The organism is Escherichia sp. E10V10, assembly GCF_004211985.1.
In the GTDB taxonomy this organism is placed as follows: Bacteria; Pseudomonadota; Gammaproteobacteria; order Enterobacterales; family Enterobacteriaceae; genus Escherichia.
In genome coordinates, this window is the sequence record NZ_RHJO01000006.1 from 1 (window position 1) to 54068 (window position 54068).

The 54068-nt window shown below is 51.3% G+C and carries 71 protein-coding genes, 1 other RNA gene and 1 other annotated feature (1 of these 73 running past the window's edge); of the genes, 50 read left to right on the forward strand and 22 right to left on the reverse strand.

Annotated features, from left to right (window positions below; translation table 11 throughout):
• The 4 genes from D9736_RS12235 to D9736_RS12250 all read right to left on the reverse strand — a co-directional run.
• Window positions 1–760, reverse strand: a 760-nt coding sequence (locus tag D9736_RS12235; protein ID WP_130258411.1) for an integrase domain-containing protein, incomplete at its 3' end; no start/stop codon positions are given.
• A gap of 334 nt (window positions 761–1094) precedes the next feature.
• Window positions 1095–2156: a hypothetical protein gene (locus tag D9736_RS12240; RefSeq protein ID WP_130258412.1), complete on the reverse strand. Its 1062-nt coding sequence runs from the start codon at window positions 2154–2156 to the stop codon at window positions 1095–1097.
• 5 nt (window positions 2157–2161) lie between these two features.
• Window positions 2162–3178, reverse strand: coding sequence for a site-specific integrase (locus tag D9736_RS12245; protein WP_000155495.1), 1017 nt, complete (start codon window positions 3176–3178; stop codon window positions 2162–2164).
• Window position 3179: 1 nt separating this feature from the next.
• Window positions 3180–3812: a phage repressor protein CI gene (locus D9736_RS12250; RefSeq protein ID WP_000582125.1), complete on the reverse strand. Its 633-nt coding sequence runs from the start codon at window positions 3810–3812 to the stop codon at window positions 3180–3182.
• Window positions 3813–3931: 119 nt separating this feature from the next.
• On the opposite strand from D9736_RS12250, the gene D9736_RS12255 reads away from it, so the two are divergent.
• From D9736_RS12255 to D9736_RS12305, 11 genes are all read left to right on the forward strand, one after another.
• A complete protein-coding gene (locus D9736_RS12255) occupies window positions 3932–4174 on the forward strand; it encodes a Rha family transcriptional regulator (protein ID WP_000102105.1) in 243 nt (80 codons plus the stop codon).
• Window positions 4175–4206: 32 nt separating this feature from the next.
• Window positions 4207–4716: a phage regulatory CII family protein gene (locus D9736_RS12260; RefSeq protein WP_000460856.1), complete on the forward strand. Its 510-nt coding sequence runs from the start codon at window positions 4207–4209 to the stop codon at window positions 4714–4716.
• A 7-nt stretch (window positions 4717–4723) separates the two neighbouring features.
• Window positions 4724–5020 (forward strand): phage filamentation protein Fil family protein, encoded by a 297-nt coding sequence (locus D9736_RS23835; protein ID WP_130258413.1) that lies wholly within the window; start codon window positions 4724–4726, stop codon window positions 5018–5020.
• A 117-nt stretch (window positions 5021–5137) separates the two neighbouring features.
• Window positions 5138–5479, forward strand: a complete 342-nt coding sequence (locus D9736_RS12270; RefSeq protein ID WP_000996720.1) for a DUF5347 domain-containing protein — start codon at window positions 5138–5140, stop codon at window positions 5477–5479.
• Between the two features lie 67 nt (window positions 5480–5546).
• The gene (locus tag D9736_RS12275; protein ID WP_001244233.1) at window positions 5547–5780 is read left to right on the forward strand and encodes a DUF2732 family protein; all 234 of its coding nucleotides are present in this window, start codon (window positions 5547–5549) and stop codon (window positions 5778–5780) included.
• A complete protein-coding gene (locus D9736_RS12280; RefSeq protein ID WP_000752619.1) occupies window positions 5780–6007 on the forward strand; it encodes a TraR/DksA family transcriptional regulator in 228 nt (75 codons plus the stop codon). The genes D9736_RS12275 and D9736_RS12280 overlap by 1 nt, the downstream gene beginning before the upstream one ends.
• Window positions 6004–6861, forward strand: a complete 858-nt coding sequence (locus D9736_RS12285; protein WP_000104145.1) for a DNA adenine methylase — start codon at window positions 6004–6006, stop codon at window positions 6859–6861. Before D9736_RS12280 ends, D9736_RS12285 begins: the two co-directional genes overlap by 4 nt.
• Window positions 6858–9272, forward strand: a complete 2415-nt coding sequence (locus tag D9736_RS12290) for a replication endonuclease (protein WP_130258414.1) — start codon at window positions 6858–6860, stop codon at window positions 9270–9272. Before D9736_RS12285 ends, D9736_RS12290 begins: the two co-directional genes overlap by 4 nt.
• A 158-nt stretch (window positions 9273–9430) precedes the next feature.
• Window positions 9431–9619, forward strand: coding sequence for a hypothetical protein (locus D9736_RS12295; protein WP_103253965.1), 189 nt, complete (start codon window positions 9431–9433; stop codon window positions 9617–9619).
• Window positions 9620–9629: 10 nt separating this feature from the next.
• On the forward strand, window positions 9630–9863 hold the full coding sequence (locus D9736_RS12300) for a DinI family protein (RefSeq protein WP_130238209.1): 234 nt from the start codon (window positions 9630–9632) through the stop codon (window positions 9861–9863).
• Window positions 9864–10064: 201 nt separating this feature from the next.
• Window positions 10065–10724, forward strand: a complete 660-nt coding sequence (locus tag D9736_RS12305) for a hypothetical protein (RefSeq protein ID WP_130258415.1) — start codon at window positions 10065–10067, stop codon at window positions 10722–10724.
• Window positions 10725–11242: 518 nt separating this feature from the next.
• Here D9736_RS12305 and D9736_RS12310 read toward each other — a convergent pair.
• A complete protein-coding gene (locus tag D9736_RS12310; RefSeq protein ID WP_130258416.1) occupies window positions 11243–12283 on the reverse strand; it encodes a phage portal protein in 1041 nt (346 codons plus the stop codon).
• A complete protein-coding gene (locus D9736_RS12315) occupies window positions 12283–14049 on the reverse strand; it encodes a terminase ATPase subunit family protein (protein ID WP_063107131.1) in 1767 nt (588 codons plus the stop codon). The genes D9736_RS12310 and D9736_RS12315 overlap by 1 nt, the downstream gene beginning before the upstream one ends.
• Window positions 14050–14191: 142 nt before the next feature.
• On the opposite strand from D9736_RS12315, the gene D9736_RS12320 reads away from it, so the two are divergent.
• From D9736_RS12320 to D9736_RS12445, 26 genes are all read left to right on the forward strand, one after another.
• Window positions 14192–15025 (forward strand): GPO family capsid scaffolding protein, encoded by an 834-nt coding sequence (locus D9736_RS12320; RefSeq protein ID WP_000216255.1) that lies wholly within the window; start codon window positions 14192–14194, stop codon window positions 15023–15025.
• 16 nt (window positions 15026–15041) lie between these two features.
• Window positions 15042–16100, forward strand: coding sequence for a phage major capsid protein, P2 family (locus D9736_RS12325; RefSeq protein ID WP_000742496.1), 1059 nt, complete (start codon window positions 15042–15044; stop codon window positions 16098–16100).
• A 3-nt stretch (window positions 16101–16103) separates the two neighbouring features.
• A complete protein-coding gene (locus D9736_RS12330) occupies window positions 16104–16754 on the forward strand; it encodes a terminase endonuclease subunit (RefSeq protein WP_130258417.1) in 651 nt (216 codons plus the stop codon).
• A gap of 95 nt (window positions 16755–16849) precedes the next feature.
• On the forward strand, window positions 16850–17314 hold the full coding sequence (locus D9736_RS12335) for a head completion/stabilization protein (RefSeq protein ID WP_000673523.1): 465 nt from the start codon (window positions 16850–16852) through the stop codon (window positions 17312–17314).
• A complete protein-coding gene (locus D9736_RS12340; RefSeq protein WP_097310717.1) occupies window positions 17314–17517 on the forward strand; it encodes a tail protein X in 204 nt (67 codons plus the stop codon). Before D9736_RS12335 ends, D9736_RS12340 begins: the two co-directional genes overlap by 1 nt.
• A gap of 3 nt (window positions 17518–17520) precedes the next feature.
• Window positions 17521–17736 (forward strand): HP1 family phage holin, encoded by a 216-nt coding sequence (locus D9736_RS12345; RefSeq protein ID WP_000171568.1) that lies wholly within the window; start codon window positions 17521–17523, stop codon window positions 17734–17736.
• Entirely contained in the window at window positions 17717–18229 is a 513-nt protein-coding gene (locus D9736_RS12350) for a lysozyme (RefSeq protein ID WP_001069909.1), read from the forward strand. The genes D9736_RS12345 and D9736_RS12350 overlap by 20 nt, the downstream gene beginning before the upstream one ends.
• Before the next feature lies 1 nt (window position 18230).
• Complete coding sequence (locus tag D9736_RS12355) at window positions 18231–18608, forward strand: DNZ54_00345 family protein (protein WP_130258418.1); 378 nt, start codon at window positions 18231–18233, stop codon at window positions 18606–18608.
• Window positions 18605–19033, forward strand: a complete 429-nt coding sequence (lysB, locus tag D9736_RS12360) for an Rz-like lysis system protein LysB (protein ID WP_130258419.1) — start codon at window positions 18605–18607, stop codon at window positions 19031–19033. Before D9736_RS12355 ends, lysB begins: the two co-directional genes overlap by 4 nt.
• Window positions 18918–19163, forward strand: coding sequence for an Rz1-like lysis system protein LysC (gene lysC, locus D9736_RS23595; RefSeq protein WP_234626179.1), 246 nt, complete (start codon window positions 18918–18920; stop codon window positions 19161–19163). The genes lysB and lysC overlap by 116 nt, the downstream gene beginning before the upstream one ends.
• Window positions 19129–19560, forward strand: a complete 432-nt coding sequence (locus D9736_RS12370; RefSeq protein WP_115439612.1) for a phage tail protein — start codon at window positions 19129–19131, stop codon at window positions 19558–19560. The genes lysC and D9736_RS12370 overlap by 35 nt, the downstream gene beginning before the upstream one ends.
• Window positions 19553–19999 carry a phage virion morphogenesis protein gene (locus D9736_RS12375; RefSeq protein WP_130258420.1) on the forward strand — a complete coding sequence of 149 codons (447 nt, stop codon included), beginning with the start codon at window positions 19553–19555 and terminating at the stop codon, window positions 19997–19999. Before D9736_RS12370 ends, D9736_RS12375 begins: the two co-directional genes overlap by 8 nt.
• 68 nt (window positions 20000–20067) lie before the next feature.
• Window positions 20068–20646: a phage baseplate assembly protein V gene (locus D9736_RS12380; protein WP_130258421.1), complete on the forward strand. Its 579-nt coding sequence runs from the start codon at window positions 20068–20070 to the stop codon at window positions 20644–20646.
• Window positions 20643–21002, forward strand: a complete 360-nt coding sequence (locus D9736_RS12385; protein ID WP_130258422.1) for a GPW/gp25 family protein — start codon at window positions 20643–20645, stop codon at window positions 21000–21002. The genes D9736_RS12380 and D9736_RS12385 overlap by 4 nt, the downstream gene beginning before the upstream one ends.
• Window positions 20989–21897: a baseplate assembly protein gene (locus tag D9736_RS12390; protein WP_000268285.1), complete on the forward strand. Its 909-nt coding sequence runs from the start codon at window positions 20989–20991 to the stop codon at window positions 21895–21897. Before D9736_RS12385 ends, D9736_RS12390 begins: the two co-directional genes overlap by 14 nt.
• Entirely contained in the window at window positions 21890–22495 is a 606-nt protein-coding gene (locus D9736_RS12395) for a phage tail protein I (protein ID WP_130258423.1), read from the forward strand. Before D9736_RS12390 ends, D9736_RS12395 begins: the two co-directional genes overlap by 8 nt.
• Window positions 22492–23877, forward strand: a complete 1386-nt coding sequence (locus tag D9736_RS12400; protein ID WP_240779340.1) for a phage tail protein — start codon at window positions 22492–22494, stop codon at window positions 23875–23877. Before D9736_RS12395 ends, D9736_RS12400 begins: the two co-directional genes overlap by 4 nt.
• A gap of 4 nt (window positions 23878–23881) precedes the next feature.
• Complete coding sequence (locus D9736_RS12405) at window positions 23882–24313, forward strand: tail fiber assembly protein (protein WP_130258424.1); 432 nt, start codon at window positions 23882–23884, stop codon at window positions 24311–24313.
• Window positions 24314–24447: 134 nt separating this feature from the next.
• Window positions 24448–25620 carry a phage tail sheath protein gene (locus D9736_RS12410; protein WP_130258425.1) on the forward strand — a complete coding sequence of 391 codons (1173 nt, stop codon included), beginning with the start codon at window positions 24448–24450 and terminating at the stop codon, window positions 25618–25620.
• Between the two features lie 9 nt (window positions 25621–25629).
• The gene (locus D9736_RS12415) at window positions 25630–26145 is read left to right on the forward strand and encodes a phage major tail tube protein (RefSeq protein WP_001207656.1); all 516 of its coding nucleotides are present in this window, start codon (window positions 25630–25632) and stop codon (window positions 26143–26145) included.
• 54 nt (window positions 26146–26199) lie between these two features.
• On the forward strand, window positions 26200–26502 hold the full coding sequence (locus tag D9736_RS12420; RefSeq protein WP_001281016.1) for a phage tail assembly protein: 303 nt from the start codon (window positions 26200–26202) through the stop codon (window positions 26500–26502).
• A 14-nt stretch (window positions 26503–26516) separates the two neighbouring features.
• Window positions 26517–26636, forward strand: a complete 120-nt coding sequence (locus D9736_RS12425; protein WP_000763312.1) for a GpE family phage tail protein — start codon at window positions 26517–26519, stop codon at window positions 26634–26636.
• Window positions 26629–29706, forward strand: coding sequence for a phage tail tape measure protein (locus tag D9736_RS12430; protein ID WP_130258426.1), 3078 nt, complete (start codon window positions 26629–26631; stop codon window positions 29704–29706). The genes D9736_RS12425 and D9736_RS12430 overlap by 8 nt, the downstream gene beginning before the upstream one ends.
• On the forward strand, window positions 29703–30188 hold the full coding sequence (locus D9736_RS12435) for a phage tail protein (protein WP_130258427.1): 486 nt from the start codon (window positions 29703–29705) through the stop codon (window positions 30186–30188). Before D9736_RS12430 ends, D9736_RS12435 begins: the two co-directional genes overlap by 4 nt.
• Window positions 30185–31285 carry a phage late control D family protein gene (locus tag D9736_RS12440; protein ID WP_130258428.1) on the forward strand — a complete coding sequence of 367 codons (1101 nt, stop codon included), beginning with the start codon at window positions 30185–30187 and terminating at the stop codon, window positions 31283–31285. Before D9736_RS12435 ends, D9736_RS12440 begins: the two co-directional genes overlap by 4 nt.
• Before the next feature lie 68 nt (window positions 31286–31353).
• Window positions 31354–31572 (forward strand): ogr/Delta-like zinc finger family protein, encoded by a 219-nt coding sequence (locus D9736_RS12445; protein ID WP_000980502.1) that lies wholly within the window; start codon window positions 31354–31356, stop codon window positions 31570–31572.
• Window positions 31573–31598: 26 nt separating this feature from the next.
• Here D9736_RS12445 and D9736_RS12450 read toward each other — a convergent pair whose 3' ends face one another.
• From D9736_RS12450 to smpB, 3 genes are all read right to left on the reverse strand, one after another.
• A complete protein-coding gene (locus D9736_RS12450) occupies window positions 31599–32081 on the reverse strand; it encodes a hypothetical protein (RefSeq protein ID WP_130258429.1) in 483 nt (160 codons plus the stop codon).
• 123 nt (window positions 32082–32204) lie between these two features.
• Window positions 32205–32567, reverse strand: a transfer-messenger RNA (tmRNA) gene (ssrA, locus tag D9736_RS12455).
• A 214-nt stretch (window positions 32568–32781) separates the two neighbouring features.
• Complete coding sequence (smpB, locus tag D9736_RS12460; protein ID WP_000162574.1) at window positions 32782–33264, reverse strand: SsrA-binding protein SmpB; 483 nt, start codon at window positions 33262–33264, stop codon at window positions 32782–32784.
• Between the two features lie 170 nt (window positions 33265–33434).
• On the opposite strand from smpB, the gene ratA reads away from it, so the two are divergent.
• The gene (gene ratA / locus D9736_RS12465) at window positions 33435–33872 is read left to right on the forward strand and encodes a type II toxin-antitoxin system toxin RatA (protein WP_205712925.1); all 438 of its coding nucleotides are present in this window, start codon (window positions 33435–33437) and stop codon (window positions 33870–33872) included.
• Window positions 33862–34152 carry an RnfH family protein gene (locus tag D9736_RS12470; protein WP_064529893.1) on the forward strand — a complete coding sequence of 97 codons (291 nt, stop codon included), beginning with the start codon at window positions 33862–33864 and terminating at the stop codon, window positions 34150–34152. The genes ratA and D9736_RS12470 overlap by 11 nt, the downstream gene beginning before the upstream one ends.
• A 58-nt stretch (window positions 34153–34210) precedes the next feature.
• Here D9736_RS12470 and bamE read toward each other — a convergent pair whose 3' ends face one another.
• From bamE to nadK, 3 genes are all read right to left on the reverse strand, one after another.
• Window positions 34211–34555: an outer membrane protein assembly factor BamE gene (gene bamE / locus D9736_RS12475; protein ID WP_064529892.1), complete on the reverse strand. Its 345-nt coding sequence runs from the start codon at window positions 34553–34555 to the stop codon at window positions 34211–34213.
• A gap of 148 nt (window positions 34556–34703) precedes the next feature.
• A complete protein-coding gene (gene recN / locus D9736_RS12480) occupies window positions 34704–36365 on the reverse strand; it encodes a DNA repair protein RecN (RefSeq protein ID WP_130258431.1) in 1662 nt (553 codons plus the stop codon).
• A gap of 85 nt (window positions 36366–36450) precedes the next feature.
• Window positions 36451–37329: an NAD(+) kinase gene (nadK, locus tag D9736_RS12485; RefSeq protein ID WP_001059169.1), complete on the reverse strand. Its 879-nt coding sequence runs from the start codon at window positions 37327–37329 to the stop codon at window positions 36451–36453.
• Window positions 37330–37451: 122 nt separating this feature from the next.
• Here nadK and grpE point away from each other — a divergent pair, with 122 nt between their 5' ends.
• Window positions 37452–38045, forward strand: a complete 594-nt coding sequence (grpE, locus tag D9736_RS12495) for a nucleotide exchange factor GrpE (protein ID WP_001296310.1) — start codon at window positions 37452–37454, stop codon at window positions 38043–38045.
• Between the two features lie 54 nt (window positions 38046–38099).
• Here grpE and D9736_RS12500 read toward each other — a convergent pair whose 3' ends face one another.
• Window positions 38100–39386 carry an HlyC/CorC family transporter gene (locus tag D9736_RS12500; RefSeq protein ID WP_130258432.1) on the reverse strand — a complete coding sequence of 429 codons (1287 nt, stop codon included), beginning with the start codon at window positions 39384–39386 and terminating at the stop codon, window positions 38100–38102.
• 20 nt (window positions 39387–39406) lie between these two features.
• Window positions 39407–40198, reverse strand: coding sequence for an inner membrane protein YpjD (locus D9736_RS12505; protein ID WP_024165303.1), 792 nt, complete (start codon window positions 40196–40198; stop codon window positions 39407–39409).
• Window positions 40199–40364: 166 nt separating this feature from the next.
• Here D9736_RS12505 and ffh point away from each other — a divergent pair, with 166 nt between their 5' ends.
• From ffh to rplS, 5 genes are all read left to right on the forward strand, one after another.
• Window positions 40365–41726, forward strand: a complete 1362-nt coding sequence (gene ffh, locus D9736_RS12510) for a signal recognition particle protein (protein ID WP_130221574.1) — start codon at window positions 40365–40367, stop codon at window positions 41724–41726.
• Between the two features lie 136 nt (window positions 41727–41862).
• Entirely contained in the window at window positions 41863–42111 is a 249-nt protein-coding gene (gene rpsP, locus D9736_RS12515) for a 30S ribosomal protein S16 (protein WP_000256450.1), read from the forward strand.
• An 18-nt stretch (window positions 42112–42129) separates the two neighbouring features.
• The gene (gene rimM, locus D9736_RS12520; protein WP_000043335.1) at window positions 42130–42678 is read left to right on the forward strand and encodes a ribosome maturation factor RimM; all 549 of its coding nucleotides are present in this window, start codon (window positions 42130–42132) and stop codon (window positions 42676–42678) included.
• A gap of 30 nt (window positions 42679–42708) precedes the next feature.
• Complete coding sequence (gene trmD, locus D9736_RS12525) at window positions 42709–43476, forward strand: tRNA (guanosine(37)-N1)-methyltransferase TrmD (protein ID WP_096218966.1); 768 nt, start codon at window positions 42709–42711, stop codon at window positions 43474–43476.
• A 41-nt stretch (window positions 43477–43517) separates the two neighbouring features.
• Window positions 43518–43865, forward strand: coding sequence for a 50S ribosomal protein L19 (gene rplS / locus D9736_RS12530; protein ID WP_000065253.1), 348 nt, complete (start codon window positions 43518–43520; stop codon window positions 43863–43865).
• A 76-nt stretch (window positions 43866–43941) separates the two neighbouring features.
• Here the strand turns inward: rplS and D9736_RS12535 are convergent, their stop codons facing one another.
• From D9736_RS12535 to D9736_RS12550, 4 genes are all read right to left on the reverse strand, one after another.
• Entirely contained in the window at window positions 43942–44424 is a 483-nt protein-coding gene (locus tag D9736_RS12535; protein WP_064529888.1) for an OmpA family protein, read from the reverse strand.
• Window positions 44425–44439: 15 nt separating this feature from the next.
• A complete protein-coding gene (gene dgcN, locus D9736_RS12540) occupies window positions 44440–45663 on the reverse strand; it encodes a diguanylate cyclase DgcN (RefSeq protein WP_130217283.1) in 1224 nt (407 codons plus the stop codon).
• The gene (locus D9736_RS12545; RefSeq protein WP_130258433.1) at window positions 45656–46174 is read right to left on the reverse strand and encodes a YfiR family protein; all 519 of its coding nucleotides are present in this window, start codon (window positions 46172–46174) and stop codon (window positions 45656–45658) included. The genes dgcN and D9736_RS12545 overlap by 8 nt, the downstream gene beginning before the upstream one ends.
• Before the next feature lie 150 nt (window positions 46175–46324).
• Complete coding sequence (locus D9736_RS12550) at window positions 46325–46687, reverse strand: DUF2799 domain-containing protein (RefSeq protein ID WP_130221576.1); 363 nt, start codon at window positions 46685–46687, stop codon at window positions 46325–46327.
• Window positions 46688–46898: 211 nt separating this feature from the next.
• On the opposite strand from D9736_RS12550, the gene aroF reads away from it, so the two are divergent.
• Both aroF and tyrA read left to right on the forward strand, forming a co-directional pair.
• Window positions 46899–47969 carry a 3-deoxy-7-phosphoheptulonate synthase AroF gene (gene aroF, locus D9736_RS12555; protein ID WP_130217289.1) on the forward strand — a complete coding sequence of 357 codons (1071 nt, stop codon included), beginning with the start codon at window positions 46899–46901 and terminating at the stop codon, window positions 47967–47969.
• Window positions 47970–47979: 10 nt separating this feature from the next.
• On the forward strand, window positions 47980–49101 hold the full coding sequence (tyrA, locus tag D9736_RS12560; protein ID WP_130258434.1) for a bifunctional chorismate mutase/prephenate dehydrogenase: 1122 nt from the start codon (window positions 47980–47982) through the stop codon (window positions 49099–49101).
• A gap of 41 nt (window positions 49102–49142) precedes the next feature.
• On the opposite strand, the gene pheA is transcribed toward tyrA, so the two are convergent.
• The 4 genes from pheA to bamD all read right to left on the reverse strand — a co-directional run bounded on the left by pheA (window position 49143) and on the right by bamD (window position 51903).
• Entirely contained in the window at window positions 49143–50303 is a 1161-nt protein-coding gene (pheA, locus tag D9736_RS12565) for a bifunctional chorismate mutase/prephenate dehydratase (RefSeq protein WP_130258435.1), read from the reverse strand.
• Between the two features lie 22 nt (window positions 50304–50325).
• Window positions 50326–50451 (reverse strand) — a sequence feature (Phe leader region).
• Window positions 50403–50450, reverse strand: coding sequence for a pheA operon leader peptide PheL (pheL, locus tag D9736_RS12570; RefSeq protein WP_100229775.1), 48 nt, complete (start codon window positions 50448–50450; stop codon window positions 50403–50405). Its footprint overlaps the feature before it by 48 nt.
• Window positions 50452–50553: 102 nt before the next feature.
• Window positions 50554–50895 carry a ribosome-associated translation inhibitor RaiA gene (gene raiA, locus D9736_RS12575; protein WP_000178461.1) on the reverse strand — a complete coding sequence of 114 codons (342 nt, stop codon included), beginning with the start codon at window positions 50893–50895 and terminating at the stop codon, window positions 50554–50556.
• A 270-nt stretch (window positions 50896–51165) separates the two neighbouring features.
• Window positions 51166–51903 carry an outer membrane protein assembly factor BamD gene (gene bamD, locus D9736_RS12580; RefSeq protein WP_000197686.1) on the reverse strand — a complete coding sequence of 246 codons (738 nt, stop codon included), beginning with the start codon at window positions 51901–51903 and terminating at the stop codon, window positions 51166–51168.
• Window positions 51904–52037: 134 nt separating this feature from the next.
• Here bamD and rluD point away from each other — a divergent pair, with 134 nt between their 5' ends.
• The 3 genes from rluD to clpB form a co-directional block, all read left to right on the forward strand.
• Window positions 52038–53018 (forward strand): 23S rRNA pseudouridine(1911/1915/1917) synthase RluD, encoded by a 981-nt coding sequence (rluD, locus tag D9736_RS12585; RefSeq protein ID WP_115438707.1) that lies wholly within the window; start codon window positions 52038–52040, stop codon window positions 53016–53018.
• The gene (gene yfiH / locus D9736_RS12590; protein ID WP_130258436.1) at window positions 53015–53746 is read left to right on the forward strand and encodes a purine nucleoside phosphorylase YfiH; all 732 of its coding nucleotides are present in this window, start codon (window positions 53015–53017) and stop codon (window positions 53744–53746) included. Before rluD ends, yfiH begins: the two co-directional genes overlap by 4 nt.
• A 129-nt stretch (window positions 53747–53875) precedes the next feature.
• Window positions 53876–54068, forward strand: the beginning of a protein-coding gene (gene clpB, locus D9736_RS12595) for an ATP-dependent chaperone ClpB (protein WP_130217297.1). Its footprint extends 2381 nt past the window's final position; the window shows 193 of its 2574 coding nt (coding positions 1–193); it begins with the start codon at window positions 53876–53878; its stop codon lies beyond the right edge, outside the window.

Here is a 54068-nt window from a genome sequence, read left to right on the forward strand (position 1 = left end):
AGTTTTTGTTGACCACTACAGTAATAGTAAGAAGTTGCCACATGAACAGGCAGCGTGTGGAAAGGCTAATGCTGGCTGTTCGCATTGTCTGCATCAGTTGAGGTAGCTGATCCGGTCGAATGCTGGGCATGTTCTTTTTCTGAGGCTTCTCGAAGGCTTTACCGATATTAACGCTGGGAACAGCATCAATAAGCCCTGTGTTTTGGGCGTAGATCATGACCTCATTAATGCGTTGGCACAGGCGACGAACGGTTTCCAGTGCTCCTCTGGCCTGAACTGGTTGGACGGCCTGAACCAGTGTGTGAGCTTTAATATCTGTAACGCTAACGTCGCCAATTGCAGGGAAGACATCTCTTTCAAGAGAGCGCCAGATATCATCGGCATAGTCCTCTGTCACGCTGGCTTTCTTCACATTCCACCATCGTTCAGCCACGAGCTGGAAAGTATTGGTTTTAGCTTCAAGCGAACTGCGAAGTTGTTCTTGCTGATGTTCCTGTGGATCGATTTGTTTCGCCAGGAGAGAGCGTGACTCTGCCCGATAGTTTCTGGCATCGGCAAGGGTAACTGACGGGTAGGGGCCTATGCTCTTCTTTGCTCGTTTCTTGGTGACAGGACGAATGTAGCGAAACTGCCAGATTTTACTCCCGCTGGATTTGATGAGTAGCTCAAGGCCATCGCCATCATAGAGAGCGTAGTCCGCTTCTTTGGGTTTAGCAGATTCGATTTCCTTAACGGAGAGAGGTTTGGTTTGTCTTGCCATTGCCGGGTTTCCATAGTTTTAGGCACCTCGAAAACAATAAAGCTTTACGAGGTGCCTAACAAGGTGCCTAAAAGGTTCGGATTTAATTAGTTGGCATCAGACTTTGCGGGACAAATTCGAGGTACAAAAAAGCCCGCAGGGCTTACGCCGTGCGGGCTCTTAGGACTTCATCGGATGACTCTGGTAATCACCGATGGAGAATTTTGGTGAAGCTGGCGGGAGTTGAACCCGCGTCCGAAATTCCTACATACCATTTTTACTATAGCAAAAACAGTAGTTTGCATTTAAAAACAGTGCGTTATTGTTATGTAGTGTTTGTCCATTTTACTAATTTTTAATGCGCTGCCGCCAAAGTGCCGCCAACTTCGTTAGGAACTAGAGTTAGTGCTTCAGAAACGTAATCAGCCCATTCCTGCGAAGAAAATGCTTGTAAAGAATAGGCGTGTTTTCTGAATTTAAACCTCAACTTACCAACATATAAGTAATTATAAATGTTGTCGTAATGTGGTATATCTTCATTATATATCAAACGAATTAGTTTTCTTGATAGAAGATATGATATTTCTAAAATATCGGCGAATACTTGTTCTTCAAGTGTAAATGTTTTTAATTGATACCCATCATATTTTATCAAACAGTATACATGAGATATGGGGGATGTACATATCAGGTCTAATAACGAGGCTGTATTATATGACAAAGTGTTAAGTCGAATCATGTAACTTAATGGATTATATTCATCTATAGAGTGTTGAACCGACAGAGTATTATTAATTGTGTTTAAGTACTCCTTTAATTGCACTAAAAAATCAGGGCTTGCGGTGAAGTTAGATGTGGTCTCTATAGTTGATTTGTTGTATATTTTTGTATATAAAAGATATGGGTTGGAAATTTTAATTTCATCTGCTGTAAACAAAGTGATATTTGGTTCGCCATTGAATTTAATGAGGTTTCCATCTGAGCCTCTCGCGCTTTGAAGATTGTAGGCGAATATTTCCTTTGTTTTCTCAATAAAGTTTTTCTCATGTGCTAAATATCTATCGACTGCATTTTTCGTTTCAGCGGTGTTGATCTGAGCTTCGGTTTGTATAGTGCGATGTATATTGTTGACGATCGAAGCCAAAGGAACTGCACTAGCTAGCAATAGTAGAGGGAATTTGCTTATTTCGTAAAATCTTGAATAGCCATGTGCGGAGAGTACTGGTTCTTTTCCCCACCATGTGAAAAAACCAAAATAGATAAAGGAAAATAAAGGTGTTAAAACTGAAATCCAAAATAATTTCTGACGAAATAAATTTCTTTTATCAAGCATGTACCATTTTTTTACTATTGTAATAAATACTAATAAAACGATTGCTGCAATATAAATCACTGTATAACAAGTATCACTTAACATGATTTTCACTCAATATAATTTAAAGGATTCTTAGTTACTGCATCTTCTAAGTGTTCTGGTGAAAAATGAGAATAGATCATCGTCATTTTTATATCGGCATGGCCCAGAATATCGCGCAGCACCAGTATGTTTCCGCCATTCATCATAAAATGGCTGGCGAATGTATGACGTAGCACGTGAGTGCATTGGCCCTCTGGCAGCTCGATGCCAGCTCGCTTTACTGCTCGTTCAAAGGCTTTTCTGCACGGGGTGAATAGCTTCCCTCTGTTCTTGGGGAGTTCGTCATACAGATCTTGAGATATCGGCACGGTGCGGTTTTTCTTACCCTTCGTCTTGGTATAAGTGATGCGGTATTTAGATAACTGATGGCCCTGCAGGTTTTCGGCTTCACTCCAGCGTGCGCCGGTGGCCAGGCATATTTTTGCAATCAAAAGCAGACTGGGGTTTTGAGAATCAGCGCAGGCATCTAGCAGACGTTTAATTTCTTCCGAGGTCAGGAACGCCAGTTCCCCCTCAGCGATTTTAAATGTTGGCAGCCCGGCGAGAGGATTTGGTGCTGACCAGTGGCCTAGTTTTTTCAATGTGCCGAAAACCGATGATAGGTTACGTTGCTCAAGATTCACCGTGCGTGGTTTTACTGGCGACATTAGTGTGCCGTCTTCGTTACGAACGTCACCTTTTAACCGTGCTTCGCGGTATTTCGTAAAGTCACCGGCTGTCAGTTCTGAGGCGATGGGGTCGCCTAGACCATTACAGATAATTCTAAGTTTCGCCATGAGGCGCTTGGGGTCTGCGAGTGTCTGACCATACAGGGAATACCAAAGCTCAATTAATTCTGATAGGCGTCGCCGATCATCCTTTTCACCCAACCACGGTTTTTTATTCACTTCTTCCATTGTGAAGCTTTCAAAAGCAATGGCTTCGCCTTTCGTAGCAAATTGCTTACGCACGCGCTTACCATTGCGTCCATTGGGATAGCACTCACACAACCATTTTCCGTTCGGCTGTTTTCTGATGGTCATATCAAAGGCTCTTAATGATTTTCAGTGCGCGGCCTACTACCTCAATGTCATCTAGGCCACACTCAAACGATGAATCATCCTGATGTACTACTAATTTGTTTCCCGGGAGTCGAGTCAATTTAACAATGCTTTTTATCCCGTCGATATCGACTAACCACATACCATTTACTGGTGGTGTTTGGTTGCGATCTATTAAATAAGAATCACCAGAAGTAGTCACCAGCAGTAGGTTGCTTGAGTCTGAGGGGAGTATGCTGCTATCAATGATTGCTTTTCCAGCATCGATCAATAAACCACCGTTGAGAGTCGCCTTGTCAATTTCAGGAGATACTAGTTCAGAAAGAGGTATAACCTTGCTGGAGTTCACGGAATTGATATTTTTTTGGGGTTCAATGTTTGAACCTGGCTCCCCCTGTCCGGTGGTTAGCCACAGTAAAGAAACTCCTGTTTCCAAGGCGCACTGAATCACCCACTCTGCAGGAAAACTATCTCTTAAGTATCTGTTTGCCATGGTGCTTTTTGATGCGCCTAAGTGATCGCAAAGTTGCTGTCTGGACTTGAAATCATAGGCTGCCATTAGTCTATGGATAGCCTCTCTTCCCCCTGTATTCTCTCCAACCTTTACATGTATCATTTTTTAATCCTGTTGACGTATCAAATATTGGATCGTAGTATCTCGATGTATCAAATATTGAATCAAGTAAAACGAGATAAAACGACGTAAACCAAACCTTAATCGGGAGATACTGCACTATGAGCACTGATATTTCAATTCGTGTACCAAAAGAGATGGCTACGCCTGCAGAGTTCGCGGAATGGGAAGGTATCTCCCGCGGCTCCGTGTATCAAAAAATTCACCATGGTCAGCTTGCTAAATACATGGTCAAGAAAGAAAAAAACAAAGGCCGCGTAAGCCTGCGTTATTTAATGTACAAAACCGATCAGGTCCGTGAATCCCTCGGTCATTCCAACTTCCGCGTCATTGTTGGTAAGTAAGTTCAATTATGAGAACTTTCTAAGGGGGTAGCATGTTTGATTATAAGATTTCCAAACACCCGCATTTTGATGAAGCCTGTAGAGCTTTTGCACTTCGTCACAATATGGCGAAGCTGGCAGAACGTGCAGGAATGAATGTCCAGACTCTGCGAAACAAACTCAACCCAGATCAACCGCATCAGCTCAATGCGCCAGAAATCTGGCTGCTTACCGATCTGACTGAAGATTCAACGCTGATAGATGGTTTTCTGGCACAGATTCACTGCCTGCCATGTGTACCGATTAATGAGGTAGCAAAAGAGAAACTGCCGCATTACGTCATGAGTGCAACCGCAGAGATCGGGCGTGTTGCTGCAGGTGCGGTATCTGGCGATGTAAAAACCAGTGCCGGTCGTCGTGATGCCATCAGCAGCATTAATTCTGTAACACGACTGATGGCGCTGGCGGCTGTTTCATTGCAGGCCCGTTTACAGGCTAACCCTGCGATGGCGAGTGCAGTTGATACTGTGACTGGCCTCGGTGCTTCATTCGGTTTGCTGTGAGGTGCTTATGCTGACGAAAGAACCATCATTTGCGTCGCTGCTGGTAAAACAAAGTCCGGCAATGTACTACGGTCACGGCTGGATCACGGGTGAGGATGGAAAACGCTGGCATCCATGTCATTCACAAGATGAATTGCTGTCTGAATTGACCACGAGGAAACGGAGAAAGTCCAAATGTATGCGGCAGAAAGTGAAGTGGTTTATCAGTTTCGTTACAGAGGGGAGAGTTATTCAGTACCTGAAGATGATTTGCTCTGTTGCTATCCGTCATTGTCGGGCGATGGCAGTTACTTTTTCACGTTAAAGGATGGGACGTTTTTACGGGGAGAGCAGGTTAAAGAGACGATACGAAAAAATGTATCTCCTCTTGAGCGTTACCGTAAGAACAAAGAACGATAGCTGCGTTTGGGGGATATGAAGTATGGCAATTAATGGCGCTGCAGCAACTGTTCCATTAAGCCCCGGTGAACGCCTGAATGGACTTAATCACATTGCGGAGTTAAGGGCGAAAGTTTTTGGCATGAATATTGAGTCAGAGCTTGAGCGGTTTATTAAAGATATGCGTGATCCACGGGATATTAATAGCGAACAAAATAAACGGGCACTGGCTGCCATATTCTTTATGGCAAAAATTCCAGCTGAACGTCATAGCATCAGCATTAATGAGCTGACCACTGACGAAAAGCGGGAGTTGATTAAAGCAATGAATCATTTTCGTGCAGTGGTGAGCTTATTTCCCAGACGGCTAACCATGCCGAATTAACCAACTAATGAAATTCATGGCGTAAACCCGCCGGGCATCCCTTTATCTAAATTCAGGAGAATTGACAATGCGTAATATTGAAACCCGCGCCACTAAAACCGGACCGGATGATGCAGGGCTTAATCTTTTACTGACAGAGGCTCGTCTGGAAGAACGCCGGGCAAGGGCTGAAGCAATGGCTGCCCGCCTTGATAGTCTTGCGTGTCATATCACATCCCGCCAGCTAAACCACGTCGAAGCGGCAGAACTGCTGCGTGTGACCGCTGAAGCAATCCAGAACGAAGCGCAGGAGATCCACTAATGGCTGATGCAATGGATCTCGTACAGCAGCGCGTTGAAGAAGAACGCCAGCGCCATATCCGTGCTGCCCGTGCCAAAACGCCGGGCGTGTCCCGCGTGCTTTGCGTTGAGTGTGAAGCGCCAATTCCGCCAGCACGCCGCCGTGCCATTCCGGGTGTGCAGCTTTGCATTACCTGTCAGGAAATCGCAGAGCTGAAAGGCAAACATTACAACGGAGGTGCTGTATGAGCACCATCCTGAAATGGGCGGGAAATAAAACCGCCATAATGTCCGAACTGAAAAAGCATCTTCCTGCTGGCCCGCGACTGGTTGAACCTTTCGCGGGTTCCTGTGCAGTGATGATGGAGACGGATTACCCCAGCTATCTTGTTGCGGATATTAATCCTGATTTAATCAACCTCTATAAAAAGGTTGCTGCTGATTGTGAGGCGTTTATATCTCGTGCCAGAGCTTTATTTGAGGAAGCAAACAGGGAGGTGGCTTATTACAACATAAGGCAGGAGTTTAATTACTCCACTGAAATTACTGATTTCATGAAAGCGGTATATTTCCTGTATCTCAATCGTCACGGTTACCGTGGTTTATGTCGCTATAACAAGAGCGGGCATTTCAACATTCCCTACGGTAATTATAAAAATCCGTATTTCCCTGAAAAAGAAATTCGCGCATTTGCAGAAAAGGCCCAGCGAGCAACGTTTATCTGCGCCAGCTTTGATGAAACGCTGGCGATGTTGAAGGCGGGGGATGTGGTGTATTGCGATCCGCCGTATGACGGTACGTTTTCCGGCTATCACACTGACGGCTTCACTGAAGATGACCAGTATCACCTGGCATCTGTTCTTGAACATCGGTCATCAGAAGGACATCCGGTCATTGTTTCTAACAGTGACACATCCCTGATCCGTTCGCTGTATCGCAATTTTACTCACCACTACATCAAGGCAAAACGCAGCATCGGTGTGGCAGCTGGCGAGGGTAAATCAGCAACAGAAATCATTGCTGTTTCCGGGCCGCGCTGCTGGGTGGGATTTGATTATTCGCGTGGCGTGGACAGTTCTGCCGTGTACGGAGTACGTGCATGAGTCATGCCGATATGAACAACTGCTGCGGCTTTAACGAGGCTGCCGCAGCATTCTCATGGAACAGCCCGAAAAAGGCCATTAACCCTTATCTGGACCCGGCGGAAGTTGCGCCGGTTTCTGCGCTTTCAAACCTGATCACTCTGTACGCTGCCGATAACGAGCAGGAACAACTGCGCCGCGAGGCACTGAGTGATCAGGTCTGGGAGCGTTATTTCTTTAATGAATCCCGTGATCCTGTCCAGCGCGAAATGGAGCAGGATAAGCTAATTAGCCGGGCAAAGCTGGCGCATGAGCAGCAGCGTTTTAATCCGGACATGGTCATTCTGGCGGATGTCAACGCTCAGCCTTCCCATATCAGCAAGCCGCTGATGCAACGTATTAAATACTTCAGCAGCCTGGGCAGGCCAAAGGCTTATTCCCGCTATTTACGTGAGACGATTAAGCCATGTCTGGAACGACTGGAGCATGTACGCGACAGTCAGCTATCTGCATCTTTTCGCTTTATGGCAAGCCATGAAGGGCTGGACGGCCTGCTGATCCTGCCTGAAATGAGTCAGGATCAGGTGAAACGCCTGTCCACCCTGGTAGCTGCGCATATGAGTATGTGCCTTGATGCAGCTTGTGGTGATTTGTATGCCACCGATGACGTTAAGCCAGAAGAAATCCGCAAGACATGGGAAAAGGTGGCAGCGGAAACCCTGCGTCTGGATGTCATCCCACCTGCGTTTGAGCAACTCCGTCGGAAAAGAAACCGCCGTAAACCCGTGCCCTATGAACTCATTCCGGGTTCGCTGGCGCGTATGTTGTGCGCCGACTGGTGGTATCGGAAATTATGGAAGATGCGTTGCGAATGGCGGGAAGAGCAGTTGCGCGCTGTTTGCCTGGTCAGCAAAAAAGCATCTCCTTATGTCAGCTATGAAGCCGTGATGCATAAACGTGAGCAGCGCCGTAAGTCGCTGGAGTTTTTCCGTTCTCATGAACTGGTGAACGAAGACGGCGACACGCTGGACATGGAGGATGTGGTAAACGCCAGCAGCAGCAACCCTGCGCATCGCCGCAATGAGATGATGGCCTGTGTTAAAGGTCTGGAGCTTATCGCGGAAATGCGCGGTGACTGCGCCGTTTTCTACACTATCACCTGTCCGTCGCGTTTCCATTCCACGCTAAATAACGGCAGACCAAACCCGACCTGGACAAACGCGACGGTAAGACAAAGCAGCGATTATCTGGTCGGCATGTTTGCTGCATTTCGTAAGGCGATGCACAAAGCCGGGTTGCGCTGGTATGGCGTGCGGGTGGCTGAGCCGCATCATGATGGCACAGTTCACTGGCACCTGTTGTGTTTCATGCGCAAAAAAGACCGCCGTGCCATCACTGCATTACTGCGTAAGTTTGCCATCCGTGAAGACCGCGAGGAGCTGGGCAATAACACTGGGCCGCGCTTTAAGTCTGAGTTGATTAACCCGCGCAAAGGAACGCCGACAAGCTACATCGCGAAATATATCAGTAAGAACATTGACGGTCGTGGTCTGGCTGGCGAGATCAGCAAGGAAACGGGTAAATCTCTGCGTGATAACGCTGAATACGTGAATGCCTGGGCGTCTCTGCATCGTGTTCAGCAATTCCGCTTCTTTGGTATTCCGGGGCGTCAGGCTTACCGTGAACTTCGCTTGCTGGCTGGTCAGGCGGCAAGGCAACAGGGTGACAAAAAAGCAGGTGCGCCGGTACTGGATAACCCGCGTCTTGATGCCATTCTGGCTGCTGCTGATGCTGGTTGTTTTGCCACCTACATCATGAAGCAGGGCGGCGTACTGGTACCCCGTAAATATCACCTCATCAGAACCGCTTATGAAATCAACGAAGAGCCGACCGCCTATGGCGATCACGGCATTCGTATTTATGGCATCTGGTCACCCATTGCAGAGGGCAAGATCTGCACTCATGCAGTGAAGTGGAAAATGGTTCGTAAAGCCGTTGACGTTCAGGAGGCGGCAGCCGACCAGGGCGCTTGCGCCCCTTGGACTCGTGGCAATAACTGTCCCCTTGCTGAAAATTTGAACCAACCGGAGAAAGACAAATCAGCTGATGGGGATACCAGAACGGATATCACCCGCATGGATGACAAAGAGTTGCACGAATACCTGCACAGTATGAGCAAAAAAGAGCGCCGGGAACTGGTAGCAAGGTTACGCCTGGTTAAACCGAAACGGCGTAAAGACTACAAACAGCGAATTACAGACCATCAGCGACAACAGCTCGTCTATGAGCTGAATTCCAGAGGATTTGATGGCAGCGAGAAAGAGGTCGATTTGCTCCTTCGCGGTGGCAGTATTCCGTCAGGAGCAGGCCTGCGTATCTTCTATCGGAACCAGCGTTTGCAGGAAGATGATAAGTGGCGGAACCTGTATTAATTACGCTGATTAACAATTAATGCTCTAAATAATAAGCACAGGATAAATCCTATTGATTTTAAAAAAACTTTTTACTTTAACGATATTATTATGTACTGTATGTAAAACCAGTGGTTAAGTATACAGTATTATCTACCCACAGTGAGATAGGAGGGAAGATGCAGGATTATTTTTTAGAGTCGTTGAAACTCCAGCGAATTGATTTTTTTCTTAAGCTTGTAGTGGCCAGTGAATGTAGTGATCAGGAAAAAGAGCTTGCGCTGCTTTGGATTTCAGAACTGACGGATGAACTCATGGCAAAAATCAGAACCCACGAATATAACCGCTCAATGGATGTTGTTAACTGAGGGGTAATTTATGCGCATTGAAATAATGATCGATAAAGAGCAAAAAATTAGCCAGTCTACCCTGGACGCCCTTGAATCCGAGCTTTACCGCAATCTGCGCCCCCTGTATCCCAAAACGGTAATTCGCATCCGCAAAGGTAGCTCTAACGGTGTGGAACTGACCGGACTGAAACTGGACGAAGAAAAAAAACAAGTGATGAAAATTATGCAGCAGGTATGGGAAGACGACAGCTGGCTGCATTAAGAAACGTTGCTGGCGTCTGAACTTGCTTCTGGCGTCAGCAAGGTTGAACAATGAGCTGTACAAGGCGTTAGCCGCCCTCAATGCGGACAGATAACGAAAAGGCCGGAGAGGATTCAATTTCGTGAAGGGTTAGGCGTGGGAAGCCCCTAGCAAGCGGCAGGCTTTTTGCTATGATGGTTTCTTTTTCTCAGGAAAAAGGCAATGGACATCATTCAGTTACTTGAAGTACTGAAGCCCGCTAAAGACGTGGTAACGGTACAAATTGCGAGTCAAAAGGAGCCACTGACTCCATGGTTTGACCTCGCAAAAGCGGTTCTGCCAGCTGCGGCAACTGCTTTTGTTGCATGGCGGGCCATGAATCGTTCACACCGCCAATTTGAAATCACCTCAAAACGGCAAGCAGCTGAATTCGACAAAAATATTGCGCAGCAAACCAAAGCACTGAAAGTGCAAACTCAAATTGCTACGGAAATTGAGATAAAAAAAGAAGAATGTCGGAACGTGCGGGAATCATGTGCCCAGTATCTATCCTTAGCGCTTGAATCTAATAGGTACAAAGACGATTATAACCTTGCAATGGATTACATTCTTAAGGGTAATAACGATTTTATTGATAAGAGAAATGTAGCACATGAAAGCTACATTACATCATCGCATCGTACCCTTTCAGCAAGGTTGTTATTGATGACATACCTTAATCCTGAAACCTCACCTTCCTTCTTTGAATCAATCAAGAATGTCGATGCATTGCTGATTTCGTCAGGGCCAAACTTCGGTGGTGCCGTAGGTAAATGCCTTGCGGAATGCCGGATGTACATAGAGAAAAAACAAGCCGAAATATCTACAATCTCAACAGAATAAACGCTTACTCTGGATGGACATCATCGTCGGACAAACTGGCAAAGGGTTCACCCCTTCTCATTGCCATGATGTAGTAATACCACCGCCCGGCGATGTTGGGCGTTCAAACTCTAACCAAAAACAGTCATCATAAGCCCTTCCAAACCAATAGCCGTCGCTATATTGCTACGCCCGCTGAACAAATAATTATTCCCTGTTTGATTAAAGGCGCACAGGTGCATGTCTATGCCGCATGAATCCGCATGATCGTTTGAGGATCTTTTTAGCTCAGGCCCGCCAGGAATGGCGGGCTTTTGCTTATGTCATGCATGTGCATGAAAACCACTGCATAAAGCGGGCAGGCGTGGCGGGGATACGAGCGCGCGCAACGGGGTAAAATGGCCAAAATCCGGCACAGCCTCTGGCCCGCTGGCGGCCTCATTTAGTGGAGGGGGGAGATGTCAGGGCAAAAAGAAACGCCCCGCAGAATGCTGCTGAGGCGTTGTGAGAGTTGGTCGGTTATTGATGTTATGAGTATGTCAGCCTCGTTTGCCCTTAAGTCCTAAATCATAAGCTTCAAAACGGATCACCTCTTTATCCAGCCAGCCATTCAGCTCCTGCAGTCGCTTTTGCAGTGGCATCAGTTCATTGCGGACGAAGACACGGCTCGCTTTTTCCACATCACCAAAGCCGCCAGTGTTGTTGGGAATGATGCCCATCATTTGCGGCGGTACGCGGTGAGCCGCCATCATGTCATCGCGGCTGACGTTCTTGATGTTCAGAAATTCATCCTTCGCCGCGACTTCCGACAACGGGATAATCTGAATGCCATCTTTTTTGCCGTTAGGCGAGTACATAAACAGGTTGCGGAAGTTGCCCGGTCCTTTAGCACTTTTCATTGCCTTGCGGATGTTATTCACATCCTCCTGGTTCTGCGCGGCGTCGGTCATGTACATGATGAAGCCTGCATGACTGCCGTTAATGTAATACTTGCGGCGGAACAGCGTGGCAGACTCGTTGAGCAGGGCGGATGGAATAGCAGAAAGATAGCCGGGCAGGCCGTAGATCTCCTGATTAATGTCAGGTTCCATCAGATGAAAAATGCTGCCTTTCGTGAACTGATACGGTTGTGTGGTCATGCCATATTGCACAAACCAGTATGTTTCAAGGTCAAGCCCGCGCCGGGTGTATTTTGCCAGTGCAGGCTCCAGTGAAATAACTTCACCGAAACGGTTCGTGCGTTTCTCCAGGTAGGCGTTACCAAAAACCAGATAGTCCTGCACAAAACGGGTAAATGCCTGCTGGCTGAGAAGGCGATGTGGAATATAGGTACTGCTGATAATGTCACGCTTAACACTGATCGGGGAGCTGTGGTGCACGGCGGCGCGGAAGGTGCGCGCCAGTCCGTCAAAGCTGACGGGCGGCTCATACCAGCGATCCATCTGTACGCATTCCACATAGTCCAGCAGTTCGCGGCGGTCCAGTACAGGAATGGGATCACCAAAGCTGAAAGCCTCCGCAACGGATTTTTTAGTTTCTTCTGCAGTTACGGTTTCGCCTGGCGCGATATGTTCTTTCATCAAAAAATCTCCACAATATTGCTGGTATTGGCGGACTCGCCCTGCAGCGGTTCGTTAAACAGTGCGTGCATTGTTGCCCAGGCCAGATCGGCATGGCTGGCTTCTTCGCTGCGGCTGGCTTCATAGGTCGGGCGGTTGCCGCTGGCGGTGGTGGCGCGACGGATTGCCATAAATGACTGCGCAATGTCGGTGTGTCCGGCGTCAAACTCCAGACGACGGTGGCTGATAATGTCGTAGGCCTTGAGTACCAGGGCGTTTTTAACGTTGGGGTTGTAGACAAACTCCCGGACGGCAGGAAAGAACGCTTTCACGTTCTCGTAAACCCCGTGACCGACACCTGTCGAGTCGATGCCGATATAGGTCACGTTGTACTGTTCGGTCAGTTTTTTGATGGCGTCCGCCTGGGCGCGAAAGTCCATCCCGCGCCACTGGTGACGCTCAAGAATGCGGAACTTACCACCCGGCACGGCTGGCGGTGCCACCACCACGCATCCGGCGCTGTCGCCGTTTTGCGTACCTTTTGCCGGGTCATAACCGATCCACACTTCGCGCCAGCCAAATGGGCGCAGGGCCAGTGCATGAAAGTCGGTCCAGACTTCCCAGCTGTCCACCATGCATGCCTGCAGCTCGCTGAGCGGGAACACGGACGCGAGATCGTCCACAAACTCGCACATCAGCAGGTTCTGGTATTCGTCCGGGCTGTACTCCATGCGTAGCTGGTCGAGGTCGAACAGGTTACAGCCGCCGCGCACCGCATCTTCCACGGTGACTATCTGGCGGTACTGCCCGTCTGCGCACAGCAGGCCGGGGGCCAGATTGCTGTGGGACAGGTCGATGTCCACCTTGTCGGCTTTGTTGCGCCCACGGTTGAACAGCGCACCGGACCAGAACGGATAAGCACTATGGGTCAGGCTGGATGGCGTGGAAAAATAGGTCTGTCGCCATTTCTTGTGAATAGCCATACCGGAAGCCACTTTACGCAGCTCCTGGAATTTCGGGATCCAGAAATATTCATCCAGATACAGGTTACCGTGATAACTCTGGGCTGTGCGGGCATTGGTGCCGAGGAAGTAAAGCGTGGCCCCGTTAGGAAGCACCATCGGATCGCCTTTCAGCTCCACCTCCACTTCTTTGGCAAAGTCGATGATGTACTGTTTAAAGACGTGGGCCTGTGCCTTACTGGCGGAAAGGAAAATCTGGTTACGTCCGGTCAGCAGGGCGTCAATCAGGGCTTCACGGGCAAAGTAAAAGGTCGCGCCGATCTGGCGTGACTTCAGCAGGTTGCGGATGCGGTTGGTTTTTCCGGCTTCCCACCAGTGGCGCTGGTAGTTGAACATGGAGGAATGGAAGATTTCTTCCAGCTTCTCAATCTGTTCATCGGTGAAAACATTCTTTTCCGGCTGACGGCGTGGGCCTTTGTTGCGGTTGGCGATGTTAGGGTTTAAGTCGGCTTCGTTGCCGCCATTGTTAAACTTGCCGATCCGCGCGTGGCGCTCCGACTGGCGCGCCAGCAGGTCAATCTCTTTGAAATCTTTCCCTTCTTTGTGCTCCTTCATAATGAGCTGGCAGTAGCGTGCGGCGGTGGTGAGCTGCATCTGATCCAGCGGCCCATAGTCACCCCACTTGTCGCGTTTTTTCCAGCTGTGAACGGTTGCAACTTTCTCGCCCAGCATTTCAGCAATGCGGGCGACGCGGTATCCCTGAAAGTACAGCAGCATGGCCTGCCGACGGGGATCGAGATCTGCGGGTGTCAGTGTGGTGTTCATGGCACAAACCTACAGCCTTGAATGAAGGCTTTCCCCGCCTGCGGTTTGTGTGGTTGTCGGTACAAATACCGCGCATTGTTTCACTGCCCCCATCACCGCAACCATAAGGCTCCAGTAAGTTTTTTCTAACGGAGCACGGCTCATGACAGTGAAAGCAAAGCGTTTTCGCATCGGGGTGGAAGGTGCCACCACCGACGGACGCGAAATCCAGCGTGAATGGCTGGAACAGATGGCAGCCAGCTACAACCCGGCGGTGTATACCGCGCTGATTAACCTTGAGCACATCAAGTCTTATCTGCCGGACAGCACCTTTAACCGCTACGGCAAGGTGACGGCGCTGTTTGCTGAAGAAATCACGGAAGGTCCGCTGGCAGGCAAGATGGCGCTGTATGCCGACGTTGAGCCAACGGAGTCCCTGGTGGAACTGGTGAAAAAAGGCCAGAAATTATTCACCTCTATGGAAGTCAGCCCGAAGTTCGCTGATACGGGCAAAGCCTACCTGGTCGGCCTGGCTGCCACTGATGACCCTGCCAGTCTGGGTACGGAAATGCTGACATTCAGCGCCAGTGCAGCCCATAACCCGCTGGCAAACCGCAAGCAGAATCCTGCCAATCTCTTTACCGCTGCAGAGGAAACGGTGATCGAACTGGAAGAAATCCAGGAGGACAAGCCGTCCCTGTTTACCCGTGTCACGGCGCTGTTCACCAAAAAAGAGCAGTCCGACGATGCCCGGTTCTCTGATGTGCATAAGGCCGTGGAGCTGGTCGCCACTGAGCAGCAGAACCTGAGCGCACGCACCGAAAAATCCCTGTCTGAGCAGGAAGAACGCCTGTCTGAGCTGGAGACTGCTCTGCAGGAGCAGCAAACCGCCTTTAACGAACTGGTGAATAAGCTGAGTCATGAAGACAGCCGCCAGGACTACCGCCAGCGTGCAACAGGCGGTAACGCCCCCGCTGACACTCTGACCAATTGCTGATGGAGCATAAAACCCGATGAAGAAGAATACCCGCTTTGCTTTTAACGCTTACCTGCAGCAGCTGGCGCGTCTGAACGGTGTGGCAGTTGAAGAACTGTCCAGCAAGTTCACCGTGGAGCCGTCCGTGCAGCAGACGCTGGAAGACCAGATCCAGCAGTCCGCCGCTTTCCTGACGCTGATTAATGTCACCCCGGTGACTGAACAGTCCGGTCAACTGCTGGGGCTGGGTGTTGGTAGTACCATTGCCGGAACCACTGATACCTCCGCGAAAGAGCGTGAACCCGTCGATCCGACGCTGATGGTCGATGTGGAATACAAATGCGAGCAGACCAACTTTGACACGGTGCTGACCTACGCGAAGCTGGATCTGTGGGCGAAGTTTCAGGATTTCCAGGTGCGTATCCGTGACGCCATCGTAAAACGTCAGGCACTGGACCGCATCATGATCGGCTTTAACGGCGTGAAGCGTGCGAAAACCTCCAACCGTAGCGAAAACCCGCTGCTGCAGGATGTGAACAAAGGCTGGCTGCAGAAAATCCGTGAGGATGCACCGGATCACGTCATGGGCAGCACCACCACGGGCGGTGAAACCACACCGGGCGCAGTGAAAGTCGGCAAAGGTGGCGAATATGCCAACCTGGACGCCGTAGTGATGGATGCCGTTAATGAGCTTATCGACGTGGTCTACCAGGACGATGACGATCTGGTGGTGATTTGCGGTCGTGAACTGCTGTCTGACAAGTATTTCCCGCTGGTCAACAAAGAGCAGGAAAACAGTGAAAAACTGGCTGCAGATATGATCATCAGCCAGAAACGCATGGGTGGCCTGCAGGCCGTGCGTGCGCCGTTCTTCCCGCCGAATGCGCTGCTGATCACCCGTCTGGATAACCTGTCCATCTACTGGCAGGAAGACACCCGCCGCCGTTCAGTTATCGACAACCCGAAACGTGACCGGATTGAAAATTTTGAATCCGTTAACGAAGCCTACGTGGTTGAGGACTACCGCTGCGCCGCACTGGTGGAAAACATCCAGATTGGCGACTTCAGCGCCGCCGCAGCAGAAGCCGGAGCGTAAACCATGAGCCTGAGTCCCGCACGGCAGCATCGCCTGCGCGTTCAGGCTGAACAGGCCGCCCGCGAGGGCGGCAGCGTTCGCCACGCGTCGGGCTATGACCTGATGCTGCTGCAACTGGCGGAAGACCGCCGCCGTCTCAAGGGTGTTCAGTCCACGGTCAAAAAAGCGGAAATCAAGGTGGAGCTGCTGCCGAAGTACGCCGCCTGGGCAGAGGGTGTCCTGGCTGCCGGAGGCGCTCAACAGGATGACGTGCTGATGTACGTGATGCTGTGGCGCATTGATGCCGGAGATTATGCCGGGGCGCTGGAGATCGGGCGTCATGCCCTGCGTCATGGCTGGGTGATGCCGCTGGGTAACCGCAACGTGCAGACCGTGCTGGCAGAGGAAATGGCAGACGCGGCGCAGAGCGCAATGCTTGCCGCCACCGGCTTTGATGCCGATCCGCTGCTGCAGACGCTGGAGCTGACAGACGGTCTGGATATGCCGGACCAGTCACGGGCACGTCTGCATAAAGCGATTGGCGCGGTCCTGAGTGAAAGCAATCCGGCGTCCGCCCTTAATCATCTCAACCATGCGTTACAGCTCGATCCCCGCTGTGGCGTGAAAAAAGACAAACAGCAGCTGGAGCGCAGACTGCGCAATGACAGCTGCTGACAGAACGTGCCCCCGCGCACGGGCGGCACGGGGTGGCGAAAGGCACAGCCACATCAAAACCCCGTCCACCGCCCTTTATATCAGGAGAAAGCAGCATGAAGTTTGTTGCGCCAGAACAGGCACCGGAACAGGCGGAAATCATCAGAAATACGCCGTTCTGGCCTGATGTGGACCTGTCGGAGTTTCGCAGTGTCATGCGCACTGACGGCACGGTGACGCAGCCGCGTTTAAAACAGGTTGCGCTGTCGGCAATTTCGGAGGTCAACGCAGAGCTGTATGAGTTTCGCAGACGCCAGCAGATGCTGGGGTATGCCTCGCTGGCAGAGGTTCCGGCGGAACAGCTGGACGGCAAAAGTGAGCGCATTCAGCACTATTTCAACGCGGTTTACTGCTGGGCACGCGCCATGCTCAACGAGCGTTATCAGGACTATGACGCCACGGCGTCCGGTGTGAAGCGGGGCGAGGAACTGGCAGAAGCAAGCGGTGATTTGTGGCGTGACGCCCGCTGGGCCATCAGCCGGGTACAGGATGCGCCGCACTGTACAGTGGAGCTTATCTGATGAAAGTGCGTGCGCATCAGTATGACACGGTGGACGCGCTTTGCTGGCGTCATTACGGGCGCACGCAGGGTGTCACGGAGCAGGTACTGAAGGCAAATCCGGGGCTTGCCGAATACGGCCCCTTTTTACCTCACGGGCTGCAGGTGGAGCTGCCGGACACTCCGACTACCACCACCGTGCAGACCGTTCAGTTATGGGACTGAATTATGACGCTTGAGCGAATCAGCGCCTTTATCACGTATTGCATCGCCGTCGTGCTGGCCTGGCTGGGCGATTTGTCCATCAAGGATGCCTCAACGCTGGGCGGCCTGATGATCGGTGTGCTGATGCTGGCTATCAACTGGTACTACAAACACAAAGCCTACCAGCTTCTGCGCGACGGGCAGATCTCGCGGGAGGACTATGAATCCATCAATCGTTAAACGCTGCCTTGTCGGGGCCGTGCTGGCTATTGCTGCCACGCTGCCGGGTTTTCAGCAGCTTCACACCTCCGTGGAAGGGCTGAAACTGATTGCCGATTACGAAGGTTGTCGTCTGCAGCCGTATCAGTGCAGCGCGGGTGTCTGGACCGACGGCATTGGTAATACGTCGGGCGTCATTCCCGGCAAAACCATTACGGAGCGACAGGCAGCAGAAGGGCTGATCTCCAACGTGCTGCGTGTGGAGCGGGCGCTGGAAAGGTGTGTGAAGCAACAGCCACCGCAGAAGGTGTATGACGCTACGGTGTCGTTTGCCTTCAACGTGGGGACGGGCAATGCCTGTAGTTCCACGCTGGTGAAATTGCTCAATCAGCGGCGCTGGGCGGATGCGTGCCGACAGTTGCCGCGCTGGGTGTATGTAAAAGGTGTGTTTAATCAGGGGCTGGATAACCGCCGTGCGCGGGAGATGGCCTGGTGCTTACAGGGAGCAAACTGAAATGAAAAAGAAAGTAATCAGCGGGCTGTTTCTGATGTTATGGATGGCGCTGTTGATCGCAGCAATGGTGTATCCGCAGGGGATTTTTCCGGTACTGGCAGCGTCCGGTGTCTGGGTAGCCTGTCTGCTGACATGGGCGGTAATTCCGGTATCACTGGCTGCGTTAATTAAGAACGGCCCGCTCTGGCAGGAGTTGAGGGCATCTTTGCTGAAGACCATTACCCGAAAAGAAAACGTATTTATCAGCTGGGTGATGCGATTGCTGATTGTCGTAAGTCTCGCCTGGACGGGGTGGGCCATTACCCTGGTCTTTTATCTGCTGACCGTTATTGCCTTCCGGATCACCCGTAACCAGATGGCGCAACAGGTAGCAGCATGAACCGGTTGCTGCTGGTTGTGCTGGCGTTATTACTGGCGACGCTGGGCTGGCAGACGTGGCGGCTGGCTGATGCCAACCGGACCATCAGCAAGCAGGCGGACGAGCTGCAGAGCAAAAGCCAGGCACTGGCAAAGAGCAACAGCCAGCTTATCAGCCTGTCCATTCTGACTGAAACCAATAACCGGGAGCAGGCGCGGCTCTATGCCGACGCAGAACAGACCAGCGCGCTGCTGAGACAACGACAACACCGGATTGAGGAACTGAAACGTGAGAACGAGGATTTACGCCGCTGGGCTGATACTCCTTTGCCTGCTGACATTATCCGGCTGCGGGAACGTCCGGCACTCACCGGAGGTGCAGCTTACCGTCAGTGGTTGTCCGCGAGTGACGCCGTGTCGGCTGGATCAGGCAGCGCCGCGCACTAACGGTGATCTGAACGCGTTGCTGGATGAAACGGAGGCCGCCTGGGCGGTCTGTGCAGACAAAGTGGACATGATTATTGCGTGTCAGGAGCGAAACAGTGAACAAACCACAATCCCTGCGCCACGCCCTTAATAAAGCAGTGCCTTATGTCCGTAATAACCCGGACAAACTGCATCTGTTTGTGGATAACGGTTCGCTGGTTGCCACGGGGGCCAGCTCCATGTCATGGGAGTACCGCTACACCCTGAACGTGGTGATTGAGGATTTCAGCGGCGACCAGAATTTGCTGATGGCCCCGGTTTTGCTGTGGCTGCGGGATAACCAGCCCGATGCCATGAATAACCCGGCGTTACGGGAAAAGCTATTCACCTTTGAGGTGGATATTCTGCGCAACGATGTCTGTGATATCAGCCTCAACCTGCAACTGACGGAGCGTGTGCTGGTCAGCACTGACGGCAGTGTGTCGAGTGTTGAAGCGGTAGCGGAACCCGATGAACCTGAAGAAATGTGGACGGTGAAACGTGGCTGAACTGCAGAAGGTGGACGACTGGCTGAGTGCCTTGCTGGCGAATCTTGAGCCAGCCGCAAGAAGCCACATGATGCGCCAGCTGGCGCAGGAGCTGCGCCGGACACAGCAGCAGAATATCAGGATGCAACGCAACCCTGACGGCAGCAGTTATGAACCGCGACGGGTAACAGCACGCAGTAAAAAGGGGCGCATCAAACGTCAGATGTTTGCAAAGCTGCGCACCACAAAATACCTGAAAACCGCCGCCAGCGCGGATTCTGCCAGCGTACAGTTTGAAGGCAAGGTACAGCGCATTGCCCGTGTTCATCACTACGGCCTGCGCGATCGCGTCAGTCGTAAGGGACCGGAGGTCCGTTACGCAGAGCGTCGCCTTCTGGGTGTAAATGATGATGTTGAGGTAATGACCCGTGACATGATTCTGCAATGGCTGGCGGGGTGATCTTTGTATCAGCACTGATACAAGTTGCAGCACTGCCGCCTTTCTTCCCCTGATGGCAACCTTTCCCTATGAACGCACAATTAACCGAAATCATGCGCCTTATCACCAATCTGATCCGCACAGGTGTAGTCACCGAAGTGGACCGGGAAAACTGGCTGTGTCGGGTGAAAACGGGCGACCTTGAAACCAACTGGATTAACTGGCTGACACTGCGCGCGGGCAAATCGCGCACCTGGTGGAAACCGTCTGTGGGTGAGCAGGTTGTGCTGTTCAGCCTGGGTGGCAATCTGGAAACCGCGTTTGCCCTGCCTGCTGTCTACTCAAATCAGTTTCCGCCACCTTCAGACTCTGAGGACGGCAACGTGGTTGAGTACCCGGACGGTGGCTGGTTTGAATACGAACCCGCCACCGGGCGCTGGTATGTCAGGGGCATCAAATCAATGGTCATTGAGACCGCTGACAATATCACCCTGAAAACCAGTGAGTTTGTACTGGAGGCTGACCGCACGCGCATTAACAGCGAAGTGGTGATCAATGGTGGCGTTACCCAGGGCGGCGGAGCGATGAGTTCTAACGGGATTGTGGTTGATGCACATCAGCATACTGGCGTCCTGAAAGGCGGCGACACAACCGGAGGCCCGGTATGACGCTTTATAGCGGGATGAACAATACCAGCGGCAAAGCCATTACTGATATTGACCATCTGCGCCAGTCGGTGCGGGACATTCTGCTGACGCCGCAGGGTAGCCGCATTGCTCGCCGTGAATATGGTTCCCTGCTGTCGGCACTGATAGACCAGCCACAAAATCCGGCATTGCGCCTGCAGGTCATGTCGGCAGTGTATGTGGCGCTGAGTCGCTGGGAGCCACGGCTGACGCTGGATTCCATCACCATCAACAGCAACTTTGACGGTTCTATGGTGGTGGAGCTGACCGGGCGGCAGAATAACGGTGTGCCTGTGTCCCTTTCCGTATCAACAGGAGCAGAGAATGGCAGTGATTGACCTTTCGCAGTTGCCTGCACCGCAGATTGTGGATGTGCCCGACTTTGAGACGCTGCTTGCCGAACGCAAGGCAGAATTTGTGGCGCTTCATCCGAAGGATGAGCAGGAAGCCGTGATCCGCACGCTGGAACTGGAATCTGAACCCGTCACCAAATTGTTGCAGGAGAACGCTTACCGTGAGTTGCTTCTGCGCCAGCGCATTAACGAAGCCGCGCAGGCAGTGATGGTGGCTTATGCCATAGGGGGCGATCTGGACCAGCTCGCTGCCAATTACAACGTGAAACGCCTGACGGTGACGCCTGCTGATAATGACGCTGTGCCGCCCGTTGCTGCTGTGATGGAAAGTGATGAAGCGTTACGCCTGCGTGTGCCTGCAGCCTTTGAAGGGCTTTCAGTTGCGGGGCCAACTGCAGCTTATGAATTTCATGCCCGAAGCGCCGACGGTCGGGTGGCGGATGCCAGTGCAACCAGCCCGGCACCTGCAGAGGTGGTGCTGACTGTCCTTAGCCGCGAAGGCGATGGAACTGCAGAAAAAGACCTGCTGGATGTGGTGGAAAAAGCTCTGAACAGTGAGAACGTCCGCCCGGTGGCTGACCGTCTTACGGTTCGCAGCGCAGAAATAATCCCGTATCGCGTGGAAGCCACCATTTTTCTCTATCCGGGACCGGAAGCAGAGCCGGTAATGGCAGCGGCAAAAGCCAGCCTGCAGAAGTACATCGCCAGTCAGACGCGTCTTGGTCGGGATATTCGCCGTAGCGCCATCTTTGCCGCCCTGCATGTTGAGGGTGTGCAGCGTGTGGAGCTGGCTTCTCCTCTGGCGGATGTGGTCCTGAACAAAACACAGGCGGCATCATGTACGCAGTGGAGCGTAACCAACGGAGGAACGGATGAATAGTCTGCTGCCACCGGGTTCAACACCACTGGAGCGCCGACTGGCACAAACCTGCAGCGGGATTTCTGATTTGCAGGTGCCGCTACGTGACTTGTGGGATCCGGCTACCTGTCCGGTCAGTTTCCTGCCTTATCTCGCCTGGGCGTTCTCTGTGGATCGCTGGGACGAGAGCTGGACAGAAAGCGTCAAACGCCAGGTGGTGAAGGATGCTTTTTATATTCATCAGCACAAAGGAACCACCAGTGCCGTGCGGCGGGTGGTGGAGCCGTTCGGCTTTCTGATCCGCATTATTGAGTGGTGGCAGACCGGAGAAACACCAGGCACGTTTCGCCTGGATATCGGCGTGCAGGATCAGGGCATCACTGAAGATACCTATCTGGAACTTGAGCGACTGATAAGCGATGCCAAACCATGTAGCCGTCACATGATCGGCATGTCCATCAATCTGCAGACCAGCGGTCCGCATTGGGTGGGGGCCGTCAGCTATCTTGGCGAAGAAATCACGATCTATCCGTATATCAACGAAACAATTATTTCTGGCGGCACCGCGCATGAAGGCGGAGCGGTCCATGTTATTGACACAATGAGAGTGAATCCATGAGCACAAAATTTTATACCCTGCTGACGGATATTGGCGCGGCGAAACTTGCCAGCGCCACTGCACTTGGTGTGCCGCTTAAAATTACCCATATGGCGGTGGGCGATGGCGGCGGAACATTGCCGACGCCGGACGCAAAGCAGACTGCACTGGTAAATGAGAAACGCCGGGCTGCGCTGAATATGCTCTATATCGACCCGCAGAACAGCAGCCAGATTATTGCTGAACAGGTGATCCCTGAAAACGAGGGCGGTTGGTGGATACGTGAAGTGGGCCTGTTTGATGAGTCAGGGGCATTGATTGCCGTAGGCAACTGCCCGGAAAGCTACAAGCCGCAACTGGCTGAAGGCAGCGGACGCACCCAGACCGTGCGCATGGTGCTGATAACCAGCAGCACGGACAATATCACCCTGAAAATCGACCCTGCCGTCGTGCTGGCAACCCGCAAGTATGTGGATGACAAGGCACTGGAGCTGAAGGTGTACGTGGATGACAAGATGGCAAAACATCTTGCCGCGCCGGACCCGCATTCACAGTATGCACCCAAAGAAAGCCCGACGTTTACCGGAACACCCAAAGCGCCAACGCCAGCGGCGGGGAATAATACCACGCAGGTTGCGACCACTGCGTTTGTACAGGCGGCACTGCTCACCCTGATTGACGGTGCGCCTGCCACGCTGGACACGCTGAAAGAAATTGCCGCAGCCATTAACAATGACCCGAAATTCAGCACCACCATTAACAATGCGCTGGCACTGAAAGCGCCGCTGTCGAGTCCGGCACTTACCGGGACGCCAACAGCACCGACTGCGGCACAGTCGGTCAACAATACACAGATTGCCACCACGGCTTTTGTGAAATCGGCGATTGCGGCAATGGTGGGTTCTGCACCTGCGGCACTGGATACGCTGAATGAACTGGCGGCGGCGCTGGGGAATGACCCGAACTTTGCCACGACGATGTTGAATGCGCTGTCAGGTAAACAACCGCTGGACAATACGCTGACCCAATTAAGCGGAAAGGGTGCCCCTGAAATTTGTGATTATCTGGGTGTGAAAGAGGCTGCAAAACGAAAGGTAGGTACAGAGGATGTTGATTCTATCCCGGATATGCGAAGTTTTCAGTCGGAACGTTACTGGCAAAAACTGCCGGGAAAAATTATTCAATGGGTTTATATCCCTCCTCATGATGGCGATCAGGTTATTACCTTGCCTGTTCCTTTCCCCGGAGGAATTTTAGGTTTTGCTGTGGGCGCAGGATATGAACCATCCAGCGGCCGGATTACCACATTTGCAATAAATGTTGGAAAAGGGCCTGTTTCAACGATTGTGTCGCGCGCCAGCGATAGTATTTCTGGTGGTTCCTGTATTTTAATAGGTCACTGAATATATGAATAAATATCTGTATGACAGTAAAACAAATGCCTTTTACCCATTTATTTTGAAGGCAGACTATGAGCGTTCAGGCACCTGGCCTGAAAGTGGTGTGGAAGTTGGAGACGATGTTTTTCTGGAGTTTGTGAGGATTAACCCAGGCAAAGTCAGGGTTGCAGGAATGGACGGAATGCCTGCATGGGCAGATGCACCGGAACCGACACCAGAACAAATCATTGACTCGGCAACCCGTGAAAAACAACGACGTATCGATGATGCCAATGAGTACATGAACAATAAGCAATGGCCGGGTAAAGCTGCCATCGGACGTATGAACACCGAAGAGTTGAGAGAGTATAATTTGTGGCTGGATTATCATGACGCACTGAATTCCATTGACGTCAGTATGGCACCAGCCATCAACTGGCCAGAACCTCCTCCACAGTAAAGTCTTCCCCCGCGCCTGCGGGGATTTTGTCATCCCGCCGTTGTGCCATTTTCCATACAAACCCCATCGCGTGCACCCTGCGCGTATCAACCAGAACATAGGCAGACCCCCTCTACAACCGGAGAGACTGCCTTATGGCTCAGGATTACCACCACGGGGTGCGCGTTGTTGAAGTCAACGAAGGCACCCGATCCATTACCACGGTGAGCACCGCCATCGTGGGCATGGTCTGCACGGGCGATGATGCCGATGCAAAAATGTTTCCTCTTAATAAACCCGTGCTGATCACTGATGTACTGACCGCCAGCGGTAAAGCGGGTGAGTCCGGCACGCTGGCCCGTTCGCTGGATGCCATCGCTGACCAGGCAAAACCCGTGACCGTTGTTGTGCGTGTGCCACAGGGTGAAACGGAAGAAGAAACCACAACCAATATCATTGGCGCAGTGACCGCCGAGGGTAAAAAAACAGGTATGAAAGCCCTGTTATCTGCCCAGTCACAGCTCGGCGTTAAACCGCGCATTCTCGGCGTGCCGGGTCACGATAACAAAGCCGTTGCGACTGAGCTGCTGAGTGTGGCGCAAAGCCTGCGCGGGTTTGCTTACCTGTCAGCGTATGGCTGCAAGACGGTACAGGAGGCGATCACCTACCGCGAAAACTTCAGCCAGCGTGAAGGGATGCTGATCTGGCCGGATTTTATCAGCTGGGACACGGTGCTGAATGCCGAAGCAACGGCTTATGCCACCGCCCGTGCGCTTGGTCTGCGCGCCAAAATTGATGAGCAGACCGGGTGGCACAAAAGCCTGTCCAACGTGGGCGTGAACGGTGTCACCGGAATTTCTGCTGATGTGTTCTGGGATCTGCAGGACCCGGCAACCGATGCGGGACTGCTTAACCAGAACGACGTCACCACGCTTGTGCGCAAGGATGGTTTCCGCTTCTGGGGTTCCCGCTGCCTGAGCGATGATCCGCTCTTTGCCTTCGAAAACTACACCCGCACGGCGCAGGTGCTGATGGACACGATGGCAGAAGCGCATATGTGGGCGGTGGACAAACCGCTGAACCCGTCGCTGGCCCGCGACATTATCGAAGGTATCCGCGCCAAAATGCGCAGCCTGGTCAGTCAGGGCTATCTCATTGGTGGTGATTGCTGGCTGGACGAGTCGGTGAATGACAAAGACACTCTGAAAGCCGGAAAACTCACCATCGACTACGACTACACGCCAGTGCCGCCACTTGAAAACCTGATGCTGCGCCAGCGCATCACCGATCAGTACCTGGTGAATTTCTCCAGCCAGGTCAGCGCGTAAGGGGACAACATGGCTTTACCACGTAAATTAAAACACCTGAACCTGTTTAACGACGGGAACAACTGGCAGGGGATCGTTGAGTCGCTGACGCTGCCGAAATTTACCCGCAAATATGAGAAGTATCGCGGCGGCGGAATGCCGGGTGCGGTGGATGTGGATCTGGGGCTGGATGACGGCGCACTGGATACTGAATTTTCCATTGGTGGCACTGAGCTGCTGCTGTTTAAGCAGATGGGCAAAGCTACGGTGGATGGTATCCAGTTGCGCTTTACCGGCTCTATCCAGCGTGATGATACCGGGGAAGTGCAGGCCGTGGAGCTTGTGGTGCGTGGGCGCCACAAAGAAGTGGATTCCGGCGAGTGGAAGACGGGTGAAAGCAACACCACCAAAGTGACCAGCACCAACAGCTACGCGAAGCTGACCATCAATGGTGAGGTGCTTTATGAAGTGGACCTTATCAACATGGTGGAAATTGTGGACGGTGTGGACCTGATGGAAGCGCACCGCAACGCCCTCGGCCTCTGATCTATCTGAACGGCGCGGGATACCGCGCCAGAACCCAATTTACAGGACAGCAAAATGAGCGATAAGCAGACTGAAAAGACCATTCAACTGGATACCCCCATCATGCGTGGTAAAACTGAAATCACCGAAATTGTGCTGCGTAAACCGCAGTCCGGAGCGCTGCGCGGTACACGCCTGCAGGCCATTATGGATATGGATGTGAACGCGATGATGACCGTGATCCCCCGCATCTCCAGTCCGGCACTGACTGCACAGGAAATTGCAGAGATGGACCCGGCAGATCTCACTGCCATGTCGGTTGAGGTTGTCACTTTTTTGTTGAAGAAGTCGGTGCTTGCCGGTTTACCGACAGCCTGACGGTTGACGATCTGGTGGCTGATATCGCCACCATCTTTCACTGGCCGCCATCCGTTACTGACGTTATGCCGCTGACCGAAGTGCTGGAATGGCGGTATAAAGCGATTCAGAGAAGTGGGGCCAGCCATGAGTGACAATAACCTGCGTCTGCAGGTCATTCTTAATGCGGTTGACAAGCTCACCCGCCCATTTCGATCTGCGCAGGCCAGTTCAAGAGAACTGGCTGCTGCTGTCAAAAAATCCCGCGATGCAATAAAGCAGCTTGATCAGGCCGGGAGCAGTCTGGACAGCTTCCGAAAGCTGCAGGCAGAAAATCAGAAATTAGGCGACAGGCTGAACTATGCCCGCCAGCGTGCAAATTTGCTCAGTCAGGAACTGGGAGCGATGGGGCCGCCTTCGCAACGTCAGGTTGTCGCTCTGGGCCGTCAACGGCTGGCTGTTCAGCGCCTGGAAGAACGCCAGAAAAAGCTGCAGCAGCAGACGGCGCTTGTGCGTGCAGAACTTTATCGTGCTGGTATTTCAGCTAATGATGGCGCCAGTGCGACGGCCCGCATTACCCGTGAAACGATGCGTTATAACAGGCAGCTTTCTGAGCAGGAATCGAGGTTACGACGTGTCGGGGAGCAACAGCGAAAAATGCACGCCGCCCGGGGGGCTTACGCCAGTCGTCTTGAGGTAAGGGATCGTATTGCCGGGGCCGGAGCCACCACCACGGCTGCAGGGCTGGCAATGGGCGCGCCAGTGATGGCGGCAGTAAAAAGCTATACCAGTATGGAAGATGCCATGAAAGGTGTGGCAAAGCAGGTCAATGGTTTGCGTGACGATAATGGCAACCGCACTGCGCGTTTTTATGAAATGCAGGATGCCATCAAGGCTGCCAGCGAACAGTTGCCGATGGAAAACGGTGCGGTGGACTTCGCCGCACTGGTTGAAGGTGGGGCGCGCATGAACGTCGCAAACCCTGACGACAGCTGGGAAGACCAGAAACGTGACCTGCTGGCCTTCGCCAGCACGGCGGCAAAGGCGGCAACAGCCTTTGAACTGCCAGCGGATGAACTGTCAGAAAGTCTGGGGAAAATCGCCCAGCTCTACAAAATCCCTACCCGCAATATTGAACAGCTCGGTGATGCGCTGAACTATCTGGATGATAACGCCATGTCGAAAGGAGCGGACATCATTGATGTCATGCAACGCCTGGGCGGTGTGGCTGACCGTCTGGATTATCGTAAAGCGGCGGCGCTGGGTTCCACCTTCCTGACACTGGGCGCTGCGCCGGAGGTTGCAGCCAGTGCAGCAAACGCGATGGTGCGTGAATTGTCCATTGCCACCATGCAAAGTAAGAGTTTCTTTGAAGGAATGAATCTGCTGAAACTCAATCCTGAAGTGATTGAAAAGCAGATGACGAAGGATGCGATGGGAACTATCCAGCGTGTGCTGGAGAAGGTGAACGAACTGCCGCAGGATAAGCGTCTGTCTGCCATGACCATGTTGTTTGGTAAAGAGTTTGGCGATGACGCGGCGAAACTGGCAAACAACCTGCCGGAACTGCAGCGTCAGTTAAAACTGACAGCGGGCAATGATGCGCTCGGCTCCATGCAGAAAGAATCCGACATCAACAAGGACTCACTTTCTGCTCAGTGGTTGCTGGTCAAAACCGGAGCGCAGAACACCTTCAGTAGCCTGGGCGAAACGCTGCGCCAGCCGCTGATGGATATTCTGTACACGGTGAAAAGCGTCACGGGGGCGTTGCGTCGCTGGGTGGAAGCTAACCCGGAATTGACGGGCACACTGATGAAAGTAGCCGCTGTGGTGGCTGCCGTTACCGTGGGACTCGGCACCTTAGCGGTGGTGCTGGCTGCAGTGCTGGGGCCGCTGGCAGTGATCCGTCTGGGATTCTCTGTGCTGGGTATCAAAACGTTACCTTCCGTTACGGATGCAGTAACACGAACCAGCAGCGCGTTGTCCTGGCTGGCTGGCGCTCCACTGGCAGTGCTTCGACGCGGGCTTGCTTCATCGGGGAGCACTGCGGGTTTGCTTACTGCGCCGCTGTTGTCTTTGCGCCGCACGGCAGCATTGACAGGGAATGCCCTGAAAACTGTGGCAGCTGCGCCTGTTGCACTCTTGCGGTCCGGTTTATCCGGTTTACGTGCTGTTGCCGTGATGTTTATGAATCCACTGGCAGCACTACGCGGCGGGCTGACCGCCACAGGCGCGGTGTTGCGTGTGCTGGCATCCGGTTCGCTGGCGATGCTGCGCGTTGCCCTGTATGCCGTATCAGGTCTGTTAGGTGCTCTGCTCAGTCCGATAGGTCTTGTGGTTACTGCACTGGCGGGTGTGGCGCTGGTTGTCTGGAAATACTGGCAACCCATCACCGCATTTCTCGGTGGCGTGGTGGAAGGATTCAAAGCAGCGGCTGGTCCCATCAGTGCCGCATTCGAACCACTTAAGCCTGTGTTCCAGTGGATTGGCGACAAAGTGCAGGCGCTGTGGGGCTGGTTTACTGACCTGCTGACGCCTGTTAAGTCGACCTCTGCCGAACTGCAGAGCGCAGCGGCAATGGGGCGACGATTCGGGGAGGCACTGGCGGAAGGGCTGAATATGGTCATGCACCCGCTGGACTCCCTGAAATCCGGCGTTTCCTGGTTGCTGGAGAAACTCGGCATTGTCAGTAAAGAGGCTGCAAAAGCGAAACTGCCGGAAAGCGTGACGCGTCAGCAACCTGCGACGGTGAATGCAGACGGTAAAGTGATAATGCCATCGGGTGGTTTTCCGTCATGGGGATATGGCTTTGCGGGGATGTATGACAGCGGCGGGTATATCCCGCGCGGGCAGTTCGGCATTGTCGGTGAAAACGGGCCGGAAATTGTCAACGGTCCGGCAAACGTGACCAGCCGGAGAAATACCGCTGCACTGGCTGCGGTTGTCGCCGGAATGATGGGCGTTGCTGCCGCGCCAGCAGAGCTTCCACCGTTGCATCCTTTGGCGCTTCCCGCGAAAGGCGGTGAAGCGATGGTGAGTCGCGCAGCTGCTGTGCCGCCCGTTCACCGGATTGAGGCACCGACGCAGATCATCATCCAGACGCAGCCAGGACAAAGTGCGCAGGATATTGCGCGGGAGGTGGCACGCCAGCTTGATGAACGTGAACGCAGGCTGAAGGCAAAAGCCAGGAGTAACTACAGCGATCAGGGGGGATACGACGTATGATGATGGTGCTGGGATTGTACGTGTTTATGCTGCGCACCGTACCGTATCAGGAGCTGCAGTATCAACGCAGCTGGCGACATGCGGCAAACAGTCGGGTAAATCGTCGTCCGTCCACGCAGTTTCTGGGACCGGACAACGACATGCTGACGCTTTCCGGTGTTCTTATGCCGGAGATAACAGGCGGCAGGCTGTCGTTGCTGGCACTAGAGCAGATGGCAGAACAGGGGAAAGCATGGCCCCTGATTGAAGGCAGCGGCACGATTTACGGCATGTATGTGATTGAGGGACTGAATCAGACTAAAACGGAGTTTTTCCGCGACGGTATGCCGCGCCGGATTGAGTTCACCCTGTCGCTCAAACGGGTGGATGAATCCCTGTCCGATATGTTCAGTGATCTCAGTGCGCAACTGAATAATCTGCAGGAAACGGCAACATCTGCTTTAGGCGATATCAGTAAAACGGTGGGAGGGCTGTTGTCGTGAATTTCAGCTCTGAACTGCTTAACAAAGGCAACAAAACTCCGGCATTCAGCATCAGTATTGAAGGCAAGGATATCACCACTGTGCTGGACAACCGCCTGATGGGGCTTACGCTGACGGATAACCGGGGCTTTGAAGCGGACCAGCTTGATCTGGAACTGGATGATGCCGACGGAAAAATCGTGCTGCCGCGTCGTGGTGCGGTCATTACGCTGGCGCTGGGCTGGAAAGGGCAGCCACTTTTCCCGAAAGGGGCATTCACGGTGGATGAAATTGAACACACTGGCGCACCGGACCGCCTGACTATCCGGGCGCGAAGTGCTGATTTTCGGGAAACGCTGAATACCCGCCGTGAAAAGTCGTGGCACAAGACCACCGTTGGGGAAGTGGTGAAGGAAATAGCTGCGCGGCACAAACTGAAGATGGCACTGGGTAAAGACCTGTCGGATAAGCCCGTGGAGCATATAGACCAGACTAATGAGAGTGACGGCAGTTTTTTGATGCGGCTGGCGCGCCAGTACGGTGCTATTGCGTCGGTGAAAAATGGCAATCTGTTATTCATCCGGCAGGGACAGGGCAAAAGCGCCAGCGGTAAACCTCTGCCGGTGATCACTATCACACGTAAGGACGGCGACAGTCACCGCTTTACCCTGGCGGATCGCGGAGCCTACACGGGCGTCATTGCCAGCTGGTTGCATACCCGCGAACCTGCGAAGAAAGAAAGCACTACAGTGAAGCGTAAGCGCAGGACCAAGAAGCAGAAGAAAGAGCCGGAAGCGAAGCAGGGCGATTACCTGGTGGGGACGGATGAAAACGTGCTGGTACTTAATCGCACTTATGCCAACCGGAGCAACGCCGAACGAGCGGCAAAAATGCAGTGGGAACGCCTGCAACGCGGTGTTGCGTCATTCTCGCTGCAACTGGCAGAAGGACGGGCAGATCTTTATACGGAAATGCCTGTAAAAGTCAGTGGCTTTAAACAGCCGATAGATGATGCGGAATGGACGATTACGACTCTGACACATACCGTCAGCCCGGATAACGGTTTTACGACCAGTATTGAACTTGAAGTGAAAATTGATGATCTTGAAATGGAATAAATGGTTCTCAATATTGATATTTTGTGTATCATTGCAATGATTCTGATAGCAAAGGTAGGGATCTGGATATGATGAATTGTCCAAAGTGTGGTCATGCGGCGCACACAAGGAGCAGTTTTCAAGTAACAGAAAGCACCAAAGAGCGTTACTGCCAGTGCCAAAATATTAACTGCGGGAGCACTTTTGTTACCCATGAAACAGTGGTCCGGTTTATTGTGACACCTGCAGTGATTGCCACAGCCCCTCCACATCCATTGCCAGGTGGTCAGGGCCATATGAATTTTTAAGAAAGAGAACCTGCTACGGCAGGTTTTTATTCATCTGGGATCTCACCTGTTTCAAGAAAATGTATAAAGCCAGGCTCATCTATGATGATAGTGCCTTTCATCCTTGCTGCCGATACTTTTGATGGGCCTGCATTGTAACCGCAGCAGAGCATCTGAAGGTTTTGGGTTACAGAGGTTCTTACCGTTAATCCTTGTTCATTCGCCTTATCAACCAACCTTTCTTTATCTGCTTTCTTAAATCCGGTGAAACATACATCGAATGTATTTTTTTTCGGGCCAGACGGCTTAGTGAGATGTGAGTAGTTTTCGGGGAGGAATGTCTCGCATTCCTGAATGGCTTGTTCTTGTGAATCGTATTGTTTAAGAATGCGGTCTTTTCGGAAGGTTTTTATTCGGTCGGTGTTCTTACAAATGCCCTGTATATGATTTTCGCTATAACTGATGCTCTGTATTGAGTGAACACCGATACGACCATTTGCATTGATGTAAACAAAGTGAAGTTCTTCCATGTGAAACCTCTTGGCTTGATTTCAAGATGGCGACAGGCAAGACGGACGCAAAACTCTGTCGCCATTTTGTCGCCACTACCAAAGAAAAAGGGGCTACGCCTTCACGTAACCCCTTGATTTATTTGGTGGAGCTGGCGGGAGTTGAACCCGCGTCCGAAATTCCTACATCCTCGGTACTACATGCTTAGTCAGTCTTTACATTCGCTTGCCAGCTGCGGACAGACACGCCACTAACAAACTAGCCTGATTAAGTTTTAACGCTTCAACCCCAGGCAGGGCTTCCACGCGATCTCTTTTGGGTTTGACCTCTCTTGATCCCCGTCCTAAGAGCGGAGGCTAGGGAGAGAGGGCTCTAAGCAGGTTATTAAGCTGCTAAAGCGTAGTTTTCGTCGTTTGCGACTATTTTTTGCGGCTTTTTACGAGGCCAACCGCCCCTCGGCATGCACCTTGGGTTTCGCAAATCCCGTCGAATCCAGAATCAGCCCCAATGTGTAACGTTAAGTATACCAGATTTTTGAGCGCCATGACTAGCCCCAAAGGCGTTATCATCCTGGAATTAGCGCCTGCATAGTATGATTTTTCTTCGATTAAGCAATGGGATGGCTACATCAGTGTCAGATTTGACAGTCGACAAGATGTTCATTCGCGCCGCCGGATAGGGAGGCGCGGTGAAGATTTGATTAGTATCGCTTATATAGGTTTAACGGTGCGCATTTTTCATGATACGTGCTTTATCAACCTGCCATTCACGTTCTTTGATATCAGAACGTTTATCGTGTTGTTTCTTACCTTTCGCGACGCCGATTTTTACTTTGCACCAGGCATTTTTCCAGTACAGGGAGAGCGCTACTACGGTATAACCTTCACGGTTCACTCGGCCATAGAGAGAGTCAAGTTCGCGCTGGTTGAGAAGCAGTTTGCGGGTGCGAGTAGGGTCGCACACCACGTGCGTGGAAGCCACTGCCATCGGCGTGATGTTTGCTCCAAACAGGAACGCTTCTCCGTCGCGCAGAAGGACATAGCTGTCGCTAATATTGGCTTTTCCTGCGCGCAGGGATTTAACTTCCCAGCCTTGCAGGGCAAGTCCCGCTTCGAACTCTTCTTCAATAAAGTATTCGTGACGGGCGCGCTTGTTAAGCGCGATGGTCGCTGAACCAGGTTTATGTGCTTTTTTCTTCGTCATAAGCGTCGTGAATCATCGGTAATCTGAAATCGAAAATACCCCATATCAATCCTGCGGGGGACAAGGCTCTATCTTAGCATGAACCGGATGTTACCCAGCGTCGGGATAGCGTTTTTTTTACGGCAGGATAAATGATATTATTTGTTGGATTTTTGTTGATGGAAATTGTTATGCCTCAGATTAGCCGGACCGCACTGGTACCCTACAGCGCGGAGCAAATGTATCAGTTAGTGAATGACGTTCAGTCTTATCCTCAGTTTTTACCAGGGTGCACTGGAAGCCGGATTCTGGAGTCCACTCCTGGGCAGATGACCGCTGCGGTAGATGTGTCAAAGGCTGGGATCAGCAAAACGTTTACTACCCGCAACCAGTTGACCAGTAACCAAAGTATTCTGATGAGTCTGGTTGATGGACCGTTTAAGAAATTGATCGGCGGCTGGAGGTTTACGCCGTTGAGCCAGGACGCGTGCCGTATTGAGTTTCATCTCGACTTTGAGTTTACCAATAAGTTGATTGAACTCGCCTTTGGGCGCGTGTTTAAAGAGCTGGCAGCTAATATGGTGCAGGCTTTTACTGTTCGTGCAAAAGAGGTCTACAGTGCCAGGTAAAATTGCCGTTGAGGTGGCTTACGCATTACCCGAGAAACAATACCTGCAACGGGTAAGATTGCAGGAGGGCGCGACGGTTGAAGAAGCAATTCGCGCCAGTGGCTTGCTGGAATTGCGTACCGATATCGATTTAACTAAAAACAAAGTCGGCATTTACAGCCGTCCGGCAAAACTGAGCGATACCGTGCATGATGGAGATCGGGTGGAGATTTATCGTCCTCTCATTGCCGATCCGAAAGAGCTTCGCAGGCAACGAGCAGAAAAATCAGCGAATAAATAACAGACAGAAAAAAGGTGCTCATTGAGCACCTTTTTTTAATCGCTATAAACAGCAAATTTTATTCGTTGCCAGTCAGCGCGGGTTTGTTATCAATGTTGGTCAACACACCGCTACTGTTAAAGGTCAGCGTCAGCGTTTGCTGCGTGACACCTTCATGACCTGGTTGCTGACGGAACACATAAAACCAGGTATTCGTACCAAATGGATCGGACATCAGCGGTGTACCCAATGCGTACGCAACTTGTTGTTGCGTCATGCCAACACGTATTTTGGATACGTCGTTAGCGGTCAGATAGTTCCCCTGGTTGATGTCAGGACGGTAAACCACTCGCTCCAGAGTGGAACAGCCTGCGGTCAACATCAATAGTACTGCTGCTGCAGCAGTCAGCGTTTTACAGCGCATAGTGATTTGATTCCTTTTCGGGCCCGAGCAGTACGTGGCTCATCTGTAATATGCCGATGATAATAGACCTTTCATCACTTTAAAACCTTTTGCTTTCCGGTCTTACGGCGTTTTGCTGTTTACTCTGACCGTGAAGCAGGAAAAAAGTTTACGCCGCAAGCAGTTCTTTCGCATTCGCCAGTGTGTTACGTGTGACTTCACTGCCACCAAGCAGGCGCGCCAGCTCTTGTAACCGCGCTTTTTTATCCAGGGATTGCATATGCGTTTCTGTCATCGCGCCATCGGTTTCTTTGCTGACAAAATAGTGTTGATGACCGCATCCTGCGACTTGCGGCAAATGGGTAACACACATCACCTGGGTTGATTCGCCAAGCTGACGTAGCAGTTTGCCGACAACTGCCGCTGTTGGACCGCTAATCCCTACATCCACTTCATCAAAAATCAGTGCCGGGGTTTCCATTTTACGCGCGGTAATGACCTGAATTGCCAATGCGATGCGGGACAACTCACCACCGGATGCGACTTTGGCAATAGGCTGCATTGGCTGACCTGGGTTGGTGGTTACCCGAAACTCAATACGATCGGCACCGTCAATGCCCAGGTGATGCTCGTCAAATTTAACATCAATCGTAAACTGCCCATGCGGCATAGAGAGTGCATGCATACTATCGGTGATCAGCTGTGCCAACTCATTTGCATAATGCTGGCGTTGCTGGTGTAACGCGCGTGCCGTTTCCAGTGCTTGCTGATGATGTTTCGTTACCGCCAGCGCGAGCGTTTCTTGTGAGTCGGCCTGATCGTCCAGTTGCTGCTGTTCTTCCAGTAGCGACTGGTAATACTGTGGCAATGCCTCAGGGCTGACGTGATGTTTACGTGCCAGCGAAATTTGTTTTGAGATGCGCTGTTCAAGTTCAAACAGTCGGTTGGGATCGAGATCCAGACGATCGCAGTAGTGGCGCAGTTCGTCGCTGGCTTCAGCAATCTGGATGGTAGCTTCTTCCAGCATATCAAGTACGCCGGACAGTTTGCTGTCCATGCCAATCAATTCGCTCACCAGTTGTTTAGCCGTGTAAAGCTGACTTTGCAGGTTTGCGTCTTCACCGTCGGCCATTAATGCCAATGCATTCTGACTGGTAGTCAGTAATTGACCGCTGTTCGCCAGACGTTTGTACTCTTCGTCAATTTGCTCAAACTCTCCGGGCTGCGGATTAAATTCGTTAAGTTCTTTTAATTGGTATTGCAGCAGTTCCGCACGGGCGGCGCGTTCCTGACTTAGTTGTTGATGGTGCGCGAGGTCGCGGCAGCTTTGATGCCACAACTGATAACGTACGGTCATTTCCTGGAGCAGAGAGGTTTCATTGGCATAGCCATCAAGCAGGAATTTTTGGTGCTCGGATTTGGTGAGTAATTGATGAGCGTGCTGACCATGGATCTGAATCAGCAACTGACCCAGTTCGCGCAGTTGTGACAGAGGAACAGCTGTACCGTTGATGAAACCACGGGAGCGACCATCGCTACTGATTACGCGACGAAGCAGGCATTCACGGCCATCTTCCAGTTGGTTTTCTTCCAGCCAGCGCAGAGCCGCTGGCGTATCTTTCAGTGAAAAACGGGCGCACAGGTCAGCGCGAGCAGCGCCGGTACGCACCATGTCGGCTTCAGCGCGACCACCGAGACAAAGGCCGAGGGCATCTATCGCAATAGATTTACCCGCGCCGGTTTCACCGGTTATTACGGTCATGCCGCTGTGAAAATCAATCTCAAGCTCACGAACGATAGCAAAGTTGCTGATGGTCAGTTGTGCCAACATAGTCGTTTTCCTGTATGAAAAACCATTACTGTTATTGTGTACAGTATAAACTGGTTTTATATACAGTAAAGAGGCTGGCGTAAAATTAGAATAATTTTTTTGACCAGCCGAGCTTGGTGCTTAATGTATTGAAATAGCTGTAATCTTTCGGATGAATCAAATTCAGATGATAATCACAGCGACGAATCAGGACATCTTCACCTTCCTGAATCGGCAGCGCTATCTGACTGTCGCAACTGATTTCCAGGTCGTTACGGCGATGCGAAAAACGCAGACGGATCGTGCTGCTGCTGTTTATGACCAGTGGTCGTGCTGACAACGTATGCGGGAACATGGGCACCAGGGTAATTGCATCCAGAGAGGGTGTCAGAATAGGACCGCCCGCAGAGAGGGAATAGGCAGTGGAGCCTGTTGGCGTTGAAATAATTAGTCCATCAGATCGCTGAGAAAACGCAAAGATCTCGTCGATATACACTTCGAACTCAATCATATGCGCCACTTTGCCTGGATGAAGTACAACTTCATTTATCGCTGTGCTGATGCGTTTCTGGCAATCTTGCTGGCAGACTTGCGCTTCCAGCAAAAAACGTTTCTCGCTGATGTAGTGGCCTTCCAGCACATCGGCTAATTGTTGCTGGGCGTTATCGGGGTCAAGGTCAGTCAGGAAACCCAGGTTGCCACGGTTGATTCCAATAACTTTAATATCGTAACGGGCGAGTGTGCGCGCCGCGCCCAGCATATTACCGTCGCCACCAACGACTACCGCGAGATCAGCCAGTTGCCCAATCTCCGCGAGCGTGCCAGTTTTCACATTCTTCAGTTGCAGTTCGTGAGCGATTTGTTGCTCAACGATGACCTCGTAACCTTTTGTGCACAGCCAGCGGTAGAGCATTTCATGTGTTGTCAGTGCAGTAGGGTGCCGTGGGTGTCCCACAATGCCAATACACTTGAAATGATTATTCATTTTTCCGAGGTCCTTGTTGCGAAGATTGATGACAATGTGAGTGCTTCCCTTGAAACCCTGAAACTGATCCCCATAATAAGCGAAGTTAGCGAGATGAATGCGAAAAAAACGCGGAGAAATTCATGAGTAGTAAAGAACAGAAAACGCCTGAGGGGCAAGCCCCGGAAGAAATTATCATGGATCAGCACGAAGAGATTGAGGCAGTTGAGCCAGAAGCTTCTGCTGAGCAGGTGGATCCGCGCGATGAAAAAATTGCGAATCTCGAAGCTCAGCTGGCTGAAGCCCAGACCCGTGAACGTGACGGCATTTTGCGCGTAAAAGCCGAAATGGAAAACCTGCGTCGTCGTACTGAACTGGATATCGAAAAAGCCCACAAATTTGCGCTGGAGAAATTCATCAACGAATTGCTGCCGGTGATTGATAGCCTGGATCGTGCGCTGGAAGTGGCTGATAAAGCTAACCCGGATATGTCCGCGATGGTTGAAGGCATTGAGCTGACGCTGAAGTCGATGCTGGATGTTGTGCGTAAGTTTGGCGTTGAAGTGATCGCCGAAACTAACGTCCCACTGGACCCGAATGTGCATCAGGCCATCGCAATGGTGGAATCTGATGACGTTGCGCCAGGTAACGTACTGGGCATTATGCAGAAGGGTTATACGCTGAATGGTCGTACGATTCGTGCGGCGATGGTTACTGTAGCGAAAGCAAAAGCTTAATATCTGTTTTCGTAATAAATCACGGCCCAGCATGCGAATGCCGGGCCGTTTTTTTTACTCCGCCACACTCTCGCGCAGCGGTTTCACAGGAAAAACTTTTACCTGCTTAATCATATTGTCCTGTACGTCGAGAATATCGATATCGTACTCGCCAATACGTACGCGGGTGCCTGCGACAGGAATCTCTTCCAGTGCCTCAAGAATGACGCCATTAACCGTGCGGGCATCATCTTCCGGTAGATGCCAGTTAAAGGCTTTGTTGATTTCCCGCACGTTGGCAGTGCCATCAATAATCACCGAACCGTCGTTTTGCGGCGTGACTTCTTCGGCAAGTGTTGGCGACATCGACGTAGTGAAATCGCCGACAATCTCTTCCAGAATATGTTCAACCGTCACCAGCCCCTGAATGTCTCCATACTCGTTGACGACCAGGCCGACTTTCTTTTTGTTGCGCTGAAACTTCACCAGCTGCGTGCTGAGCGGCGTGCCTTCCGGGACAAAATAGATTTCGTCCGCGGCGCGTAGCATGGTTTCTTTGGTGAACTCTTTTTTCTCCGACATCAACCGCCAGGCTTCACGTACTCGCAGCATACTGATGGCGTCGTCCAGCGAATCACGGTAGAGCACGATGCGCCCGTGAGGTGAGTGGGAGAGTTGGCGCAGAATCGATTTCCAGTCATCGTTGATATCAATACCGATAATTTCACTGCGCGGCACCATGATGTCATCAACGGTCATTTTTTCCAGATCGAGCACCGAAAGCAGCATATCCTGATTGCGACGGGAAATTTGTGAACGCGATTCATGCACGATAGTACGCAACTCTTCTTTGCTCAAAGAGCCGCTAACCACGATATCGGTTTTGATGCCCATCATGCGCATTAACATGCGGGTAATCGCATTCAGCAACCAGACCAGCGGCATCATCAAAATTTGCAGCGGAGCCAGCAGAAAACTACTCGGATAAGCGACTTTTTCCGGGTACAGCGCAGCAATGGTTTTCGGCAATACCTCAGCAAAAACCAGTACGACAAAAGTCAGCACACCAGTCGCAATTGCCACGCCCGCATCGCCGTACAAACGCATCCCGACAATAGTGCCGAGCGCGGAGGCAAGAATATTGACCAGGTTATTGCCGATTAACACAAGGCTAATCAGGCGGTCTGGCTTACGCAGCAATTTTTCGACGCGTTTGGCCGAGCGATTACCCTGTTTCGCCATATGTCGCAGACGATAGCGGTTGAGGGTCATCATTCCGGTTTCGGACCCGGAAAAATAGGCTGAAATGACCACCATGATGATCAGAATAATGATCAACGTAGTAGTAGAAATGTGTTCCAGGGGAAACTCCTTTTCTGGGGTTAGCTGATTAACTGCTGGACAATTCGGCTGCCGAAATAGGCCAGTGTCAGAATGACTGCACCCGCGACGTTAAACCAGACGACGCGGCGTCCACGCCATCCTTCATGATAATGTCCCCACAGCAGCACAATATAGACAAACCACGCCACGATAGAGAGCACGGCCTTATCGATATTTTCCATGCTAAATAAGTTGTGCATGTAGAACAGGCCAGTGCAAAGAGTAAGCGTTAACAGCACCACGCCAATCTGCGTAATGTGGAACATTTTACGCTCGATACTCATCAATGGCGGCATTTCCTGACTGAATGCCAACTTTTTGTTCTTCAGTTGGTAATCAATCCATGCCAGTTGCAACGCGTACAGGGCGGCGATAATTAGCGTGGCGTAGGAAAAGAGCGATAAGCCAATGTGCACCAGCATCCCAGGCGTGGCTTCCAGGTGGGTGATGTATTCATTGGGCATGAAGGTCGCCAGCGCCAGGTTGATAAGCGCAAAGGCATAGACAATGGGTAGCAGCAACCAGCCACGATTGCGAGAAGCCACAATGGTCATTACCGTACAGATCATCAAACTGACCAATGAACCAACGTTCAGCAGGCTGAGGTTTTGTCCGCTATCACCGTCGGGCAGGATGCGGGCTTCCAGAGCGATTGCGTGGCAGACCAGCGCGATGACCGCAGAAATAATAGCCATGCGCCGCCAGCCGCCGTTTTTTTGCAGCAGACCGGGAACAATCAGCGCAAGACTGACGGAGTAGGCGACAAGCGCGAGCAGAGCAAAAACGGGCATAGTAATGTCGACAGTTTGAGCAATAAGAAAGAGAAGCAGTATAGCGTCAGGTGAACGCTGCTCCAACCGTTGCATAACAACAAAGACGCCTTCATGTTATACTGCGGCAAAATACTGATGATGTGTCGCGATTGCGGCCAACCGTTTCCACCCCAGGCGAGAGACAATGTTTGATAATTTAACCGATCGTTTGTCGCGCACGCTGCGCAATATCAGTGGCCGTGGACGCCTCACTGAAGACAACGTAAAAGATACGCTGCGCGAAGTGCGCATGGCGCTGCTGGAGGCGGACGTCGCTCTACCGGTAGTGCGTGAGTTTATCAATCGCGTAAAAGAGAAAGCGGTTGGTCATGAAGTTAATAAGAGCCTGACGCCGGGGCAGGAGTTCGTCAAAATCGTCCGTAACGAACTGATTGCGGCGATGGGCGAAGAGAACCAGACCCTGAACCTGGCTGCGCAACCGCCTGCGGTCGTGCTGATGGCGGGCCTGCAAGGTGCCGGTAAAACAACCAGCGTGGGTAAACTCGGTAAGTTCCTGCGCGAGAAGCACAAGAAGAAAGTGCTGGTGGTTTCTGCCGACGTTTATCGCCCGGCGGCAATCAAACAGCTTGAGACGCTGGCAGAGCAGGTGGGCGTTGATTTCTTCCCTTCTGATGTTGGTCAGAAGCCGGTAGATATCGTTAACGCGGCGCTGAAAGAAGCCAAACTGAAATTCTACGACGTGCTGCTGGTGGATACCGCCGGTCGTCTGCACGTTGACGAAGCGATGATGGACGAGATCAAACAAGTCCATGCGTCGATTAATCCGGTTGAAACCCTGTTTGTGGTTGACGCCATGACCGGTCAGGATGCCGCGAATACCGCGAAAGCCTTCAACGAAGCGCTGCCGCTTACCGGCGTAGTGTTGACCAAAGTGGACGGCGATGCCCGCGGCGGTGCGGCGCTCTCTATTCGTCACATCACTGGCAAGCCTATCAAGTTCCTCGGTGTTGGCGAGAAAACAGAGGCGCTGGAGCCGTTCCACCCGGACCGTATCGCTTCCCGTATTCTCGGCATGGGCGATGTTCTGTCGCTGATCGAAGATATCGAAAGCAAAGTTGACCGTGCGCAGGCAGAGAAATTAGCCAGCAAGCTGAAAAAAGGCGACGGCTTCGATCTCAACGACTTCCTTGAGCAGCTGCGCCAGATGAAAAATATGGGCGGCATGGCCAGCCTGATGGGCAAGCTGCCGGGCATGGGGCAGATCCCGGATAACGTCAAGTCGCAGATGGACGATAAAGTGCTGGTGCGTATGGAAGCCATCATCAACTCGATGACGATGAAAGAGCGCGCTAAGCCAGAAATCATCAAAGGTTCGCGTAAGCGTCGTATCGCTGCCGGTTGCGGTATGCAGGTGCAGGACGTTAACCGTCTTCTGAAGCAGTTCGACGACATGCAGCGCATGATGAAGAAAATGAAGAAGGGCGGAATGGCGAAGATGATGAGAAGCATGAAAGGGATGATGCCACCGGGATTTCCTGGTCGCTAAATGACCTTATGCGACAGAGTTATTAACTGCTGATTGCATTTTCTCCAGAAATCAGTAAAATTTTCGGGCTTTTAATATGACACCGGACTCCGTTCCTCGATGGGGTCCGGTTGTTTTATTCACACAAGAGGATGTTATGGTAACTATTCGTTTAGCACGTCACGGCGCTAAAAAGCGTCCGTTCTACCAGGTTGTTGTCGCTGACAGCCGTAATGCACGCAACGGTCGCTTCATCGAGCGCGTTGGTTTCTTCAACCCAATCGCTAGCGAAAAAGAAGAAGGCACTCGCCTGGATCTGGATCGCATCGCTCACTGGGTTGGCCAGGGCGCAACTATTTCTGATCGCGTTGCTGCGCTGATCAAAGAAGTAAACAAAGCAGCTTAATCTGTCACGGTGGTCATGATGAGCAAACAACTCACCGCGCAAGCACCTGTTGATCCCATCGTTTTGGGAAAAATGGGTTCGTCTTACGGTATTCGTGGGTGGCTCAGAGTGTTTTCTTCCACCGAAGACGCCGAAAGCATTTTTGACTATCAGCCCTGGTTTATCCAGAAGGCGGGTCAGTGGCAGCAAGTCCAGCTGGAAAGCTGGAAGCACCACAATCAGGACATGATCATCAAGCTGAAAGGCGTTGACGATCGTGATGCGGCGAACCTGCTGACGAATTGTGAAATTGTCGTGGATTCATCGCAACTGCCTCAGCTTGAAGAGGGCGACTACTACTGGAAAGACCTGATGGGCTGCCAGGTAGTAACCACTGAAGGCTACGATCTCGGTAAAGTCGTCGATATGATGGAAACCGGATCTAATGACGTTCTCGTCATTAAGGCAAACCTGAAAGATGCGTTTGGTATCAAGGAACGTCTCGTACCGTTCCTCGATGGGCAGGTTATCAAGAAAGTCGATCTCACTACTCGTTCAATCGAAGTAGATTGGGATCCTGGTTTTTAAACCACCGGATAAACGGTAAAAGACGGCGCTATGTGGATTGGCATAATTAGCCTGTTTCCTGAAATGTTCCGCGCAATTACCGATTACGGGGTAACTGGCCGGGCAGTTAAAAATGGCCTGCTGAGCATCCAGAGCTGGAGTCCTCGCGACTTTACGCATGACCGGCACCGTACCGTGGACGATCGTCCTTACGGCGGCGGACCGGGGATGTTAATGATGGTGCAACCCTTGCGGGACGCCATTCATGCAGCAAAAAGCGCGGCGGGTGAAGGCGCAAAGGTGATCTATCTGTCACCGCAGGGGCGCAAGCTTGATCAAGCGGGCGTCAGCGAACTGGCAACGAATCAAAAATTGATTCTGGTGTGCGGTCGCTACGAAGGTATAGATGAGCGCGTAATCCAAACCGAAATTGACGAAGAATGGTCAATCGGCGATTACGTTCTCAGTGGTGGTGAGTTACCAGCAATGACGCTGATTGACTCCGTTTCCCGGTTTATTCCGGGAGTACTGGGACATGAGGCCTCGGCAACGGAAGATTCCTTTGCTGAAGGATTGCTGGATTGCCCGCACTATACGCGGCCTGAGGTGTTAGAAGGGATGGAAGTTCCGCCAGTGTTACTGTCGGGTAACCATGCCGAGATACGTCGCTGGCGTTTGAAACAGTCGCTGGGCCGTACCTGGCTTAGAAGACCTGAACTTCTGGAAAACCTGGCTCTGACTGAAGAGCAAGCAAGGTTGCTGGCGGAGTTCAAAACGGAACACGCACAACAGCAACATAAACATGATGGGATGGCGTAAGCCCCCGAGATATCAGTTTACCCAGGATAAGAGATTAAATTATGAGCAACATTATTAAGCAACTTGAACAAGAGCAGATGAAGCAGGACGTACCTTCCTTCCGTCCGGGTGATACCGTGGAAGTGAAAGTATGGGTTGTTGAAGGTTCCAAAAAACGTCTGCAGGCATTCGAGGGCGTGGTTATCGCTATTCGTAACCGCGGTCTGCACTCTGCATTCACTGTTCGTAAAATTTCCAACGGCGAAGGCGTTGAGCGTGTCTTCCAGACTCACTCTCCGGTAGTTGACAGCATTTCTGTCAAACGTCGTGGTGCTGTTCGTAAAGCTAAACTGTACTACCTGCGTGAGCGTACTGGTAAGGCTGCTCGTATCAAAGAGCGTCTTAACTAAGATTTCGCTTAAGCGACATCCTGTTAAGAAGGGCTGGCCAATTGGCTGGCCCTTTTTTTATTTATTGAAATTGCGTTTACGGTGCACTAATCACCACAGCGACGCGACGGTTCTCGGCGCGACCCTGTGCGGTCTTGTTACTGGCGATGGGGTATTTTTTCCCTAAGCCCTGAGTGGTGAGATTGCTGCGAGGAATTTGTCCACCTTCTGCCCACGCATCGGCGACGACATTTGCCCGCTTCAGCGATAAAGCTTCGTTGTAACTGTCTTCGCCGTAATTGTCGGTATGTCCATCCATACGGGCATGGGTTAAGCCTGTGGAGGTCAGTTTTGCGGCCATGGTCTGGATCTGTTGCTGACTTTCCGGGAGCAGTTTGTAGTCATTTTTAGCAAACAGAATGGTATCAGATAAGCCCAGCGACCAGTCGCCAGCGGATTCAGTAAAACCATAAGACTGCATAGCGGCGACTTGTTCTGGAGTAAACTTCCCTTGTGGTGACTGGCAGCCAGTCAGTATCAGTGAAGAGAACACCAGGGGAACTACCAGTTGCTTTATCATGTAGATATTTCCTTGTTATTTCACCAGCTTTTTAGCGCGCTGGTGTTTGGCCTGATACATATTATGGTCGGCCAGCTCTTGTAATTTTTCGGCGGAGACGTGCTCAATGGTCATCGCGTAACCAATGCTTAATGTCATAGTGGTTTGATGGCCATTATTAAGATCGAATGGTCGATTAAAAATTTGTGTCAGTGCCGTGCAAATCCGCTGCACTTCAGATTCCGACTGCACGCCATAGAGGACCATAGCGAATTCATCGCCGCCAATGCGGTATGCCTGATGTCGCAGCCCACCAAATTCAGCTAATCGTTTTGCCACTTCAATCAAGACCTGATCTCCCGTCGCATGACCCCAGGTATCATTGATATATTTGAAATTATCGCCATCAAGAAACAGTAATGCCGACGTTTTTCGGGCATCGGAACTGTTCATCAACGTGTTGATGCCACTACGAAACGCTGCGCGGTTAGCCAGCCCGGTTAATGGGTCATGTAGCGCGGTACGTAGAAGCTGCGCATTTTTGGCCTGTAAGCGAAGCTGCCACTCTTCCATTTCATCCAGCAGACTGTTGAAGTCGAGAGCGAAGCGGTGAAACTCTGCGATACGTTCTTCCGAAACTCGTCGGGAAAAATTGCGGTTGGAACGCACATCATGTACGACATCGGTGATGTTTTTTAACGCTTCAACCAGACCATTGTGCAAATGGCGGGTGAGGGTAATCGCGATGCCTGATGCCAGCAGAATACATGCAGTCAGGACAGCGAGTGAAAACCAGATAAAATGGCTAATTGAGCTGTCGCGTGCGGTTAACTGCACTTCGCCAATAGTTTCGCCATTGTGGCGAATCGGCTGAATGACGGGAGCCGGAAAGAGCCAGTGGCTAATGAAATTACTGAAGGTATCTCCCGGTTCTCTGGCAGTGTAGTGCCAGGAAGCAATAATGTTTTGCTGATTATCACGCACTTCTGCGGTTGAAAATTGGCCTTGCTGACCTAGTGCGGCCAGAGTTTCTGTTGCTGCAGGACCATCGGCAAAAACGACCGCAGCTTCCAGGCTGTAAGTCATTGTCGCAGCGGTTAGTGCCAGGTTTTTTTGCGCGTATTGTTTCAGGGTTAGTACTGACGTCACGGAAAGCAGCAGCCAGATCAGCGTCATAGTGATAAATATGCTGGTCATGCTGATGTTGCGTAATGCTCTTTTAAACGTGGGGCGCTTATGAAGAGAATTATCGTTATCCATCGTTTTTCTTCCGTGCGAGCATTAAGACATCCGGGTTGACCTTAACACCACTACGCGATAAGGCATCCAGGTTTACGGCAAACCTGACGTTATTATTGTTGATGACCAGACAAAATGCGCTGCCAATAATGCACTCGGTATTTTGTTCGGCAATTAATAATAACGCCTTAGACGGATATTGTTCGATTAATTCTGTCTGGAATGTCGGTGACTCGCTGCCAAAATAAAAACCATTGCAGCCTGAAATCATCGCCTCTTGTTTGTTGTTAACGATGACAGGCAGATAAGGCAAAGGCGTCGCACCTTTCTCTTGCAGGGCGGTGCTAAATCGTGAAGATGAAAAAATACATAGTCTTGGTGGACCAGATACCGCCGGCCAGCGAGTGTAGCTTACGATACCGGAAACCATTAAACGCACATTTTTCGCAACGTCAGTGGTTTCCTGAGCGAGTAATGGCGCGCCTGCCAGAAGGAATAGCAGCAGTAAGAACAGTAGGTGAGAAAAGCGCATTCAGGGATCCTCACCATCTTCGCTCGAAACGCATCGAAAATTTTTCAGAATGTTTATTAAAATATCATTCTTTTGTGTAGTCGTCATCCAGAAGAGAATTAAAAATCGAATAAGTTAAATCTTATGATTAATTTTGTGGTGGGATTTAAATTAATTAAGTCTCATCGTGCGGGCATTTTCATCAGCTCCTTTTTGCCATACTTCATGCAATTGGCTGGCATTTTCTACATTGTTGCAGCTGGCAGGGAAACTTTTACCGGAAAGCCCTCGGGCATAAGTAAAATCGACCTGGCAGGTTTTCTTTTGCCCTTCGGCATATCCTTTAAGATATATCCCCCGATCAGCCTGTGAATCGTTAAAAGCATCGTCATTTTTTATAGCAACGCCTGATATCGCATCTTCCATACCAACATCATACCAGTCAGTGCTGGTCAAGGTTGGTGCGTGAGTATAGGGATCAATCTGACAGCCGCTAACAACCAAAGCTAACAAAGGGGCGATAAAGTGTTTCATTGTTTTTTCTCCTTTTTCAAAGCATAGCGGATTGTTTTTATTGTGTGTGTAAATTTATTTGTACATTTATTGGTGGTAAAAACGTATCTGAATTGCTGGTGTAAAATATTATTTACGAAATATGGATTGAAATCTTTACTTGTTGTGATATCGTTGCGTCATCCTCGCTGAGGATCAACTATCGCAAACGAGCATAAACAGGATCGCCATCATGCAAAAAGACGCGCTGAACAACGTACATATTACCGACGAACAGGTTCTGATGACCCCGGAACAGTTGAAGGCAGCTTTTCCCTTAAGCCGACAACAAGAGGCCCAGATTGCTGATTCGCGTAAAACTATTTCAGATATCATCGCCGGGCGCGATCCCCGGTTGCTGGTGGTGTGTGGTCCTTGTTCCATTCATGATCCTGAAACTGCACTGGAATATGCTCGTCGATTTAAAGCCCTTGCCGCAGAGGTCAGCGATAGCCTCTATTTGGTGATGCGCGTCTATTTTGAAAAGCCCCGTACCACTGTCGGCTGGAAAGGGTTGATTAACGATCCACATATGGATGGCTCCTTTGATGTTGAAACAGGATTAAAGATTGCACGTAAGTTGCTGTTGGAACTGGTAGATATGGGATTACCGTTGGCGACGGAAGCGTTAGATCCAAACAGCCCGCAATATTTGGGTGATCTATTTAGCTGGTCGGCAATTGGTGCTCGTACCACGGAATCGCAAACGCACCGTGAAATGGCATCCGGGCTTTCCATGCCGGTTGGTTTTAAAAACGGCACTGATGGCAGTCTGGCAACGGCAATCAATGCTATGCGTGCCGCTGCACAACCGCATCGCTTTGTTGGTATTAATCAGGCAGGACAGGTGGCGCTGCTACAAACTCAGGGTAATCCGGACGGACATGTGATCCTGCGTGGCGGAAAAGCACCGAACTATAGCCCGGCGGATGTCGCGCAATGTGAAAAAGAGATGGAACAGGCGGGACTGCGCCCCTCACTGATGGTAGATTGCAGCCACGGTAATTCCAATAAAGATTATCGCCGTCAGCCTGCGGTGGCAGAATCCGTGGTTGCCCAAATTAAAGATGGCAATCGCTCAATTATTGGTCTGATGATCGAAAGTAACATCCACGAAGGCAATCAGTCTTCCGAGCAACCGCGCAGTGAAATGAAATACGGTGTATCCGTAACAGATGCCTGCATAAGTTGGGAAATGACCGATGCCTTGCTGCGTGAAATTCATCAGGATCTGAATGGGCAGCTGACGGCACGCGTGGCTTAAGAGGTTTATTATGGTTGCTGAGTTGACCGCATTACGCGATCAAATTGATGAAGTCGATAAAGCGCTGCTGAATTTATTAGCAAAGCGTCTGGGGCTGGTTGCTGAAGTCGGTGAGGTGAAAAGCCGCTTTGGGTTGCCCATTTATGTACCGGAGCGCGAGGCATCCATGCTGGCCTCGCGGCGCGCAGAGGCGGAAGCCCTCGGCGTTCCGCCAGATCTGATTGAAGATGTTCTGCGTCGGGTAATGCGTGAGTCCTACTCCAGCGAAAACGACAAAGGATTTAAAACGCTTTGTCCTTCACTACGTCCAGTAGTTATCGTTGGTGGCGGCGGTCAGATGGGGCGCTTGTTCGAGAAGATGTTGACGCTCTCTGGCTATCAGGTGCGGATTCTGGAGCAACATGACTGGGATCGCGCGGCTGAGATTGTTGCCGATGCCGGTATGGTGATTGTCAGCGTGCCGATTCATGTTACAGAACAAGTTATCGGCAAATTACCGCCTTTACCGCAAGACTGTATTCTGGTCGATCTGGCATCAGTGAAAAATGGGCCGTTACAGGCCATGCTGGCGGCGCATGATGGTCCAGTGCTGGGGCTTCACCCGATGTTTGGTCCGGATAGCGGCAGCCTGGCGAAGCAGGTCGTGGTCTGGTGTGATGGACGCCAGCCAGAAGCGTACCAATGGTTTCTTGAACAAATTCAGGTCTGGGGCGCGCGACTGCATCGCATTAGCGCCGTCGAACATGATCAGAATATGGCGTTTATCCAGGCGTTGCGCCACTTTGCCACTTTTGCTTATGGCCTGCATCTGGCAGAAGAAAATGTTCAGCTTGAGCAGCTTCTGGCACTCTCTTCGCCCATATATCGTCTTGAGCTGGCGATGGTCGGGCGACTGTTTGCCCAGGATCCGCAGCTTTATGCCGACATTATTATGTCTTCAGAACGTAATCTGGCGTTGATCAAACGTTACTATAAGCGTTTTGGTGAGGCGATTGAGTTGCTGGAGCAGGGCGATAAGCAGGCGTTTATTGACAGCTTCCGCAAGGTGGAGCACTGGTTTGGCGATTACGCACAACGCTTCCAGAATGAAAGCCGCGTATTATTGCGTCAGGCGAACGATAGCCGCCAGTAATAATCCTGTGCCGGATGATTCACATCATCCGGCTTTTGTCATCAGGCTGGATCAACAGGTACTACGTTTTCACTTGGGTAACAGCCCAATACCTTCATTGAACGGGTGATTTCCCCTAACTCTTTTAACGCCTTTTGCATTTCCACGGATTCAAGATTGGCCTGAATATCCAGATAAAACATCTCTTCCCACGGATTACCGTGAATCGGGCGTGATTCCAGACGGGTCATAATCAGATTGTGGTTGCGCAATACCAGCAACGCTTCAACCAGAGCACCGGCTTGTTGTCCGGTAGCCATTAACAGTGTGGTTTTTGCCGGAACCTGGTCAGACACGTTAATGGCTTTACGTGCCAGCACCACAAATCGGGTGAAGTTTTGTCGTTGATTCGCCTCAATGCGCTCCAGTACCTGTAAACCGTACAAGGAACCGCCAGCTTCGCTTCCCAACGCAGCAACATGCGGTGATTTTGCCTGCGCAACCTTTTCCATTGCCGCGGACGTACTCTCGGTATATTCAATCTTCCAGTGCGGGTAACGGTTAAGGAATTTGCTGCATTGCTGGAACGGCTGCGGGTGGCTGTAGACCGTGTTGATAGTCGATAAATCGGTGGTGCCGGAAACCAGCAAACAATGGTCGATAGTTAACGTCATCTCGCCAACAATCGACAAGCTGGTATGTTGCAGCAGATCGTAAACGTCGTTTATGGCACCGGAGCTGGTGTTTTCGATCGGTACGACGGCATAGTCGGCCTGGCCGGTTTCCACCTGATTAAAAATATCGGCAAATTTGGCGCAGCCGCTTTCAATGAATTGCTCAAAGTGACGGGCAGCGTACTGGCGCGCCGCAAGATGTGAATAAGAGCCTTTGGGCCCGAGAAAAGCAATGCGGGCTGAGTGCGGATTAATTTTATTGAGATGCTGCTGGAGTAAAGCCTGCTGAGTTAATACGGAATCTTCAATAATGAGCTGGAACAGGCGAGTAATGTAGTGGGCATCCAGATGGTGTGTCTTACCAAGCGTAATTAATCTTTCCAGCAAATCGCGCTCACGATCGATATCACGTACCGGGCGATGAGAAAGCAGTTTGGCTTTTCCCACCTCAACGGCTAGCTCGCGCCGCTCTGCCAGTAACGCCAGCAATTTTTCGTCCAGCGTGCTAATTTTCTCGCGCAGCGCCAGTAACGGGTTTTCCGATGTCATAGTGTTGCCTTTTTTGTTATCAATAAAAAAGGCCTCCCGATTTGGGAGGCCTTATTGTTCGTCTTCGCATTCTGTTTCACACGACGAAACGCCTCCCATTCAGGGGAAGGTAAAAAAGAATGCGAAGAAAAACGGCGTTTGTTTCATGTTTGTTTCCTTAAGCGACTTCAGTACAGTACCCGTACTGTTTTCATGCTGTCAACAAAAAACGCGCCCGAAGGCGCGTTGGCGATACACTCAATATAAAGGACTACTCTTCTTCAACTTCTTCGACGAAGTTGGCGTCTTTCACCGACGTTGCGGCACGACGTGCTTCGCCTTTGTGCTGCAGTTTATTGAGCTGCCGTTCCAGCTTGTTGATCAATTCGTTAATAGCGGTGTACATATCTTCATGTTTGCCACTGGCAACCAGAACGCCGTTAGGTGTATTGATAGTGGCGTCAGCAACGAACCCTTGTGGTTCCTTGGACAGAATGATATGCGGATTAATCAGGTGCGTTTGCCATTTTTCCAGTTTGGCGAGACGGTCTTCGACATGTTGGCGGATTGCCGGAGTAATTTCCATTTGTTTGCTGGTAATGTTCATTGTCATAAATTTTACCTCTTGTCTTCCCGTCTTGGTGAATTCAGCATACCGCTCCTGATGTCAAAATGTGTGATGAAAATCTCATAATTTTGTCACTTTTTGTCAACGAAGTTTTTTTGTGAGAAATCGCAGGAAGAGGTGTTTTTTTACTTGAGGAATGTCTCAAAGCGAGCCATATTTGATAGGATCAGTCGCGACTGAATCGCTTTAGTTAGCGTTCAAATCGAATAAAAAAACGGCAGCTCCAGGGCTGCCGTTTTGCGTATATCACACCAGTTAAGTGTTGCTGCTGTTAGCGGCAATAATTTTCGCGACTTTTTCAGCCTGAGCGTTCATTTGCATCTGGCGGTAAGCATTTTCCATCAGCGGCAGCGCATCACGTGTAGCCTGGGTATCCGGGTAGTCACGCAGCATGCCTTCGACGCGGTTGACGACGGCAACCCATGCGCCACGTTCGGTGTAGTACTCTGCAACGGAGTATTCATATTTCGCCAGACGATCTTTCAGGAACACCAGACGTTTGGTTGCATCAGTGGTGTACTGGCTGTTTGGATAGCCGCGCACCAGTTTGGAAAAGTCACTAAACGCAGCTCGAGCATGTTGAGGATCGCGATCGCTACGGTCAACGCCAAAGAACCCTTGCAGCGCACTGTCATCCAGCGCCATATTGGTCAGGCCACGCATGTACATGACATAATCGATATTCGGATGGGTCGGGTTGAGGCGAATAAAACGATCGATGGCAGCCTGTGCTAACGGCAGATCGGCGTTTTTATAGTAGGCGTAGATGAGATCCAGCTGCACCTGCTGCGAATACGGACCAAACGGATAGCGATTATCTAACGCTTCCAGTTGCGTTATTGCCTGTCTCCAGTTACCGTCCTGCAGCTTTTGTTGTGCAGTCGCGTAAATTTCATTTGGCGGATTATCAGGTACTTCTTCCTTTGACCCCGAGCAACCCGCCAAAAACAGGCTTAGTGTGGCGGCTGCCACCAGATATTTCATGCGCGTCATGACGTTTTGACTTTCCTCAAAATGTAATACGGGAGATTCTCTGTTCCTGCTCCCGGTTAAGACCAGCTACAATAGCACACTATATTAAACGGCAAAGCCGTAAAACCCCAACGATAAACGAAGAAGCAGTATATATGGCACAACGAGTAGAACTCACTGCAACAGTGTCCGAAAACCAACTCGGTCAACGCTTAGATCAGGCTTTAGCCGAAATGTTCCCGGATTATTCACGTTCGCGAATAAAAGAATGGATCCTCGACCAGCGCGTGCTGGTTAACGGCAAAGTTTGTGATAAGCCGAAAGAAAAAGTATTAGGTGGCGAGCTGGTGGCCATCAACGCCGAGATTGAAGAAGAAGCGCGTTTTGAACCGCAGGATATCCCGCTGGATATCGTCTATGAAGATGAAGACATTATCGTCATTAATAAACCGCGCGACCTGGTGGTACATCCTGGCGCGGGTAACCCGGATGGCACGGTATTGAATGCGTTGCTTCATTACTATCCACCCATTGCCGATGTACCGCGTGCGGGTATTGTCCATCGTCTGGATAAAGACACCACTGGCCTGATGGTTGTGGCAAAAACCGTTCCAGCCCAGACGCGCCTGGTGGAATCTCTGCAACGACGTGAAATTACTCGTGAGTATGAAGCGGTAGCAATTGGTCATATGACTGCTGGTGGCACGGTGGATGAGCCAATCAGCCGCCACCCGACCAAACGTACTCACATGGCGGTACATCCCATGGGCAAACCGGCGGTCACTCACTATCGCATTATGGAACACTTCCGTGTGCACACGCGTCTGCGGCTGCGTCTGGAAACTGGACGTACGCACCAGATCCGCGTGCATATGGCCCATATCACCCATCCGCTGGTGGGCGATCCGGTTTATGGTGGCCGTCCGCGTCCGCCAAAAGGTGCTTCGGAAGCGTTTATCTCCACGCTGCGTAAGTTTGACCGCCAGGCGCTACATGCAACCATGCTGCGTCTTTATCACCCGATCTCCGGCATCGAAATGGAATGGCATGCGCCTATTCCGCAAGATATGGTGGAGCTGATTGAGGTGATGCGCGCCGATTTCGAAGAGCATAAGGATGAAGTGGACTGGTTATGAGTAAGCTGATTGTCCCGCAGTGGCCGCTGCCAAAAGGTGTTGCGGCCTGTAGCTCTACCCGTATCGGCGGCGTGAGCTTGCCGCCCTACGACTCGCTCAACCTCGGTGCTCATTGTGGTGATAACCCGGAGCACGTCGAGGAAAATCGCAAGCGGCTTTTTGCTGCGGGTAATTTGCCTTCAAAACCGGTCTGGCTTGAGCAGGTACACGGTAAAGATGTGCTTAAGCTTACTGGCGAACCTTATACCTCAAAACGGGCGGATGCCTCGTATAGCAACACACCCGGCACGGTTTGTGCCGTAATGACAGCCGATTGCCTGCCTGTGCTGTTTTGCAATCGGGCAGGAACGGAAGTCGCGGCTGCCCATGCTGGCTGGCGTGGACTGTGCGCAGGCGTGCTGGAAGAGACGGTTTCCTGCTTTGCCGATAAGCCCGAAAACATTCTTACCTGGTTGGGGCCGGCAATCGGTCCACGCGTGTTTGAAGTGGGGCCGGAGGTTCGCGAGGCGTTTATGGCAGTAGACGCCAACGCGAGTACAGCTTTCATTCAGCATGGTGATAAGTATCTGGCGGATATTTATCAGCTTGCCCGACAGCGTCTGGCGAGTGTTGGTGTTGAGCAAATTTTCGGCGGCGACCGTTGTACATATACGGAAAATGAGACTTTCTTCTCTTATCGTCGCGACAAGACCGCCGGTCGTATGGCAAGTTTCATTTGGCTGATATAACCTAAAGAATCAAGACGATCCGGTACGCGTGATTTTCTTTTCACATTAATCTGGTCAATAACCTTGAATAATTGAGGGATGACCTCATTTAATCTCCAGTAGCAACTTTGATCCGTTATGGGAGGAGTTATGCGTCTGGATCGTCTTACTAATAAATTCCAGCTTGCTCTTGCCGATGCCCAATCACTTGCACTCGGGCACGACAACCAATTCATCGAACCACTTCATTTAATGAGCGCCCTGCTGAATCAGGAAGGGGGTTCGGTTAGTCCTTTATTAACATCCGCTGGCATTAATGCAGGCCAGTTGCGCACAGATATCA

What these genes read in the sequence shown, in the direction of transcription:
- rpsP (WP_000256450.1), top strand. Translation starts at nt 41,863, where the DNA reads ATGGTAACTATTCGTTTAGCACGTCACGGCGCTAAAAAGCGTCCGTTC.
- aroF (WP_130217289.1), top strand. Translation starts at nt 46,899, where the DNA reads ATGCAAAAAGACGCGCTGAACAACGTACATATTACCGACGAACAGGTT.
- D9736_RS23835 (WP_130258413.1), top strand. Translation starts at nt 4,724, where the DNA reads ATGCTGACGAAAGAACCATCATTTGCGTCGCTGCTGGTAAAACAAAGT.
- D9736_RS12285 (WP_000104145.1), top strand. Translation starts at nt 6,004, where the DNA reads ATGAGCACCATCCTGAAATGGGCGGGAAATAAAACCGCCATAATGTCC.
- D9736_RS12400 (WP_240779340.1), top strand. Translation starts at nt 22,492, where the DNA reads ATGAGCACAAAATTTTATACCCTGCTGACGGATATTGGCGCGGCGAAA.
- rplS (WP_000065253.1), top strand. Translation starts at nt 43,518, where the DNA reads ATGAGCAACATTATTAAGCAACTTGAACAAGAGCAGATGAAGCAGGAC.
- D9736_RS12340 (WP_097310717.1), top strand. Translation starts at nt 17,314, where the DNA reads ATGAAAGTGCGTGCGCATCAGTATGACACGGTGGACGCGCTTTGCTGG.
- D9736_RS12330 (WP_130258417.1), top strand. Translation starts at nt 16,104, where the DNA reads ATGAGCCTGAGTCCCGCACGGCAGCATCGCCTGCGCGTTCAGGCTGAA.
- D9736_RS12445 (WP_000980502.1), top strand. Translation starts at nt 31,354, where the DNA reads ATGATGAATTGTCCAAAGTGTGGTCATGCGGCGCACACAAGGAGCAGT.
- D9736_RS12305 (WP_130258415.1), top strand. Translation starts at nt 10,065, where the DNA reads ATGGACATCATTCAGTTACTTGAAGTACTGAAGCCCGCTAAAGACGTG.
- D9736_RS12310 (WP_130258416.1), bottom strand. Translation starts at nt 12,283, where the DNA reads ATGAAAGAACATATCGCGCCAGGCGAAACCGTAACTGCAGAAGAAACT.
- lysB (WP_130258419.1), top strand. Translation starts at nt 18,605, where the DNA reads ATGAACCGGTTGCTGCTGGTTGTGCTGGCGTTATTACTGGCGACGCTG.
- rluD (WP_115438707.1), top strand. Translation starts at nt 52,038, where the DNA reads ATGGCACAACGAGTAGAACTCACTGCAACAGTGTCCGAAAACCAACTC.
- D9736_RS12435 (WP_130258427.1), top strand. Translation starts at nt 29,703, where the DNA reads ATGATGATGGTGCTGGGATTGTACGTGTTTATGCTGCGCACCGTACCG.
- D9736_RS12380 (WP_130258421.1), top strand. Translation starts at nt 20,068, where the DNA reads ATGAACGCACAATTAACCGAAATCATGCGCCTTATCACCAATCTGATC.
- D9736_RS12345 (WP_000171568.1), top strand. Translation starts at nt 17,521, where the DNA reads ATGACGCTTGAGCGAATCAGCGCCTTTATCACGTATTGCATCGCCGTC.
- nadK (WP_001059169.1), bottom strand. Translation starts at nt 37,329, where the DNA reads ATGAATAATCATTTCAAGTGTATTGGCATTGTGGGACACCCACGGCAC.
- D9736_RS12355 (WP_130258418.1), top strand. Translation starts at nt 18,231, where the DNA reads ATGAAAAAGAAAGTAATCAGCGGGCTGTTTCTGATGTTATGGATGGCG.
- smpB (WP_000162574.1), bottom strand. Translation starts at nt 33,264, where the DNA reads ATGACGAAGAAAAAAGCACATAAACCTGGTTCAGCGACCATCGCGCTT.
- raiA (WP_000178461.1), bottom strand. Translation starts at nt 50,895, where the DNA reads ATGACAATGAACATTACCAGCAAACAAATGGAAATTACTCCGGCAATC.
- grpE (WP_001296310.1), top strand. Translation starts at nt 37,452, where the DNA reads ATGAGTAGTAAAGAACAGAAAACGCCTGAGGGGCAAGCCCCGGAAGAA.
- dgcN (WP_130217283.1), bottom strand. Translation starts at nt 45,663, where the DNA reads ATGGATAACGATAATTCTCTTCATAAGCGCCCCACGTTTAAAAGAGCA.
- D9736_RS12450 (WP_130258429.1), bottom strand. Translation starts at nt 32,081, where the DNA reads ATGGAAGAACTTCACTTTGTTTACATCAATGCAAATGGTCGTATCGGT.
- D9736_RS12350 (WP_001069909.1), top strand. Translation starts at nt 17,717, where the DNA reads ATGAATCCATCAATCGTTAAACGCTGCCTTGTCGGGGCCGTGCTGGCT.
- D9736_RS12315 (WP_063107131.1), bottom strand. Translation starts at nt 14,049, where the DNA reads ATGAACACCACACTGACACCCGCAGATCTCGATCCCCGTCGGCAGGCC.
- D9736_RS12325 (WP_000742496.1), top strand. Translation starts at nt 15,042, where the DNA reads ATGAAGAAGAATACCCGCTTTGCTTTTAACGCTTACCTGCAGCAGCTG.
- D9736_RS12270 (WP_000996720.1), top strand. Translation starts at nt 5,138, where the DNA reads ATGGCAATTAATGGCGCTGCAGCAACTGTTCCATTAAGCCCCGGTGAA.
- D9736_RS12290 (WP_130258414.1), top strand. Translation starts at nt 6,858, where the DNA reads ATGAGTCATGCCGATATGAACAACTGCTGCGGCTTTAACGAGGCTGCC.
- D9736_RS12280 (WP_000752619.1), top strand. Translation starts at nt 5,780, where the DNA reads ATGGCTGATGCAATGGATCTCGTACAGCAGCGCGTTGAAGAAGAACGC.
- D9736_RS12390 (WP_000268285.1), top strand. Translation starts at nt 20,989, where the DNA reads ATGGCAGTGATTGACCTTTCGCAGTTGCCTGCACCGCAGATTGTGGAT.
- D9736_RS12300 (WP_130238209.1), top strand. Translation starts at nt 9,630, where the DNA reads ATGCGCATTGAAATAATGATCGATAAAGAGCAAAAAATTAGCCAGTCT.
- D9736_RS12250 (WP_000582125.1), bottom strand. Translation starts at nt 3,812, where the DNA reads ATGATACATGTAAAGGTTGGAGAGAATACAGGGGGAAGAGAGGCTATC.
- D9736_RS12405 (WP_130258424.1), top strand. Translation starts at nt 23,882, where the DNA reads ATGAATAAATATCTGTATGACAGTAAAACAAATGCCTTTTACCCATTT.
- D9736_RS12295 (WP_103253965.1), top strand. Translation starts at nt 9,431, where the DNA reads ATGCAGGATTATTTTTTAGAGTCGTTGAAACTCCAGCGAATTGATTTT.
- D9736_RS12275 (WP_001244233.1), top strand. Translation starts at nt 5,547, where the DNA reads ATGCGTAATATTGAAACCCGCGCCACTAAAACCGGACCGGATGATGCA.
- pheA (WP_130258435.1), bottom strand. Translation starts at nt 50,303, where the DNA reads ATGACATCGGAAAACCCGTTACTGGCGCTGCGCGAGAAAATTAGCACG.
- D9736_RS12335 (WP_000673523.1), top strand. Translation starts at nt 16,850, where the DNA reads ATGAAGTTTGTTGCGCCAGAACAGGCACCGGAACAGGCGGAAATCATC.
- yfiH (WP_130258436.1), top strand. Translation starts at nt 53,015, where the DNA reads ATGAGTAAGCTGATTGTCCCGCAGTGGCCGCTGCCAAAAGGTGTTGCG.
- D9736_RS12545 (WP_130258433.1), bottom strand. Translation starts at nt 46,174, where the DNA reads ATGCGCTTTTCTCACCTACTGTTCTTACTGCTGCTATTCCTTCTGGCA.
- D9736_RS12255 (WP_000102105.1), top strand. Translation starts at nt 3,932, where the DNA reads ATGAGCACTGATATTTCAATTCGTGTACCAAAAGAGATGGCTACGCCT.
- bamE (WP_064529892.1), bottom strand. Translation starts at nt 34,555, where the DNA reads ATGCGCTGTAAAACGCTGACTGCTGCAGCAGCAGTACTATTGATGTTG.
- D9736_RS12260 (WP_000460856.1), top strand. Translation starts at nt 4,207, where the DNA reads ATGTTTGATTATAAGATTTCCAAACACCCGCATTTTGATGAAGCCTGT.
- D9736_RS12430 (WP_130258426.1), top strand. Translation starts at nt 26,629, where the DNA reads ATGAGTGACAATAACCTGCGTCTGCAGGTCATTCTTAATGCGGTTGAC.
- D9736_RS12385 (WP_130258422.1), top strand. Translation starts at nt 20,643, where the DNA reads ATGACGCTTTATAGCGGGATGAACAATACCAGCGGCAAAGCCATTACT.
- ffh (WP_130221574.1), top strand. Translation starts at nt 40,365, where the DNA reads ATGTTTGATAATTTAACCGATCGTTTGTCGCGCACGCTGCGCAATATC.
- bamD (WP_000197686.1), bottom strand. Translation starts at nt 51,903, where the DNA reads ATGACGCGCATGAAATATCTGGTGGCAGCCGCCACACTAAGCCTGTTT.
- D9736_RS12420 (WP_001281016.1), top strand. Translation starts at nt 26,200, where the DNA reads ATGAGCGATAAGCAGACTGAAAAGACCATTCAACTGGATACCCCCATC.
- D9736_RS12505 (WP_024165303.1), bottom strand. Translation starts at nt 40,198, where the DNA reads ATGCCCGTTTTTGCTCTGCTCGCGCTTGTCGCCTACTCCGTCAGTCTT.
- D9736_RS12395 (WP_130258423.1), top strand. Translation starts at nt 21,890, where the DNA reads ATGAATAGTCTGCTGCCACCGGGTTCAACACCACTGGAGCGCCGACTG.
- recN (WP_130258431.1), bottom strand. Translation starts at nt 36,365, where the DNA reads ATGTTGGCACAACTGACCATCAGCAACTTTGCTATCGTTCGTGAGCTT.
- D9736_RS12245 (WP_000155495.1), bottom strand. Translation starts at nt 3,178, where the DNA reads ATGACCATCAGAAAACAGCCGAACGGAAAATGGTTGTGTGAGTGCTAT.
- rimM (WP_000043335.1), top strand. Translation starts at nt 42,130, where the DNA reads ATGAGCAAACAACTCACCGCGCAAGCACCTGTTGATCCCATCGTTTTG.
- ratA (WP_205712925.1), top strand. Translation starts at nt 33,435, where the DNA reads ATGCCTCAGATTAGCCGGACCGCACTGGTACCCTACAGCGCGGAGCAA.
- trmD (WP_096218966.1), top strand. Translation starts at nt 42,709, where the DNA reads ATGTGGATTGGCATAATTAGCCTGTTTCCTGAAATGTTCCGCGCAATT.
- D9736_RS12535 (WP_064529888.1), bottom strand. Translation starts at nt 44,424, where the DNA reads ATGATAAAGCAACTGGTAGTTCCCCTGGTGTTCTCTTCACTGATACTG.
- D9736_RS12320 (WP_000216255.1), top strand. Translation starts at nt 14,192, where the DNA reads ATGACAGTGAAAGCAAAGCGTTTTCGCATCGGGGTGGAAGGTGCCACC.
- D9736_RS12415 (WP_001207656.1), top strand. Translation starts at nt 25,630, where the DNA reads ATGGCTTTACCACGTAAATTAAAACACCTGAACCTGTTTAACGACGGG.
- tyrA (WP_130258434.1), top strand. Translation starts at nt 47,980, where the DNA reads ATGGTTGCTGAGTTGACCGCATTACGCGATCAAATTGATGAAGTCGAT.
- D9736_RS12240 (WP_130258412.1), bottom strand. Translation starts at nt 2,156, where the DNA reads ATGTTAAGTGATACTTGTTATACAGTGATTTATATTGCAGCAATCGTT.
- D9736_RS12410 (WP_130258425.1), top strand. Translation starts at nt 24,448, where the DNA reads ATGGCTCAGGATTACCACCACGGGGTGCGCGTTGTTGAAGTCAACGAA.
- D9736_RS12550 (WP_130221576.1), bottom strand. Translation starts at nt 46,687, where the DNA reads ATGAAACACTTTATCGCCCCTTTGTTAGCTTTGGTTGTTAGCGGCTGT.